The following is a 57,671-nucleotide window of genomic DNA, read 5'->3' as shown; positions in this document are numbered from 1 at the left end:
TCTTCAATCTATCATTGTGAGAACTATGAGCCGTACAAATAGCGACAGCCAATGCATCTGCCGTATCATCAGGCTTAATTTTCTCACGAATCCCCAAAATATTCATTGTCATATAAATGACCTGATTCTTATCAGCCTTGCCGTAACCTGTAACGGCTTGCTTGATTTGCAGCGGTGTATATTCATAAATAGGAATACGCTGTTGTTCAGCCGCTAATAAGATAACACCACGTGCTTGACCGACCTTGATGGCCGTCGTTACATTGCGGTTGAAGAATAATTCTTCTACCCCGAACTTATCAGGCTTGAATTCCTCTAGAATATCACTTAGGTCATTAAATAAAATTTCCAACCGCTGTGAATCTGTTAATTCCTTAGGAGTTGTAATAGCCCCATAGGCTACAGGTGTTAATTTGCTCCCCTTCACGTCAATAATGCCATAACCGCATATAGCCGTGCCTGGGTCAATACCTATAATTCGCACCTTAACCCCCTTAGTTTAAAAATGAGATAAGCTGTCGCCTACCTCCATTACATAATCTATTTTATTATAGCACAATACCACATCGAAGTTCATGAATTTCCATAGAAAAATTTATAAGAAACTCATTAATTTTCATATTCCCAATGGTTCTCTAAAAAATACATAAAAAAGGAGCACCTTTAAAGTGCTCCTTATCATAATTATTCTTCTTCGTCGTCTGGCAAAATACCATTGTGATATACGTTTTGCACATCATCAAGATCATCCAATACGTCGAGCATTTTTTGCATTTTTACAGCATCATCACCAGTCAACTCAATAGTTGTATCTGGAATCATTGTAATTTTAGCTACTTCTGTTTCAATGCCCGCATCAGCAAGAGCTGCTTCTACAGCATCATAGTCTTCAGGAGTAGTATAAATTTCAAATACATCATCTTCAGACTTAAGATCTTCTGCACCTGCTTCAAGAGCAAGCATAGTCAATTCATCTTCGTCATGACCTTCTTTATCGATAACGAAAACGCCTTTAGATTTGAACATCCAGCCTACGCAACCGCTTTCACCAAGATTACCACCTTGTTTGGAGAAAGCATGACGCACATCAGCAGCCGCACGGTTACGATTATCCGTCATAACTTCTACAGTAACGGCAACACCGGCAGGACCATAACCTTCATATACGATTTCTTCGTATGCGTTCATATCCGTAGCGCCAACGCCCTTATCGATAGCACGTTGAATATTATCTTTAGGAATATTGTTTTCACGAGCTTTTTGTAAAGCCAATTTCAAACGCATATTACCTGTTGGATCGGCACCACCCATACGTGCTGCTACAGTAATTTCACGACCGATTTTCGTAGCCAATTTAGCCTTCAATGCATCGGTTTTACCTTTTTTATGTTTAATATTTGCCCATTTTGAATGTCCTGACATAGACGCCTCCTATTTATTCCACCATGCTTCGCCCCGTAATCGATCCAAGATGATTGAAACGGCACTACGCACAGATAAATGATTGTATTCACCATGGCCATATATAGGTTCTAAAATATAGTCAAAGCTTTCCATCGTTTCTTTTGTCATACCATAACCGGTACCAAATAATACTAACACAGGGCGCCCCTCATTTTCAAGATGTTCACGCATCCGTGCATAGGAAATTGTATTATCATAGGTACGTGCATCTGTTGTCGCCACAATAGGTTTCATACCTTCTAGGTCTTCAATCATTCGCACTGCTACTGCAATAGAGTTAACCAACTCCACGCCGGTGAAAGCATCCTTACGATCTGGATTGTATGTAGAACCAAATCCAGATTTCCAATGTTCCATGATGGTGCGCACCAACTCACGCTGAGCAGGTATATTGTGAATCACAAAATATTTAGATACATCATAGGTAATAGATGCTCGTGCAATATCGTGAATATCATAATTTGTAATGGCCGTCGTAATGACCTCTTTATGCTTGTTCATAATTGGATAATGAACAAGCCCAATATATAAATTAGCCAACGCCTTAAATCTCCAACAATAATAACGATATCAATCTGATCCAGTAAATGTTAAATAAAACTATCCAAATTGAGATACTAAAACAAAACATAAAATTAAAATACTAATTAATCTACTAAAAGCGGTACAAAATATGCTTCAGTGCCGGCAATCTCTTCTGGAGAAAAACGACAACCGACTGCAGAAGCTTGATCGCCAAGCATAAAGCAAGATAATGTCAAACAGCCTTCTTTCGTACCACTATCTACGGTATGAGTAAAGTGTTTCTGCTTAATAAAGTCCTGATACATAACCTTTTTACTGTCCCGACAAACTATATCATCATAGTTATCTACAAATTTCTCCATGTATAGTTCAGCTTGATTTCCACGTTTTTGAACAACCTGAATATTTCGCCCTTCACGGCCCCAAATTTCCTTTTGAATATAAAGTCCATCATCAAGGTTCGGGAAATCACTTTCAAAATAGGACGGCGTCAAATAGCGCTCGATAATATCTCGCTCAGGGGCAGTAAAAAATTGGTTTGTTAAGTATAGAGCATACACTAAGGACATAAACGATTTATTCTGTAAAATAATCGCCTCTGGTGGATTAAATAGATTAAAGCGGTATTCATTATACAAATCTAAAAACATTTCACCTAGTGGTTCACCATCTGCTGTAGTTTCATCAATCAATAGTTCCATGGGATGTAAACGATACAGATTGGCTACATGACCACCGTCAGATAATAGAATACCCTCATCATCAATGACCATATCATAAAAGGATAGGAATCGAACATCTGCTTCTGGGCATGCTGATTTCATAGCCTGTAAGAGAAACTGTGTAGTTCCATAGTCCTCTAAATAATCATGAAAGCACCCGAAAACAAAGGGTTCTGTTTCATTATCCGTCATCATATTATGTTGTTTATTAGTCACACTATATTTTTTACGAGATGTTCCTTCATATACGCGTTTCAAAAAACGTTCAAGTTCATTATAAGCATCTATATTAGGATCTACTTTATCGAAATATCGTACCGCTACACCATTAGCATAATAACTTTCAATTAGAAAGCAGGGTGTATCCGCATTAATCTCGACCATGCGCAATTGTCCTCTATCATCAAGGACAAAGTCAAATCGAGATAACCATGTAGGTAAGCCCAATGGATTCCCACGATGTAAATAGGGAATCAAATTTTCGGGCATATCCATATTGAGAGCAAACTCATCAGGTGCCTGTTGAAATACCTTAGCGGCTTTACAAAATATTTGAAATAACATGCGCGACGCATGTCGAATTTCATCATAAAAACCAGCCGGAAAAGATTGTGTAGAAAGCGCAGGATACCGATCATCATAGCCTTCATAATCTACAAAGGGCAATATATCCGTATCAAGTTCATCTATATACGATTTCATAATATCGGCCTCCATTAGGAACTACTAGAACGTACACCTGCACTACCAAAACCAGACTTTTGACCTATAGAAGAGGCTTTTTGACTTCTACGCTTCTCATAGTCTTTATAGGTACGTCGTCCTAAAGAACTATGCGTATTTGAACCTGTTGTTGTATATACATTAGGCTCCTCATAGGGTTTTAAAGGGGCTGCCACACGATAGGTCATAGTTCGTCCATCCATACGCGCTGTAGGTGGATTAAATCCATGAAAAATATAGTAGCCTGCTGCAATACTAGGTAACAGCCCCGCTAAACCAGCGTCCCATACTAAATTTCCACTAGTGTCGCGGTGAAAGGTAACAGACCGGTTATCATCATATAAAGCTGTTTCTTTACCATCTCCATGGTTTAATAGAGAATAACGATTACCTTGATTATCCTTTAATCGAACTTCCCCGTCATTTGCTTCAGGATAAATTTTATCACATACAACATAAGCAATGTCATTCCAGTATGAATACACACCAACGAGGCCCGCTACAGCGGCAAAAGCACTCGTTATGTATAGAGTTTTCTTACTTGGCTTATACATAGGACACTCCCTTAGTGCACAGCACCACTAACAACGAGAGCAAGACCTACAAAGATACCAAATACGAGGATACCTGCTGCAGTATTACCACGCATAATCTCTTCAGATAAATTATATTTTCGATGCCATAAATTAATAAACATATAGCCTGTTACAAACAATATAATGCCTAAAATAGCATATACGATACTGGCCACCACACCATGCAATAAAGATGTATCAGCAGTAGTCACTACAGGAGACATGATGACAGCGCGCAAAATTTCACCAATACCGATAAATGAACCCGCTGAGAGCCATGCTACAGCACAGTTACCACGTTTAATTTCTTCGCTGAATTTGCCGGGTACAAAGAAATCAATAACAGTATTAGCTGTTAACATTAAGAAAATTCCAAAACAAGCATAAAAAATCGTTAATAATACATCTGGTATATAAATCATAATAAGCCTCCTAATAATATAATTTTGTATTGGATGTGTTATTAGAGTTGCTGGTAGGATACAACCGTTCGCGTCCCGTATTATCCCCTAGTCGAACCATGGTCGCATAGTTATCGAGTATATGAGAGCTGATTAATGTACGATCAATAATTTTCCAATCCTCTTGTGTCAATTTTGATTGTTCACATACCTTAACCTTAGTTTGTCCATCCGTATTGGTAATGATATACACCAAGTCCCCAGAATAAAATACAATAACTTCATGTCCCTCTTCTAAGTTGTCCCGCTCATTTTTAATATCACCATTCACAGAATCAATTAAATCTAATGCGGTACTAACAGTATCCAGTGTAGACGTGTATACATAGTCGCTATCCGAATCTGTTTTTGTATAATATGCAGATGTGTCATGCATATGTTCTTTTGCTGTGTAAGGCACTCCAAACATAGCACGTATACTATGCCAAGACAAATCATTGTCCGACCAAAACAGAAATAGTAAAAATAATGCACCAATCCCTATAGAAGTAGCAACTCCTTCAAAGCGTTTTTTTAGACGTTGATTCCGTTTCTTTTTACTAATAGTATTAGCTTCCGCATCATTACAGAGACGAATATTCCTCAAAGGAACACGTGCCCCTTCGGCGAACATCTTCTCACCTTTAAACCAATTTTCTTCAAAGAATACGCTAGCGCCGCCTTCACAAGGCAATTGGTATTCCTTGTAGCCAGCCCGGTCACCTACAGAAGCACCACTATCACCATCTACAGCTACAACCTTTTCTAAACCGATTTGATGTAATGTAAAGCCCTTCGGTGCTCGTTTGCGATAAGATGTTCTAGATACAGTGCACCATTCATTATCATTGTATTCAATGGTGACCCATATTTTATCTGTTCCCTCTACAGCCTCGAGGCCATATTCGTGCCAATAATCACCAGGTGATTTTTGCATTGACGGCTTAGCTTTATAGGCCTGTTCCTGATCTGCTTTTGGAATAATCTCGTTATATTTAATTTTTTCAGTTATTACATAACGACTGCCCTGAACCTCAAGGACATCATAACAATTAAACTCCATACATAACCTCGCTCGAATAGGCAAAATCATATGGATTTCGGCCTATTTCCTCTTCAAAACGGGATTTAATGAAATTAAGCTTTAAAGTAGCCTATCCGCTCATGAATCGTTTCATTTTCAATAATGGAAATGCCATACTGCTGACCTATTGTAGCTTTTACAAGGACATTGGCCACATCAGCCGTCTTTACGGGTTCTTGGCTCATTAATATATGAGCTTTGTTGATAACACCAAATACAGCACAGCTAATGCGTTCTACCAACTTAGGTTCTTCTCGAATCAATGTAGCTGGACGAGCAATAACAATCGCTTCAAAAGGCAACTCTAAAATAACATCTTCTAATTGTCCTTTCATGGACATATAGAAGAATGGAGACTTTGGATTTGCTCCCAAAGAGGATACTAAACCATATTTTTTCACACCATTTTGAGCTGCAATGCGTGCCATTTCATACTGATACGTATAATCTACGGTCCATTGTGCTTCTTTAGAGCCCGCTTGTTTACGGTTTGTACCCATAGCAGAGAATAAAATATCCCCTGTCACTAAGTGTGCCCATTCACGAGGTTCATCAAAATTAACAATATGAACTGTTACCTTTGGAGATGTATATGTTACTGGACGACGTACAAATACATGAATGTCTTGAATCTCATGATTATCAATTAACGTGTCTACAATATGACGGCCCACTGCACCAGTGGCGCCTAATACTAACGCTTTCATTCTTCACCTTTAAGTCTTACAGACTCTTCCTCAACTATCTCTTTTAAAAGCTTAATCTCTTCTTTTGTTAATGGACGTTCTAATAAATCTGGACGTAACAACCGAGTTCTTTTAAGTGCTTCTTTTTGACGCCAAGTAGCAATATTTTTATGATGACCACTTCTCAATACATCTGGTACAGACCAGCCTCTAAATTCAGGGGGCTTTGTATATTGAGGACATTCTAACAAAGGTTCATAAAAAGAATCCTCCTGTGCCCCACTCGCTGCACCTAGTACACCTGGAATCATGCGAGCTACTGCATCGGCTACAACCATAGCTGGCAACTCACCACCAGTTAATACATAATCACCAATAGAAATCGTTTCATCTACTAAATGTTCCTCTACACGGTAGTCTACACCTTCATAATGACCACAAATGAGGACTATTTGATCGTATGTAGCTAGTTCACGAGCCTTCTCCTGTGTGAAAGGCTGGCCTGTAGGACCCATGAAAATAATACGACGTCGTATACTTTCACTAGGATTACCAATAAGACTCATTTCATCACACATCTCATCAGTAGTATAGCTACTATTAAGCGTATTGTCATATTGAGCAATAACAGATTCCACCGCTTCAAAAATGGGAGGTGCCATCATGAGCATACCAGCCCCACCACCATACGGTGTATCATCAACTTGACCATGTTTATTATGACTAAAGTCTCGAGGGTTAGTTACAGCCATAGACAATCGTTCTGCTTCGATAGCCCGTTTTATGATGGAATGACTAAAAAAGGCATCAAAAAACTCAGGAAATAAAGATACGATATCGATACGCATAGACCGTCCCCTATACTTATTAACTCACATAAACTCATTAGCATTATCTATATATAGCTATATTATATAACTTTTACCATAATATACCTATATGTAGATAAAACAAAACCGCCTAAAGGATTATATCCATTCAGGCGGATCTACGATCATTAAATTATTTTCCACGTCGATGTCCTTAACAACATCTTCAATGGCTGCAAATAATTGATCTGGTTCCCCATCTTTGGAAACCACATAGACATCATTAGCACCCGGTTGTAATACATCAGTCACTGTGCCAAGCACATTGCCTTTTGTATCTTGTACTTCGAGACCAATAATATCAAAGATGTAATAGCGACCTTCTGGCAATTCCACTAAATCTTCACGACGCACTTGAATTTCTTTCTTACCGAATAATTCAGCTGTGTTGCGATCAGGAATTTCCTTAAAGGATGCTAATACAAATTGTTTGTGAAATCGTGCGGATGCAACGTGGTATTCTTTACCATCGATGTAACAGGCATCCATATGCATAAACCGTTCTGGAAAATCGGTTTGAGGCATAATACGAAGATCACCCCGCACGCCGTGCGGGGCGATGATAACACCTATTGTGATGAAATCGTTAGGCTTCATTATTGACGAAACGCAACGATTTTACCGTCCTCTAATAGGATTTCAGCGCCCATCATGGCATCCAAATTATCCCCGATTTTAACGGTAACTGTTTGCTCTAATGTACCTTGAGGAATTTCAGTTCCTAAGGACAATTCTTGAGCGTCTTTCAATTTAGCTGTTACTTCTTCTTTGAAAGCCAAGCGTTTATTTTTCTCTTCGTCGATTTGTTGACGAATTGCAGTAAGGCTTGTAGCATCAACTTTAGCCGCATCAGCCAAAATACGTTGAGCTTGGAACTCAATTGCTTCCAAATCTTTATTCACCATATCAAGGCGAGTTTCAAGATCAGATACAATTTTCGCTTTCAAGTCTTCTGTTACTTTTGCTTTTACTGCTACAGGGACACGTAATGTCATTTCTTCCATTGGAATACTCCCTTTTAGACAATATCAACAGATATCTTTTTGTTCTCTTTAATAGCCGCCGCTTTCACCACAGCGCGAATCGCTTTCGCTATTCGTCCTTGCTTTCCGATGACTTTGCCCATATCCTCTGGGGCTACATGAAGTTCGTAAACTTCCATATTCCCCTTTTGGACCATGGTAACAGATACGGCATCAGGCTGCTTCACTAATGATTTCGCAATTAATGAAATTAATTCTATCATCACAGTATGCCTCTCTATTAATTACTTTTTAGCGTCAGCAAATTTTTGCATAACGCCTTGTTTTTTGAACAAGGAGCGAACAGTGTCAGTAGGCTGAGCACCTTTAGCTAACCAAGCCAAAGCTTTTTCTTCGTCTACATTAACGATAGCTGGTTGTTTAGTAGCATCATATTGACCAATTGTGTCAACAGGACGACCTTCACGTGGAGCACGTGCGTCAGCAACAACGATACGGTAGAAAGGAGCTTTTTTAGCACCTAAACGAGTCAAACGAATTTTTAACATGTGAAATTCACCTCCTTATACTGATATGGGTGGACAGGTTCAGCGCCCCTGCCCATGTATTACATAAACGGTAATTTAGGCATTCCAGGGAAGCCGCCCTTACCGCCACGTAAACCTTGCATGCGCTTCATCATCTTCCGCGCTTCTTCAAATTGTTTCAACAAGCGATTTACATCTTGTACCTGAGTACCAGAACCTAACGCAATACGCTTGCGGCGAGAACCATTAAGAATACTTGGATTTTCTCGCTCTGCTGCCGTCATGGATGTAATGATGGCCTCAATACGGCGCACCTCTTTACTGTTCAAATCAAGGTCTTTCAATTGATCCTTAATTTGTCCCATGCCTGGCAACATACCAATAATATTTTGTAATGGCCCTAACTTTCTCACTTGGTTCATCTGTTTCAAGAAGTCATCCAAGGTGAAATTGTTTTTCGCCATTTTCTTAGCCATTTCACGAGCTTCTTCTTCATCGATGGCGCCTTGTACATTTTCGATTAATGTTTTAAAGTCGCCCAAGTCGAGGATACGAGAAGCCATGCGGTCTGGATAGAATACATCGAAACCATCCATTTTTTCGCTTACCCCAGTGAACTTAATTGGCAAGCCTGTTACAGCTTTGATGGATAATGCAGCACCACCGCGCGCATCACCATCGAGTTTAGTGAGGATAACACCATCAACGCCTAATTTTTCATTAAACGTTTGTGCTGTTGTCACCGCATCTTGACCGATCATGGAGTCCACAACGAGTAGAATTTCATGAGGTCGAACAGCGGCTTTAATGTTGGATAACTCATCCATAAGGACTTCATCTATAGCCAAGCGACCAGCTGTATCGATGATAACCACATCTTTCAACATATGCGTGCTTTGCTCTACGGCGCGACGTGCAATGTCTACTGGATTGGCACCAGGTGTTTCATCAGCAAATACTGGGATATCGATTTGCTTACCTACAACTTGTAATTGAGTAATCGCAGCTGGACGATATACGTCGGCCGCTACGAGCATTGGATGTTTACCTTGTTTGCGAAGATATACTGCCAACTTACCAGCTGTAGTAGTTTTACCAGCACCTTGTAAACCAACGAGCATAATAATCGTTGGAGGCTTACTGGAAATCATGATACGACTTTGTGTACCACCCAATAGCGCCGTCAACTCGTCATTTACAATTTTAATAACTGTTTGTGCAGGATTTAAAGAACCGAACACCTCTTCACCAAGGGCCTTTTCCTTAATGGACTTAACAAAGTCCTTCGCTACCATAAAGTTAACGTCTGCTTCTAATAGTGCTGTGCGTACTTGACGCAACGCAAGATTGACATCATCTTCTGTAATTTTGCCCTTCCCCTTTAAGGATTGAAAGGCTTCTTGCAGTTTTTCTGACAAGCTATCAAATGCCATAATATCCCTCCATTTGCGCCAATACTTTCTGCACCTTAGTTTCAGCTAGAACCTCTTCAGGCAAGGTTTCTTTCAATTGTGAAAGCAAACCTTCACGCTGTTCATATTGTTCCACCAAGTGCAACTTTGATTCGTAATCATTTAAAATGTGTCGAGCACGCTGTAAATTATCGTGTACAGCCTGCCGTGATACGCCTAGTTCCTCAGCGATTTCTCCAAGGGACATATCGTCTTCGTGGTGAAGTTGTAAGGACATGCGTTGCTTGTCCGTCAATAATGGCCCATAGAAATCCAAGAGCAAACTTATAAGCACTCGTTCTTCCATTTCGCCACCTCCATCACTGTCAAGTCATATTACTTTACATATGGTACAGTATAAAAAAAGATGTGTCAAGTAAAAATACTTAACATCTAAATTATAGATAATTATTTTCATATTTTACTTTTATATATACTCAAATATGCTATAATAAGGATATCTAATATTTTCAATATAAAAGATAGGAGGTATTGTATGAATACCAAACATTATGATCTTATCGTCCTAGGTTTCGGCAAAGCTGGTAAAACATTGGCTGCTAAATTTGGCTCTATGGGCAAAGCCGTTGCCATGATTGAAGAAAATCCACTCATGTATGGTGGCACATGCATTAATATTGCATGTATTCCTACTAAGACGATGATTGTGGCCGCATCTAAAGGCTTATCTTACGATCAAGTACTAAACCAACGAGAGGTTGTTACATCTCGTTTACGTAATAAAAACTTCGGTATGTTAGATACAAATGAACATGTCGATGTATATACTGGACATGGCGAATTCATTAGTAATAAAGAAATCGATGTCACAGCTGGGGAAGATAAAATTGTTTTATCTGGTGACACAATTATCATCAATACAGGGGCTGTAGCCATTAAACCTAACATTGATGGTATCGATACCGCATTAGGTTTCTATAATAGTACAGAAATTCAACATTTATCCCCTCAACCTAGTACATTAGGTATTATTGGTGCCGGTCCTATTGGCCTAGAATTTGCTAGCCTATACGCTAAACTAGGTACAAAAGTTACTGTATTCAATATTGAGGCTAACATTTTAAAACGCGAAGAACCTATCGTTCAAGAATTAGCTAATGAATACTTAGCAGAACAAGGCATTACTATTTTAAACTCTGTTACACTAAATTCTGTATCTAATGACGGCAACAAGCCTATTATCACTGCTAATAATGAAAACTATACCTTTGACGCTGTTCTCTATGCTACAGGTCGCAGACCAAATACTACAAATATCGGTTTAGAAAATACTGATATCACCACTAATGAACGCGGTGCTATCGTAGTTAATGATACTTGTGAAAGCTCCGTTCCAGGTGTATACGCTGTAGGCGATGTAAACGGCGGTCCTCAATTTACCTACATTTCTCTCGATGACTTCCGCATCGTATTTGGTGCACTTACAGGTAATGGGCACTATACATTAAAAGATCGCAAAAACATTCCTTACACCACCTTCTTAACACCTCCACTCGCTCGTGTAGGCTTTACAGAAGAGGAAGCCATTAACAACGGTTATACTGTTAAAACAAAGGAAATGCTCGTAGCCACTATGCCAAGGGCTCATGTAAACGACAACCTTAAAGGGGCTTTCAAAATTGTGGTAGATGCGGAAAGCAATTTAATCCTCGGGGCTACACTCTATTCCCAAAGTGCTGAAGAATTGATTAACATAATTAAAGTAGCTATGGACAACAACATTCCGTATACATATTTCAAAAATCAAATCTTTACACATCCTACCATGGCAGAAAACTTAAATGATCTCTGTAATTTCTAGGTAAGAATAGTAACTACATAATCTAATATAATAAATAAAAGAGTCACCCTTAACTTGAATACATAAGTTAAGGGTGACTCTTTTATTTATGCCTAATGATCAATTTTAGATTACTAGTTATTAGTTAGCAATATATAGTTTTTAGTAATTTATCATTAGTTACTATAGTTAGTTCTTTGTAAATAATCTACGAACTACAGATTGCAATTTAGGTGTCAATATAATAGCCACCACAATACCTGCAGCACTTGTAATCAAGGAGTATTGAATTTTGCTAGCTGCTACGGCTGCACTTTCAAGAACAAACCACCATGCAAGGAAATAACCAAATGCAGTCCAAATTGTACCAATAATAAGAGCAATCAAAATACGTGTAAAGGATGCTGTGGGCTTTGTAATGGATGGTGGCAAGTAACCTGCTGTCATACCACCTACAATAAGACCCGCAATACCTTTAATAAAGAAAGAGAATACAATGTATTGCGTATGTCCACCAAAGAGATCAAATAATGCGGAACCAATAGCCGCACCTAAACCACCATATAAACCGCCAAAAAGAATGGATGATGTAAATAATGCAGCAGATCCTAAGTGAACCATTGCACCACCCGGTATTTCGATGCGAATTGTTGTTGCTACTGCACATAAGGCAGCAATAAATCCGATATATACAATATCGCGCGTCTTTAATTTCATAATCTAGCTCCTCTCTTTTAGCTGAATAACTATATTTAGTATAACAAATCTCACTCTGTCTAAAAACACTAATTTCATAGGATTTAAATATATAGTCAGATTTAAAATAAAGCACCTATACCATGGTATAGGTGCTTTATAAACTTTAATCAACTCTATCAAATATTATATGTTATAAGATACAAATTAAATTAAATCTTAGCTCGTTTCAAACGAAGAGAGTTACCCACAACGGTTACAGAGCTAAATGCCATTGCTGTGCCTGCAATCATAGGATTTAATGCACCGATAGCAGCCAATGGAATACCAATGCAGTTAAAGATCAATGCCCAGAATAGATTTTGTTTAATATTTGTCATTGTCTTACAACTGAGGCGTACAGCTTGTACTAATGTATGCAAGTCATTTCTTACAAGAACAATATCTGCTGCTTCTACAGCAATATCAGTACCACTACCGATAGCAAAACCAATATCTGCAGTTACGAGAGCTGCCGCATCGTTGATACCGTCACCAACCATACCAACTACAAGGCCTTTATCTTGCAACTCTATTACCTTGCTAGCCTTATCTTGAGGTAATACTTCAGCAATTACATGAGTAATACCCGCTTGTTTTGCAATATATTGAGCAGTACGACGATTATCACCTGTGAGCATCCATACATCAATACCTTGAGCATGTAATTCTTTGACAACATCAATGGTTTCTGGACGTAATTCATCTTCTACAGCCCATAAGGCACTGATAATGCCATCTACAGCGAGAACAGATACAGATGCACCTTGTTCTTCATAGTGTAAAATATCATCTTGGACGGCACTTAAATCATAACCTAATTCAGACATCCAGCGACTATGACCAAGTTGTACCGACACGCCTTGATAAGCGCCTTGCAAACCTTTACCAGGTACATCACCAAAGCTTTCAAGTTCTACAGCTTTACCTTTATAACCATGATCTTCGCCATAATAAACCATGGCCTTTGCAATTGGATGCGATGTACCACTTTCAAGGGCCATCATTAGGGACATATTTATACTTTCATCACCATTATAATTTTTGAAAGCCGTTACATCGAGAACACCTTGTGTAAGAGTGCCAGTTTTATCCATAACGATGGCATCGAGTTTACCAGCTTTTTCAAGATATTCTGCACTCTTGATGAGAACACCATGCTCCGCACCTAAGCCAGAGCCTACCATAATAGATGTTGGTGTAGCGAGACCAAGTGCACAAGGACAAGCGATAACAAGCACTGCTGTAGCATTAATGAGAGCTACATTAATAGAGTCGCCCATAATGAAGTACCATACGAGGCCGGTCAAAACAGCAAGGCCAATAACGGCAGGCACAAAATATTGAGCAACAATATCTGCAATACGTTGAATGCTTGCTTTAGAGGTTTGCGCTTCCTCTACGACCTTGATGATTTGAGAGAGCATTGTATCAGAGCCGATACGTTTTGCTTCCATTGTGAAAGCACCGCTCAAGTTAATAGTCGCACCGATAACATCAGATCCCACTTGTTTTTCTACAGGCAAACTTTCACCGGTAAGCATAGCTTCATCTACAGTAGAATAGCCTTCAGTAATAGTACCATCTACTGGAATTTTTTCGCCTGCACGAACTTGTAAAATATCACCTGCTACAACCTTAGATGTAGGAATATCTACGAACTCACCGTCACGCAATACATGAGCTGTTGCTGGTTGCAAGGCAATCAATTTTTGAAGTGCTTCAGAGGTACGCCCCTTGGCAATTTCTTCTAAAAGTTTGCCAAGAAGAATGAATGTAATGAGCCAAGCTGAGGTTTCAAAGTAAATGCCATGAGGCCCAAGTTCTGGATGGAACTGCCAATTATAAATACTGAATAGATAAGCAACAGTCGTACCCATTACAACGAGAACATCCATGGTAAGGGCGCCATTCTTTACCGCACTCCACGCACTCTTATAGAACATAAGGCCAGGGCCGAACTGAGCAATGGTAGCAAGAATGAACTCTACCCATACTGGCAAGGCTTGAATGCCAAAACGATGTAATGTCATGTTAATCATCATCGGTACGGCCATACAAGCAGCAATGATAAGACGCGTAATATGAGGTTTTAAATTAACCTTTTCTATTTCTTGCTTCGTTTCATCTGCCTCTTTAGCACCGAAACCAATATTTGTAATGGCATCAATAACTTGTTGTGATTCTACATTAGAACCGTCTTTGTAGTCAACGCTGCCTTTACGAGTGAGTAGATTAACCTTTACAGATTCTACACCATCGATCTTAGAAACAACATTTTCAACACGCTTTACACAAGCAGCACAGTGCATACCTGTAATATCAAACTCTTGTTTCTTCTTACTCATCATATCACTTCTTTCTACTAGAATTTCAAAAATATATGTCCTATATATCTATATAAGTCAGAAACTCATAGTAGACATATCATACATCGGTAATAGAGTATTTATAAACACGTATAGTTTATTATATGAACACCTTTACATGAGTATTCATTCATGCGACTCTCTTCCATAATAACATAAATTCTCATTACGTCAATATCCTACCAAATCTAGAGGGTTATTTCCTTTTTCTAAGGGAATTAATCTCCTGCCACCTATACACCTATACATAGTATAAAAAAATAGATTATAATAAAGTGATGATGAATAAACATAAACTTTGATTCCAAAGGAGGTGAATCTATGTGTGAATCAATAAGCCCTATTGTAGAATTCACTTCGGTAGCGAAGGAATTTCGCCATGAATATGTTGTGGAGAAATCGCGTTTTATCACAACTGTATACCCTTGTTCTACAGAAGAGGATGCGCAGGCTTTTATTAACCGCATCAACAAAGAATTTTGGGATGCCCGTCATAATTGTACAGCCTTTGCATTAGGACCAACGCAAGAGCAACAGCGCTCTTCTGACAATGGTGAACCATCTGGTACGGCAGGCAAACCTATGTTAGAAGTACTCAAAAAAACTGGTATTACCAATGTAGCAGTCGTAGTAACGCGCTATTTTGGAGGTATCAAATTAGGTGCAGGTGGTTTGATTCGTGCATATTCACACTCTGTTGCGGAAACCTTACGTCTTGCCCCTAAAGAACTACACACAACACGAACTCAGTTGCAGGCTACCATCGACTATTCCTTATATGGAGCCATTGAAAGATACGTGCAAGATCAAAAATTACATTATGAAGCAAACTTTGGCGAGCATGTAGATATAACCATCTTAGTACCACCAGCTGATGTAGAGCGTATACAAAAAGAGCTCCAAGACATGAGTCATGGAGCTGCTACTTGTACTATATTAGATTCTATTGAAGTGGTGCTACCGCTAGAACAATAATCTAACTGATACACACATAGTAATTAGTTTTCGCTATGAACTAAGCCACTTACGCCTTGAGCAAGTTCATGACGTTTTTCTGTAGTTAATGGATGAGGCCATACGCGTTCAATTTGTTTTTTACGACTAACACCTGCATTATGTGCAGTCATTAATCTACGTGCTTCCCAGTTACGAATTGCTTTACTTAATGTTCTTTTTACTACGCCCATGATAGTACCTACTTTCTCAATCACTGTTATTATATTAAAAATTGTGATAAGGATAGAAAGTTTATTTTAAACACATTATTCTTTCTCTTTCCTTGATGAATATAGTATATACGCTATTTTATCAAAAGTGAAATTACTGTTACTTAGTTCGTTATAATTTTTATTTATCTTATTTTGTGTATAATAGGGAGATTCTATGGATACATCTTACTACCACAATTTTATTACCCTCGTTCAAACGGGCAATATGACGCAGGCCGCAGAGATTCTTCATATTACACAACCAGCTTTAAGTAAACAATTAAAGTATTTAGAAGCTGAATTTGGAGCTCAACTCATCAATATCAAGCGCGGCCAACGAGGATCAAACTTACAACTGACTGATGCTGGTAAAATTTTCTATGAAAAAGCCCAACAACTATGCTCCATTGAAGAATCTACATATAATGCAGTACAACAGTTGAACTCACGTATTGAAGGTACATTGCGAATCGCTACGTCTGCATCGCGCTCCACACCAATCGTACAACAATACTTACCAGCCTTTTCCATGAAATACCCATCAGTTCACTTCGAAATCTACGAAGGACTAATGACTAATGTGGTCAATCAACTTATTAATGGTAATGCAGAGCTGGGAATTGCAAACATTCAAATGGTAGACACTGATAAATTTGATATCCTTCTTACTCAAGAGGAACATTTATACGCTATTTTCCGCCGTGATGTATTCTGGATAGATCGTGAACATGATACCATCACATGGGATGATATCAAAAAGTGTCCTTTATCCCTCTCTGGTGGATCTGTGCGAATGATTATGCAGTCTAGCTTAACTGACATGGATCAACTGAATGCTGTTGCCATCACTACAACTAAGAGCTCTGCCATCGAATGGGCATCCTCTGGGAGAACTGTGTCTTTAGTTCCTATGGATGCAAAAGAGCTCATTAACCATCGTAAAATGGCCCGTATCAAGTTGCCAGAATTCTCAGGCGATTTTAAAAAAGCATTTATTACGCTTAAAGGCCATGCTTTATCCCCTGTAGCACAGCAATTTATTGATTTCTACAAAGCATATGTTTAAACCATGTGATAGAAATTCATATGATATGGGATTTATAACTTATGATATTGTATTTATAACTTATCGTATAAGATTTTGTACAGTTATGAACATTAATACAATACATAAAAGAAGACCTAGTACATAATGTACTAGGTCTTTTTATCTTTATATGTTGTAAACCATCTAGTCTATAAATATAAACATATAGTATTAAAGGTCTATCAAATATAAACTATTATTTCTCTTGATGTACAGCACCTACTATATCAGTAATGCTGTTAAGATTATATTGTTCCACATAATCGCCCATTTCTCGAGCAATACGAGAAATAGCTGTTGGATCTACCATCGTAGCAACCCCAACTTGAACTGCTTGAGCACCAGCCATCATAAATTCAATAGCATCAGTACCTGTCATAATGCCACCAAGGCCCATAATAGGAATATTAACCCCTTTATACACTTGGTGCACCATGCGAAGTGCTACCGGTTTCACAGCTGGCCCAGATAAACCACCATAAATATTACCCAAAACAGGTTTACGACGATGGATATCTATGGCCATACCAAGAATTGTATTGATGAGACTTACCCCATCACCGCCACCAGCTTCTACAGCCTTTGCGATTTCCACAATGTCAGTTACATTCGGTGAAAGTTTTACAATAACAGGCTTATCTGTTACCTTACGAACAGCTTTAGTTACTTGTTCTACTACCTTAGGATCTACACCAAACGCCATGCCTTCACAAGCAACATTTGGACAAGATACATTAACCTCGAGGCCCGCAATACCATCTACAGATAGAGTTTCTGCCATCCATGCAAATTCCTCTACCGTGCCAGCAGACATATTCGCTAACAATGGTACATCGTATTTCTTGAGGTCTGGCAAAATATCTGTTACAAAATGTTCTGCCCCAGGATTTTCAAGGCCAATACAGTTTAAGACACCAGACGGTGTTTCTGCGATACGAGTTCCTGGATTGCCATGACGACCTTTAGGTGTTAAACCTTTTACGGAAATAGCACCTACCTCATTACTAAGGTCTAAATAACCAGCATACTCAGGACCATTACCAAAGGTGCCAGATGCAGCAATAATAGGATTTTTCATCTTAATACCGCAGTAATCAACGGCAAGCTTTGGATTAGGCGTAACGGTGTTATTTAAATCGCGTTCACTCATTAAAAGAACACCTCCTCAGCTGGGAATACAGGACCATCTTTACAAACTTTGTAACGTTTGCCACCTGCACCATCACAAGCACAACCTAAACAACCACCAGTGCCACAGCCCATACGTTCTTCAAGAGATACTTGGCAAGGTACGTTGAGCTCTTTCGCTACTTGTGCCACACCTTTCATCATCGGTGTAGGACCGCAAGTCATAACAGATGTGAAAGTATTAGCATTAATCAGCTCAGGCATGATTGCTGTAGGGAACCCTTTCGTACCTACGCTACCATCATCAGTTGTGATGTGCACTTTAACAGGCGTATCTTTGAATAGATCTGCCCAGAAGGTTTCGCTTTCATTTCTAAAACCAAGAATAACTTGTGCCTCTTCCCCTTCTTTCAAATGGGATGCGATACATAGCATTGGTGCAATGCCAACGCCACCGCCAACGAGAAGCATATTCTTAGATGTTACAAATGGTTCACCTAAAGGTCCTAAACAATCTAGTGTATCGCCAGGTACGAGACGTGTCATAATTTCAGTCCCCTTACCTACGACGCGATACAAAAGGGTAATAATACCCTTTTGTGCATCGAATCCAGCATAGCTAATAGGGCGACGCAATAACGGCGCCGTAGAGTCCGCTACGCGAACATTACAAAACTGTCCTACCTTTACTTCTGCTGCTTGTTTTGGTGCGTGAATATCCATAATCCACACATCAGAGCCTATTTGCTCATTGCGAACGACTTCGCCCTGTTCTACATAGCCACTCATGGTTTTACTCCAATTCAAAATCTTGTAATGCTTCTACATTGTAGTTAGCATCATCTTTACGATTAGCTACAACGCGCAATACTTCACGAGCTGTATCAAGGCTTGTTAAGCATGGTGTACCCATTTCTACAGCGAGACGACGCAATTGGAAGCCTTCACGTTCTGGGCGTTTACCTGCAGTCAATGTGTTAAGTACAAGATCGACTTTATCTTGGCGAATGTGGTCAGCACAGTTGTCATCACCTTCAGAAATTTTGTTAACTACCTTGCAGTCAACGCCATGTTCTTTGAAGTATTTACCAGTACCACCAGTTGCTTCGATGTGATAGCCCAATTCGATGAAGCCTTTTGCCAATTGGCTAGCTTCCTCTTTATCGCGGTCTGCTACGGTCATAAGAATTGTACCATCTTCTGGGATACGCATATTGGCACCATTGATAGCTTTAAACAATGCTTCAGAATAAGTACGACCAATACCCATAACTTCACCAGTAGATTTCATTTCAGGTCCAAGAGCGATTTCTACAAGGCCCATTTTGGAGAAGGAGAATACAGGTGCTTTTACAGCTACATATGGTTTATTAGGCACAAGACCAAGTGGCAAGCCCAAATCTTTTAAGCTTTCACCAAGAGCAATGCGCGTTGCACATTCTACCATATTGATGCCTGTAACCTTAGAAATGAATGGTACAGTACGGCTAGAACGAGGGTTAACTTCGATTACGTTAAGTTCACCGTCAGCCACGATATATTGAATATTAAGTACACCTTTAACATTAAGGCCTACTGCAATACGACGTGTATAGTCCACAATTTGATCAATCAATTCTTGGCTCAAATGTTGAGCAGGATAAACGGCCATGGAGTCACCAGAGTGAACACCGGCGCGTTCGATTTGTTCCATAATACCAGGGATACATACGTCAGTACCATCGGAAATAGCGTCAACCTCTACCTCCATACCAACCATATAACGGTCGATAAGAACAGGATGTTCCTTGGATGCAACTACGGCTTCCTTCATGTATACATCAAGCTCTTTATCGTTGTATACGATTTCCATAGCACGGCCGCCCAATACATAAGAAGGACGTACAATCAATGGATATTTCAAGTTTTTAGCTGCTGCTTGTGCTTCTTCATCAGAGGTTACAAGCGCACCTACTGGACGTGGAATACCAAGTTTTGCCAACAATTCATCAAAGCGTTCACGATCTTCTGCCATATCGATGCTATCTACGGATGTACCAAGGATTTTTACACCGCGCTTAGCTAATGGACCTGCCAAGTTAATTGCTGTTTGACCACCAAACTGAGCAATAACGCCAGCTGGTTTTTCTTTATCGATAATTTCCATTACATCGTCCACTGTTAATGGTTCGAAGTACAAGGAATCAGAAATATCAAAGTCAGTAGACACTGTTTCTGGGTTATTGTTGATCATAATGGATTGGTAACCCGCTTTACGAAGTGCCCAAGAGGAATGTACGGAGCAGTAGTCAAACTCTACGCCTTGACCGATACGAATCGGACCGGAACCAAGTACGACAACGGATTTTTCACCGAGTGGTTTAACTTCGTCTTCTTGTGCATAAGCACTGTAGTAGTACGGTGTTTTAGATTCGAATTCGGCAGCACATGTATCTACATATTTATATGTTGGAAGTATGTTCCATTCTTTACGTTTTGCACGAACTTCATCTACCGTTGTATTAGCATAACGAGCGATAACAGAATCAGTGAAGGAATAACGTTTTGCTTTGCGCAATACTTCTTCTGTTAAGCCATGTTCAGCCAATGCTTTTTCTACATTAACAATATTTTTAATTTTTTCAATAAAGAATGTATCAATTTTTGTAATGTAATGAATTTTCTCTACACTAATGCCCTTACGAAGTGCTTCTGCTACAACATAGATACGTTCATCATCTACTAAATGCAAACGTTCAATCAATTGTTCCATGGACTCATGAGAGATTTTCTTAAGCTCAATATGGTCTAAACCAATTTCCAAGGAACGAATTGCTTTAAGCAAGGAGCCTTCCAAGGAGCGGTCGATAGCCATAACTTCGCCAGTAGCCTTCATTTGAGTGCCCAATGTGCGGTCTGCCAAATTGAATTTTTCAAATGGCCAACGTGGGAACTTAGTTACTACATAGTCCAGAGTAGGCTCGAAGCATGCTTTTGTTTCGCCTGTTACAGCATTTGTAATTTGATCCAATGTCATGCCTACTGCAATTTTTGCAGCTACCTTCGCAATTGGATAACCAGTTGCTTTAGATGCTAATGCAGAGGAACGGGATACACGAGGGTTTACTTCGATAACGATATATTCATTGCTATTTGGATTCAAAGCGTATTGTACGTTACAACCACCTTCGATTTTCAAGTAACGAATGATTTCTACAGATGCAGTACGAAGCATTTGGTATTGAATATCGTTCAATGTTTGGCTAGGTGCTACAACGATGGAGTCACCAGTATGTACGCCTACAGGGTCGATATTTTCCATATTACATACGATGATACAGTTATCTGCACTATCGCGCATTACTTCGTATTCGATTTCTTTCCAGCCTGCTACAGAACGTTCTGCTAGGATTTGGTGAATTGGTGAAAGTTTCAAACCACGACGTGTGATTTCATACATTTCATCTTCGTTATGCGCAATACCGCCCCCAGTACCGCCCAATGTGTAAGCAGGACGGATGATGATAGGATAACCAATGCGATTAGCAAAGGCTACGGCTTCTTCAAGATCGTTAAAGATATCAGATTCAGGAACTGGTTGATTGATTTCCTTCATCGCTTCTTTGAAGAGCTCACGGTCTTCAGCTTGTTTAATAGCTTCCAGAGTTGTACCTAGAAGTTTTACACCGTATTCTTCTAATACGCCAGCTTCAGACAATTGTACGGCCATATTAAGACCTACTTGGCCACCCAATGTAGCCAATAAGCCCCAAGGACGTTCTTTTTTAATTACTTCTGTTACGAATTCAAGACTAATCGGTTCTACATATACGCGGTCTGCAATATCTGTATCGGTCATAATTGTAGCAGGATTGGAGTTAACCAATACTACTTTATAACCTTCTTCACGAAGGGAACGGCATGCTTGTGTACCAGCATAGTCAAACTCTGCAGCTTGGCCGATAATAATTGGACCAGAACCAATTACAAGTACTTTTTTTGCTTCTGTGGTCATATTATTTTCCCTTTCTCATTAAGTCTTCAAATTCGTCAAATAAATATAGATTATCAGTAGGTCCTGGGGATGCTTCTGGATGATATTGTACAGAGAAGATAGGTAATTCTTTATGACGCATACCTTCTACAGTACCATCATTTACACTGCGATGTGTAATTTCTACAAAGTCTGGCAAGGAAGTATCATCTACTGCATAGCCATGATTTTGAGATGTAATATATACGCGGCCTGTACGTAAATCTTGTACTGGATGGTTAGAGCCCCGGTGACCAAATTTTAATTTAAATGTTGTACCACCATAGGCTTGAGCCAATACTTGATGGCCCATGCAAATGCCGAAGATAGGCTTTTTACCGAATAATTTCTTTACTTCTTCTACAGCATAGCCAAGATCTTGAGGATCTCCAGGGCCGTTAGATAAGAATACACCATCTGGATTTGCTGCCAATACATCTTCAGCCTTAGCATCTGCAGGGAATACTGTTAGGCGACAACCAGCTGCTTCTAAAGAGCGAAGGATATTTTCCTTTACACCATAGTCCATTACAGCTACATGGAACTCTGCATTTTTATCGCCACGCATACCTTGCCATTTTGTAGTTACACGCATAACTTGATCTGTTGGCAAGTCTTGTTTAAATAATTTTTGAATATCTTCCATAGGGTAATCAGAACGTACAAGTACGCCTTTCATTACGCCATGGTTACGAAGTACACGTGTAATAGCACGTGTATCTACATCATAAAGGCAAGGGATGCCGTGTAAACGAAGATACTCGCTAAATAAGCCTTCATTTTGCCAGTTAGATGGGAAATCACACAGTTCTCCTACGATAAAGCCTTTACAATATGGTTTAGGGCCTTGAGTAATAGCATTCAATGTACCATAATTACCGATCAAAGGATATGTTAATGTAATAATTTGATCCGCATAGGATGGATCAGTCAAGATTTCTTGATACCCTGTCATACCTGTGTTAAATACAACTTCGCCTACTGTTGGAGCGCCACCTAATAAGGAACCTTCAAACACGGAACCATCTTCAAGAACTAACTTGCCTTTCATTATAAGACTACGCCCTCCTTCATAACTACTTTGCCATCAACTACTGTGAGTTTGGCCTTACCTGTAACAGTCATACCATCAAATGGGCTGACTTTGCCTTTTGTATAGAATTTATTTCGATCTACTGTCCATTCTTCAGTTGTAGAGAATACAGTAATATCTGCTGGTTTACCAACTTCAAGAACACCTGCATCAAGACGCATTAATTCAGCTGGACGTGTACTCATATAGTACACAACTTGGTCAATGCTGAGTTTATCTGGACCATACGCATTGGTAATAACCGCTGCTAAAGATGTTTCGAGACCACTGAAACCATTAGGAGCACAGCAGAACTCATGGTCTTTTTCTTCATATGCATGCGGTGCATGGTCTGTAATAATTGCATCGATTGTGCCATCTTTCAAGCCTTCTAATAATGCTTGACGATGATCTTCGGAGCGAATTGGAGGAGCCATTTTAAACGCTGGATTGTATTCGCGTAAATATTCATCTGTGAAAGATAAATGTTGGCTTGTAACTTCACATGTTACATTAAGACCTTTTGCTTTTGCGCGACGAACCATGTCCACTGTATTTTTACTACTTACGTGTGCAATATGAATGTGACCGCCTGTCATTTCAGATAACAAAATATCACGAGCAACCGCTAAATCTTCAGCTACTGCAGGACGACCAATAACACCTAGTTCATAGGAAACGATACCTTCATGCATATGACCATTTTTAGTCAATGTAATATCTTCTGCATGGTCGATAACCATTTTATTAAACATGGAGGAGTATTCTAAGGCACGACGCATAAATGCAGCATTTTCTACATAATGGCCATCATCGGAGAAAGCTACTACACCAGCTTCAGCCATATCGCCCATTTCAGCAAGTTCCTTACCTTCTAGGCCTTTGGATACAGCACCAATAAATTCTACTTTCACAACGCCAGTGAGTTCAGCCTGTTTTTGTAAACCTCTTACAAGTGCAGCATTATCTACAACTGGGTTTGTATTAGCCATAGTGACTACACGTGTGAAACCACCAGCAGCAGCCGCTTGTGTACCAGAGTGGAAATCTTCTTTAGCTTCTTGGCCTGGTTCACGCAAATGTGTGTGAATATCGATAAGACCAGGTGCTACGATAAGACCTGTTGCATCATATACTTCAGCGCCTTCAGCACTTAAGTTTTGACCGATGGCTGCAATTTTACCATCTTTTACGAGAACGTCTGCTACTTCGTTTTGTTTTTTTGCCGGATTAACTACCGTACCATTTTTAATAAGCAAGCTCACTACCGTCACCTCCGATAATAGTTAAGTACAATACAGCCATACGTACAGCTACGCCATTACGTACCTGTTCTTGAATTACGGATTGATCAGAATATGCTACATCTGGTGCAATTTCAAGGCCACGGTTCATAGGACCTGGATGCATTACCATTACATCATCTTTAGCCAATTTCAATACATCATTGTTAATACCAAAGATACGTGCATATTCTCTATTTGTAGGATACAACGCAGAATGAATACGTTCTAATTGAATGCGAAGTACGTTAACCACATCTGCATCAGCCACTGCTTCACGAATATCGTGGTGTACGGTAACACCTAATTTTTCGAGCTCTGGATATACCATAGTACGAGGACCAGCCAAATGTACTTTAGCACCCATTTTAGTAAGGCCATAAATATTAGATCTTGCTACACGGCTATGCATAATATCGCCTAAGATAACAATTTTTAAGCCTTCAATAGATTCTTTTTTCTCTAAGATGGAATACATATCTAACAAAGCTTGTGTTGGATGTTCATGAGCACCATCACCAGCATTGATAATGATAGGATCTACTGCTTTTGTGGCATATAGAGGAGCCCCTTCTGCACTATGACGCATTACGATAGCATCTGTGCCCATATAGGACATAGTTAGCAAGGTATCGCGGAAGCTTTCACCTTTCCCCATGGAAGAACCGCTTGGAGAAAGATTAATAACGTCAGCCCCTAAATATTTACCGGCCAATTCAAAGGAACTACGGGTACGAGTACTAGGCTCCATAAAAAGGTTAATAATGGATTTCCCCTTTAAAAGTGGAACCTTCTTATCATCAGAAAGAACGATTTTCTTCATTTTCTTTGCCACATTCAAAATCAATTTGATTTCTTCAGGTGACACATTTTGCAAACCCAATAAATGTTTGCCTTTTAGGCTAACTTGTCCCATGATTTCCTCCTAACTCACGTAACAAAAAAGACCTTTTGCCCAGGGCAAAAGGTCAAATAGTTTGCACAAAGAAGCCCTTATGGGGGCGCTTCAACTATATTCCTTTCTCAGCCTCTCTGGACTAAATTAAAAGGTTTTGTACTATGCAATGGTCTCTCGTACCATAGGTGCATTTTCTTTATTTATTGTACTGAATCTGCCCTTGAAAGTCAATGTAAAAGCGAAAGTTCATAAGTATTTTAAAAAGAGGACAAGCCCAGTAAAGTGGCTTGTCCTCTCAATATTTAAGTAATTGTCAGAACCCAAGGAATCTATGATTAGACATTAATAGTTTCTATTATTACAATCGTACATTATCGATTCATAGGATACAGTTTTGGTGGATTTTGATCATCATTTTGTTGATCTTGCTGTGAACCATAAGGTGCTTGACCTTGTTGACCATTAGTCATTGGATTTTGTTGTACATATTGTTGATTTTGTTGAGGTTGACGTTGATCACGACGACGTGTATTTTGAGATGCAGTCGGTCTTGGTTTAGTCAATTCATCAATAGATACAGCATTCGGAATCGATACGGAAGGAGTATCTTCGTGGACGTCATCAAGTTCACTGAAGGAAGGTCCTGTCTTAGCTGCTTGGGCAGCCTTACGTTCTGCTTCAATTTGTTGACGTGCAAGCTCTGCACGACGACGAGCATTTTCTTGCTGATCTTTAACACGTTGAATTGCTTCAGCTCGTTCTTTTGCTTTACGTTCCACTTCAGCTTGTGCAAGTGCCTGTTGACGAGCTTCTTCTGCTTTGCGTTCCGCTTCTAAATGAGCTTGGTAACGTTCTTCAGCAATACGTTTTGCCTCTGCTGCTTGACGTTCAGCTTCTGCTCGTTCTGCAGCCAATCTAGCTTGTTCAGCCTTACGTGCCTCAGCAGCTATACGTGCTTCTTCTGCTTTACGCGCTTCTTCGGCTCGTCTAGCTTCTTCTATGCGACGCGCTTCCTCTGCTCTACGAGCCTCTTCTGCACGTTTTGCTTCGGCTGCGATTCGAGCTTCCTCAGCCTTACGAAGTTCTTCTGCCCGTTTTGCTTCAGCTGCGATTCGAGCTTCCTCGGCTTTACGTAATTCTTCCTGACGTTTTGCTTCAGCAGCAACGCGGGCTTCTTCGGCTTTACGGGCCGCTTCGAGACGTTCTTGTTCAGCCTTGCGTTGTGCCTCTAGTCTAGCCGCTTCTAAACGACGTGCTTCTTCTGCTCTTCGTGCTTCTTCTGCCAAACGAGCTTGTTCAGCTTTACGAGCCGCTTCAATTCGAGCTTCTTCAGCCTTACGAGCTTCTTCAGCACGTTTAGCCTCTGCTGCACGACGCGCTTCCTCAGCTTTACGAGCGGCTTCGATCCGAGCCTCTTCTGCCTTGCGCGCTTCCTCTGCACGACGCGCTTCCTCAGCTTTTCTTGCTGCTTCAATACGTTGTGCTTCTAAGGCAGCTTTTGCCTCTGCTGCTTTACGAGCATCTTCTTGACGTTTCGCTTCTAATGCAGCTTGTTCAGCTGCACGTTGGGCTTCTAGTGCTGCTTTTGCTTCGGCTGCTTTACGTGCTTCTTCGGTACGGCGTGCTTCCAATGCTTCTTGTTCCGCTTTTCGTTGTGCTTCTAAACGTGCTTTTGCTTCAGCAGCTAAACGTTCTTCTTCAGCTTTTTTCGCTTCTAAAGCGGCCTTTTCTGCTGCCCGTTGTGCTTCAAAACGTGCCTTAGCTTCAGCGGCCTGTCTAGCTTCTTCTGCCTTTCGTGCTGCTTCAATACGAGCCGCTTCAATTCTGCGTTCTTCTTCAAGACGTTTTGCTTCAGCCGCTACACGAGCTTCCTCCGCTTTACGTGCTGCCTCTAAACGATCGGCTTCCGTCTTTCTAACAGCTTCAATACGCGCCATTTCAGCTTTACGTTCTTCTTCAGCCTTACGAGCTTCAGCTACCTTTCGATCAAGCTCAGCTTTTCTTTCTGCCTCTAAGCGTTTAGCCTCTTCTGCTTGTCGCATTTCCTCAGCTTTTTTCGCTTCTAAGGCCGCTTTGTCTTTAGCAGCTTGCGCCTCTTGAGCAGCCTTCAACTTGGCAGCCTTACGATCAGCTTCGGCTTTCTCAGCCATTTTACGCTCAATTTCAGCATGTTTAGCTTCTGCAGCCTTGCGTGCTATTTCTGCTTTTTCGGCAGCTAATTTGGCTTCTTCCGCTTTTTTACGAGCTAATGCTTCCTCAGCTTCTTTCGCTTTTTTAAGTTGTGCCTCTTTTTTAGCATCAGCCGCAGCTTTATCGCTCAATTTTTTTGTTTCTTCGTGAGCAATTGTTTCTGCCTGTTTTGCAGGAGTCAAAGTAGATTTAGATGTATCTACAGTTCCCTTATTAGTATCTTTACCATTGATAGGGCCTACAGGAATTTGTGTACCACTTTGCGTTGGATGACCCAAACTGTCTGTTACATCTTTTGGTACATTGACCGCAATAGTCTGATGTTTTTGCGGATTTGCAAGAGATTCAGGAATCAATAAGAATCGTATTGGCAAATTAGATGCACCTGCCGGCATGAAGTTTAATGTTAACAAATCGCCTGCATTATAATTACCCATAAGACGGCTATCTAATATAGTACCGTCCCCTAGTGCAGTAATCCCATCAGCACCACCGATATGATAGGTACGCGTATCGGTTTGACCTCTACGGGCACCTTGTTGATGAAGTGCTTTTACCGTAAAGGAGCCAGAATATGGCCCACCAAGAGGGTTAAAATACAATCTAAACGGTTCATTACCCTTTGTAGGAATTTTTAAAGTGTATGAAACACCATAGTTACCACGGTCACGAACAAATGCTTTATTTTGCATTTCATCTACACCATTGATAAAGGCATCCTCACGGTCGTTACCAACTTCAACAAAAGCACCGCCTAAGGCAGTATCAAAAGGTGTAGTAACCTCCATATTACGCTTTGAACCAGTATATGTACCGCGCAATTGAATTTCATCAATAGGTAAGTTCTTAGCCCAATGTGATGCATCGACGGCATCCATGCCCATAGGTAGCATCATAACGCGGGCAAAGATTGGCGCCTCTGTTTTAATATCTACAATGCCTGTAAATAACGCATCTTGATATACCGGTGTATTTTCCAAATCAGTAAAGATTAATTGACGCCCTTGGGGAGGAATGCTTAGGGAGTATAATGGTCTCGCATTTGGACTTTCATCTAAAGGATGCTCTAAATCCTTGCGGGATAAATCGCGACCAGCAGCAAAATAATCTGGCGTTGCCACAGATTTTAACTGTCTCATTACATGAACAGTATTAGGATATGCCGTTTGATTTTCTAGTACGATAGCAATCTTATGGGGCTGATCCATTTCATTTACGTGATAAAAATAAATGCGGCCATTCCCATTAATAGTACCAGCACTAAGTGTACCGCCTACTGGTCCTACATATTCAGGGCTATCCGATAATAGCAATGTATCCGTTTGAGACACCAAGCTTGGTGGCAACGGAGAAAACTGAAAATATCCAATTGATTGTAAATCTATATCACGAGCCTCTACATGGCCTGTAAGCGCAGCCATGGCGGCCATGGCCGCAGCTATACAATATTTTGATTTATAAGAAAACATATATTAATACCTCTATATTTCTTCAAGCCCCATAGGGTCATACGTAAGTGCTAATGCTTCGATTTTCTTTAAACGATGGCCAATACCCGACTTGGATAATTCGCCATCCATCAATTCTTCTAGCTCTTTTAAGCTCGCTTCTGGATTGTCCCATCTCAGTCTGGCTACAATCCTCAACTTGTCAGGCAATGCATCAATGCCAATTTCTCTATCGATGATTCGAATTGCTTTTACCTGACGTACTGCAGCATCTACAACCTTTTGTAAATTAGCGGTCTCACAGTTTACTTGCCGATTGATTTGATTTCGCACAGTCTTCATAATGCGCACATTTTCAAACTCCATCAAGGCTGATTGAGCCCCCATAATCTGCAAGCAATTCGTTACTGCGTCGCCTTCTTTAAGGTATACCACATATTCTTCTTTACGCTCCGTCAATCCTGCATGAATGTGAAAGAGCCGCAATACGTGAATAATTTCCTTTGCAAAATTCTCATTACCGGTCATAAACTCAAGATGATAATCACTTTGTGGCTTATTAACAGAGCCTCCACCTAAAAAGGCACCTCGTAAAAAGGCACGTCGTGCCTCCATGGATTTAAGCCAACTACGAGGGATTTGTTCGGTTACAGGCCATAAAGCAAGATCTTCTAAAGCCTGTCGCCCTTCTATGGATGGCTCCACAGATAGGGTGTACATATTTTTCTTACGCAAGTTAAGCCCTTGTCGTACTAATACATTGGTAGGCAATTCATATTGTTTCTTTAAAATGCCTAACAAGCGACGAGCTACTGCATTATTTGCAGTAGCTAATCTAATACCAACAGCGCCCTTCATCCCTAGAATGATAGATCCACCCATGCGCAATAAGCAAGACGCTTCAATTTTCATGGCCACATCTGCATCACTAGAGGATTCATATTGGCATAATTCATTTTTTACATCTTCAGCAAATGACATAGGTATCCCTTCTCATTAATGATCATCTCGTTGGAGATAATACTCTAAGATATGTGGTTCAGTATCCGATTGCATGGCGTGAACAATATCCATAATTACTTTACCCAACCGTTCTGGATCATGAACAGCTGGCTTTTTCGGACTAATTAAAGTAGCCCGAATCGTGCGAATCCCTTTAGCTTGTAGTTTCTTAGTATCTAATGCTACAGGCTCTGAACCTACGGCACTATATTGTTCTACCATTTGAATTGGTAGTGGACCATCGTTTGCCAGTACAGTATCTACAATACCTTCCCCACCATGAGCGATGAGTGCCTCTACGTGATCACTAAGCGTATAACCTGAAGTTTCTCCAGGTTGAGTCATAACATTGGCAATATAAATTTTATTTGCCTTACTAGCACGTATATGAGATGCAATTTTATCAGTTAACAAGTTTGGAATGATACTTGTATATAAACTACCAGGTCCAAAAATGATGACATCTGCTTCATCGATAGCACGTAACGCAGCACCTTCCGGCTTTGGTTGCGCCGGTTCGCTATACATATGGCGAATGGTTTTACCAGAGTTTGGAATATTACTTTCACCTTCTACAATGGTACCATCTGTCATCTCAGCTACCAATTTAATGAACTCTGTAGATGAAGGAATTACACGACCGCGTACACGTAGTAATTTACTAGCTGCTTCAAGCGCTTCCTCCACATCGCCATCGTATACTTGAGCAAGTGCTGTAATAAAGAGATTGCCAAAACTATGTCCAGATAGCTCATTTTCCCCTTCAAAGCGGTAGCGGAAAAGATTTTCCATAACCCCTTCTTGTTCTGCTAATGCGACCAAGCAGTTTCGCAAGTCACCAGGGGCAATCATTTTAAAATCTTCCCGTAAACGACCTGATGAACCACCATCGTCAGCTACTGTAACAATAGCTGATAAATTAGATGTGTGTGTTTTCAATCCACGCAATAGGTTAGACAATCCTGTACCACCGCCGATAACAACGATTTTAGGACCTTTATCAAGTCGTATATTTTGGAAGATAATATCTGATACCTTACTATCAGGATTAGGCAATACAGCACGAATAATCGTTTTAATAACCTTACTAGTGCCGATTAGCATTAGAACGGCGCCAATTGATAATATAACTGCACCCACAGCAATGAGCACATTATAATTATAAAAGCCCGTCATATTATAGGAAAAGGCCAGTACAACATCTTCAAGAACGGCAAGCCATTGATAGTTAAACATCAAGGAAATGCCAATGATTAAAAGACCTACACCACAACTAAATAGGGCAAGCCAACGTTTTATATTTAGGCCCGGTATAAGCCACCGAAACCATCTTTTTCGCAACATAAGAACCCCTATCTAGTTACCAAGTGTTTTAATTTCATGAGGATTATAATCTTCTTCTACATTATTTTTCATCATATCTCGATGTTCTACAGAAACACGATACCCCTTTTCTAATAGATGGGAATATAATGCTTCTGCCATGGCCACAGATCTATGCATACCACCAGTACAACCTACAGCCACGATAAATTGAGATTTTCCTTCTTGCTCATAATTAGGCACAAGAAAATCTATGGTATCAAAGTATCGCTTTTTAAATTCCTCTGTAACCTCAAAGGAATGAATATATTCATTTACAGCTTTTACACGGCCTGTTTTATGACGGAAATCTGGAATATAGAATGGATTTGGTAAGAATCGAACATCCCAAACCATATCAGCATCTAAAGGGATTCCATATTTAAAACCAAAGCTCACTACTGTAATAGACATGCCATGACCTTCGTCTACTTGAGTAAAGCGAGTTTTTAAATACTCTTTCAAGCTAGCTGTCTTCATATTAGTTGTATCAATAATAAAGTCTGCTTTATGACGTACAGAATTTAAAATTTGACGCTCTTCTTTTAATCCTGTAGTAATCATTCCATCTGGAGCTAACGGATGGCTACGACGACTTTCTTTATATCGTCTAATTAAAGTCTCATCAGTAGCATCCATAAAGACGATTTCATAATCCACCTTCATTTCTCTCAATGTTTCAAGAGAGGAGGAAAGAGCTTCAAAGAATTCACCGCCCCGAATATCTACAACTAAAGCCACACGGTTTGTACGTTCCCCACCTTGTCGACAAATCTCACTTAACTTAGGAATAAGTACAGGAGGAATATTATCAATACATAGATAACCCATATCCTCTAATGCTTGAAGTACCTGCGTTTTACCGGCACCAGACATACCTGTAACAATTAATAAACGAAATGCTTCCATAGTTTTACTCCATTATAAAAGATTCTTTTCTATCCAGTGAGCTACACCATCTTCATTATGATGACCACATACCTCATGAGCCACAGCTTTTACATGTTCCGCAGCATTTGAAACAGCTACTGAATACCCCGTTTCACTAAGCATAGAAATATCATTTTCAGCATTACCAAAAGAAATTATATGTTCTAAACCAATGTTATTATCCATGGCTAATTGGGCTAATGCACGTCCTTTTGATACATTAGGGGCAGTGATTTCAAGAAAATCTCGTTGACTGCGTACCAATGTAACTTCATTACCAACTAAAGGCGTTAAGATATCAATAATTCGATCAATGCCCTCTTCTGTATCGATAGCAATAAGCTTATTAGGTTCCGTGGAAAGCGTATAGATTATATCGCCTAAAAACTCAGGTACAGCTCCAGTTTGCTGTTCATACCGATCAGATTGCCAATTTCTATGATGGCATAATAAATGATCATCTACATACGATTGTATATGCCAATCATAGTGTTGACCGAGTTCAAAAATGCGATGTACTACATCGATAGGAACCGTTTGTTCGAATAGCTTATATCCCGTTTCTAACTCCTGAATTAATCCACCGGAAAATAAAATCATCGGTACATTACCAAGCTGTAATGCAGTACCAATTGGTTTTGCTGTCTGATACATGCGCCCCGTAGCAATAGTTATACTAATCCCCTTCTGCTGTAAACGCTGCAATACATTTACCGTATACTCAGAAACCGTATTATCACTACGTACCAAGGTCTCATCACAATCTATGGCGACCATTTTTATATGAGAAAAAGAAGGATTCATTCTTACCTCCTTCACAAGAAAATCTAATACTCTTTATTATACCATTTATAGTGCGTATATAGATAGAATATGCAGTAATGCACTAACATAAAAATATTTTCATAATCCAATAACAGTATTTATAAATCATACAATTTATGACTTATAAATATAACAGCTAATAAATGTAATATCTAAAATTGTCTAACGTTACCAAAATTGCATAATAAAGAGTATTCCATATCAATTTATTATAGGAATATATATTAATCATAAAAAAAGAGACTCCCGAAGGAGTCTCTTTTATATGGTTAACTATCAAATTAGAATTTGTAGTTAAGGTCTGCACGGTAGAAGTCGTTAAGATCAGCACCGTCTTGAGTTTTCCAGTCGAAACCGTAGTTAGCGGACAAGCCAACGTTGTTTTGCAATGCATAGTTAACGGAAGCCATCCAACCTTTAGCATTTGTAGTGTAAAGGTGGTTGTAAGTAGTATCAACGATAGGAGCGTTAGCTTTAGCGTTGAAGTATTGACCTTTAACATCCCAAGAACCTTTTTTAGCGATGTTGTAGTCGCCATAGCCAAGACCTGCAGTCCAAGCTTGAGATTCATCAACGTGGGAGTCTTTCAACCATTCGCCACCAACCCAAACTTTGTCGAAGTTAGCATCAGCGTTGAAGCCGTAGATGTTTTTGTAACCATTAGTGCTATCTTGGTTTACACGATCGTAGAAACCACCAACCATAGTGTGTTTACCTACTTTACCTTTTAAGCCAAGGTAAGTGTTAGTTACGTTTTGGTCTTTAGTTAAGCCAGCTGCTTCACCGGATACCATGTAACCGTAAGCTGCTTGAGCCATAATTTTGTCGTTGCCAGCGTTCAATTGAGCACCGTCGAAAGTACCATCAAATGCTAAGCCGCCACCGATAACTTGGCCGAAACGACCAGCTTTCAAGGATACGCGTTCGCCGAATTTATGGTTTACATAAGCGCGGTCGATTGTAGCGTTTGCATTACCACCGTTTTGGGAGTTACCCAATTCGAAGTTGCCAGAAGTCAAACGAACAACTGCGTCAGTACGATCGTTTACTTTTGCATTGAATTGTACACGTGCACGAGCGTCGAATTTGGATTTTTCATGTTCAGCATCACGGTAACGAAGACGAGCATCACCAGTAACTTTTACGTTACCTACGCGGTCTTCCAAGCGAGCTACACGAACGCCCAAGTTGTTCAATTCGTTGGAGAATTCATCAGCTAAACGGTTGATCATAGCTTGTTGTTCAGCGTTAGCGCGGTCTTGGTTAGCCATAGCTTTAGCTACCATTTGAGCCATTTCGTAACGAGTGATGTTGTTTTGGCCTTTGAAAGTGCCATCTGGGTAACCATTAACGATACCAGCGTTTGCCAATTGGGAAACTGCTTGGTATGCCCAAGAATCTGGAGTTACATCGGAGAATGGGTTAGCTGCGAATGCAGTAGTTACACCCAAAACTGCTGTTGCTGCGAAAATTGCTGCGAATTGTTTTTTCATAGTTGAATTCCTTCTTTCTGAAAAATAGAAATATAAAATGTTACAAGTCATAACATTCACATTCTACTCTGTTCTTCAGAATAAGAATTTCTGGGAGTGTCCACGTTTCCTCGCCACATTCTACATCGAAGTTCTTCGTTTCATGTGTTTGTTACTTCTTGTAGGGTGATATTAGCATAACCAAATTTTCGTGTAAACCCTTTTTTCTCAATTTCATTCTCATTATAAAAATTTTATAATTTAAAATGCCCTAAAATTCACTTATTATCTACGTTTATGAGATATATTTTTTTTTACTAAAAATATCAAATTTATCTTTTTTTATATTAAATGAGATTTATTATCATATATATTGTTAAGTATTTCTAATTAATAATATGTCTATTAATTAGAAAAAAGCTATTTTATGCATAAACAGTTCATAAACACCTCATACAATATATTGTGGAATAGATCAATATACATACTAATCAAATAAATTTTTATCTTTTACTATATATAGATTTATTTTACTATATATATACTATTATATACAAAAGAAAATATTATCTCTTTATATACAACAAAAAAAGACTTCCGAAGAAGTCTTTTTTTGTTTGTGAGGGAATTAGAATTTGTAGTTTAATTCTGCACGGTAGAAATCGGAAAGATCATTACCTTTTTGGTCTTTAGAGTTGAAACCATAACCTGCAGATAAGCCTACGTTATCTTGTACTGCGTAGTTTACGCTAGCCATATAACCTTTGTAACCATTAGATGTATTTGTTAAGTCATATGCTTGATCCCAAGTGGAACTTACGATTGGAGCGTTAGCTTTTTGGTTGAAGTATTGACCTTTTACATCCCATGTACCTTTTTTAGCGATGTCGTAATTACCATACCCAACACCTGCTGTCCAAGCTTGGGAATCATTTACGTTGGAAGCTTTCAACCATTCACCACCAACCCAAACTTTGTCTTTACGGAAATCTGCATTGAAGCCGTATACGTCTTGGCTATCAGAGTTAACTGTAGAACCGTTATGATTCAAGTTGCCGCTAGACAATTTAGAGTAGAAGCCACCAACTGTGGATTCTTGACCAACTTTACCTTTAACACCTACATATGCAACGGAAGGATTATCAGATTTGGAGTTGCCATCAGCAGCGCCTGCCATCATGTAACCATAAGCACCTTGTACTTGAACTTTATCATTACCTACGTTCAATTGAGCACCATCAAATGTATCATCGTACATTAAACCGCCACCAATTGTTTGTTGGAAACGACCACCTTTAGCAGATACGCTATTACCAAATTTGTGATCTACATAAGCACGATCGATTGTCGCATCAGCACCTTTTGTGGAGTCACCGAATTCGTAATTACCTTTTACACGAACAACAGCTTCAGTTTTATCATTAACTTTACCATTGAATTGAACACGTGCACGTCCATCTGTTAAGGATTTGCTATTAGCTTTATAAACGCCTTTATCTTCAGAGCCTTGGTAACGGATACGAGCATCACCAGTTACTTTTACATTACCTACGCGATCTTCCAAACGAGATACGCGTACGCCCAAACTGTTCAACTCATTGGAGAACTCATCTGCCAAGCGGTTAATCATGGCTTGTTGTTCTGCATTAGCGCGATCTTGGTTAGCCATTGCTTTAGCTACCATTTGAGCCATTTCATAACGAGTGATATTGTTTTGGCCTTTGAAAGTACCATCTGGGTAACCATTAACGATACCAGATTGTGCTAATTGAGATACTGCTTGGTATGCCCAGCTATCTGGAGTTACATCGGAGAATGGGTTTGCAGCGAATGCTGTTGTTACACCTAATACTGCTGTTGCTGCAAAAATTGTTGCGAATTGTTTTTTCATAATGAATTCCTTCTTTCTTATAAATAAGAATTTATAGTATCAGAAGACATTCACTGTATAAGTGGTATAACTATGAAAGATATATTAGGAGTGTCCACGTTTCCTCGACTATATTTTCTATCACAGTCTCACCTCTTTATTAGTGGTGCCTTGCTGTGATTAGAATATATCACCGTCCAAATTTTTTGTAAAGCATTTTGTACAACTAAATTTTATGAAATTTCTTTCATGAATAAAAATAAACCTATAAACATAGATTTCTCCTACATTTTTTAAAATTAAATTTTGTACAATTTCATTTTATTTATCTAAAATTCATGTATTTTAGATGATAAACCTACAACTTTTAATTATTAAAAATAATAAATATTGTATTATTTAATATGTAATCCTAATATACAGACCTAAAATATTATTATATTCCTCTTTTCTATTATTAATATCTTTATTTTGTCTCTCTAATTTATATTAGTAATAACCTTATCAATGCCATGCATCATATATTAGCTCTTAAAATATGTCATTAATAATATTAAGCTTTAAATACCCCATTATTTAAATACAAAAAACCTCTCTATAGTAATTACTACTATAGAGAGGCTTTTAGAAGCATTAAATTGCATAGGATACAAAACCTAGGACGTGATCAACTGGAACAGGACCAATGAAACGACTATCACTAGAATGATTTCGGTTATCCCCCATCACAAATACATGTCCTTCAGGAACTGTAACAGGTGTAGAACGTGTATAATTCATTTTTGTATCTTTGGTATATGGTTCTTGTAATTGTTCACCATTACGCCATACATGACCATCTTTAAACTCTAATACATCACCAGGACGACCGATAACGCGCTTAACCCATACATCATTAGTTTGAGCAGCTTTATTAAAAACTGATGCATAGTTCATCAATGGTTCTTCTACATCATCTACCCAAGTACGTGCGCGATTAACACGACTATCAATGATTACAATTTGACCATAATTTGGCATTTCATTCATAATATGATGCCATTTCGTTACAATTAAATATTGGCCATTGTGTAATGTATCCTCCATTGATTCACCAGATACACGTGTTGGTTGAATCAAGAAAATATGAATTACCATGGCAATAATTAATGCCAATACAATGGCATAAATCCAATCTAATATTTCTTTTACTATTTTATTACTCATATTAACCCCTTAATGACCGTTCTTTGTAAATCTACCACCAAATACATCATGTACATCTTGAATCGTAATAAATGCCGATGGATCTACTTCATAAACAGTATTTTTTAACCTCATAATTTCAAGTCTTGTTACTACAGAATATAAAACATGCTTAGGTTGCTTTAAATAGCCCCCTTCACCATACATAATTGTAACACCACGATTAAGGTTCGCATTTAATGCATCTGCAAGATTCTTAGAGTTCTCTGCATCTGTAATAATCATTACCCCTTTAGATTCATCAAGGCCTGTAATTGTAATATCGATCATCTTATAAGCAATGAAATAAGCGATTAGAGAATACATAGCACTATTCCAACTATATACAAAACCTGCGGCACCAAGAATAATAAGATTCATGGCCATTACAATTTCACCAACGGAGAAGGTGGAGCGTCTATCAAAGATGATTGCCACAATTTCAGAGCCATCCAAAGAACCGCCATTACGTATAATGAGACCTACCCCAATACCTAAGATAATGCCACCAAAGATAGCCCCCAAAAACGGATCCGATGTAATTGGTGTAAAATCATGTGCAAAGGTTGAAAAAATAGCCATCCATACGATAGAGAAGAGTGTAGAAAATGTAAAATTTTTACCGTTAGCTCTATAACCAAGATATAAGAAAGGCAAGTTAAAGAGTACGACAAAAATACTAAAGGAAATCCCAGAAAGCTCTGCAGCCATCAAGGAAATACCAACTACACCACCATCGATAATACTATTCGGTACTAAAAATAAATCTAAGCCTATAGTATAAATTAGGGCGCCTAAAATCATCATTAAGCAACGCATAATAAAATTTGACCACTTATGCGTTGAAGTTTCATTTGTCATGCACTTCTCCTTTACCGTACAACTGCTCCATAGCATGTAGTCTCTTTTCTTCCAACTCACTAGAGTCAATCATATCACTTTGTATATCATTAGCAGCTTGGCTCAACTGTTTTGTATACCGCAAGCCAATAACAAATGCGGTCAAATCATCTACAGGTTCTGGAGGAAATTGCATAGACGTAGGGATAATCTTACGCCATCCCGTAGGAGGATTATATTGCCAATATAATTTTCTAGCCGCCTCCGTACTATGCGATTCATCAATTAAACTAGTTGTAATTCTATGATTTCGTCCAATTTGTTGAAGAGATGGATATAAATATTTATGATTTGTACCATTTCCACATACCATATGAACAACACCATAATATTCAGTTAATATACGTTCAATTTCATGGTTGAACTGTTTTGTCATAATAATTTTACGACATACCATAGTACCAGAAGGTGTTACAATTGCTACACCTGTTTTTTCATTGCCTGGATCTACAGCCAAAATGTACGTAGTATCAGTCATATTACTATCCTCATTTCTAATACAGCATTTATATTTTAACACAAAACGAAGGTCTTATGTAAAAAATTACATAAGACCTTTATTTAAAGTATATAAACCAAAATACTATTCAATTTAATAAGCTGGCATTTTAGCCTTATCATTAAAAACAGGCATTTGAGTAATACGCAACTTAAGATGTACAGGGCCAGATGAATATGTATCACCATCAACATACGCTTCCACATGAACCTTGCCATTCATTGTAGCAATACGACGAATAGCAGTAAACAAATCATCCCCTGGTATCGTTCCGATATCACCAGACAAAGAATCTGGAATAATCCCTTTCTCTCTTGCCTTTTCATTTACTTGCTTTAAGAATTGAAGCATAGCAGATTGAGCGTTAGGACCACCATCCATTACAGCAGAATGGATTACTTCTCCATTTTTATAAATAAATTGTTGTGGGTAAACTTGGATAACTGCTACCGCTGGTTCACCAGCAATAATATTTCCAGCAGCTACCACTTGAACCACCATTGGAGTCTTCGCATTATTAAGCTTTTGTGTAGCCACCTCAATATTTTGACGTTCTACATACACAACAGCTTGACCTTGATCTTCTATACCAAGACGACGTAATACTAATTTATTAGTATCATCAATAATATTTTTGATGGCTGCATGGCTATCTTCTTCACTTAAACCAGGTCGTACAACAGCTTGCGCCAATAATTGATCAACTTGGAAAAGAATTGTACCTTCACGCAAATGAATAATGCCATTTTGCAACTGTTCCTGCGTTGTTTGCAACTCCTTAATATGAGCTTCCATCTTGGCTCTTGTAGCCTCTAAATCAGCTAATTTTTTGGATACTTCATCATATGAAGCTTGAAGTGTAGCTAACTCAGCTTCAGTCGCATCTTTAGCAGCCTGCGCACTAGCCAACTCAGCCTTTGTTGCATCAACCTCTTTACGAATTTGCTCTATTTCAGCCATTCGTTCTGCTAATTCTTGCTTATTTTGCTCAAGCAATGATTGTCCTCGAATAAGCTCTTGCGTCTTAGCCGCTACCTCATCATTGAGTTGCTTCATATCAGCTCGCAACTGGTCCATCCCAAACAGAGCAGTACGAACACTTTGAGATGTAATGGTTAATACACCTACTGTAGCGGCAGCAACTAACAAACCCGTTACGATAGTAACAATTATGGATGTATGTTTAGGCCTTAATCCAAAGAGGGACATGCGACGCTTACCAACTTTGGTGCCTAACTTATCCCCCATGTAGGCAATAAGTCCACCCATAAGGGCGATAATAACTAATATTTTAACACCTACTAACATCGAGTCCCTCCTTTCATAAGATTACACAATTATTTAATTTGAAAATATATTATTTCGTAAATCAAATTGATTTCTTCATATACTAGGTTACTTAGATACACGCCAGTTCAAATATAGGCCAGCAATAATACCTAATGTATCTGGAATTAATGCAGCAAATACGGTCGGCAATGCACCACCTTTACCTAATGCACCAGCAAATGTCATCACCCCATAATAAATAAAGATGATTAAAATACTGATACCAAAACCAATAGATGAGCTAGAACGTTGCTTTTGAAGACCTAATGGCGCACCTACAAGAGCAAATACAAAGCTAGCTAATGGAATGGTAAAGCGTTGATACATTTCCATTTCTAGTTTATTGGCATTCGTATAAGCGGCCTTATATGCTTTAATTTGATGACGTAATTCTTTGATTGTTAATTCTTCTGGTTTACGTTGATCTTGTTGAATATCGTTTGGTGCAGACTTAATTGGCAAAGATTGCTCCTTAAACTTCATTGTACGTTCTACACCATCACCAGCGGAAATATCATAAATGATACCGTTTTGCATCACCCAATATTGACCATTCCAAACAGCAGTATCTGCATTTTCAACCTGTTGTAGCTTGCCACCTTCACCAAATTGTTGCACTGTAATCATAGACAACTGTTTAGTCTCCGCATTGTAGCTTTTAGCATACATTAATGTGCCTAAATCATTACCATTCATTGTTTTTAAAACAATATGATTTTGTGTTTGAGGCGATGCATTTTTCATAATCTGTTCGCGCACAATCGTTTGATACATATTATTTGTGCGTGGTACAACAAATTCATTAAATGCAACAGCGCCAATTGAGATAATGAGGGCGATGATGTATACCGGCATCGCTAAACGTAAAAAGCTAAGACCACCGGCACGCATAACAACAATTTCACTAGTACTACTCAAACGACTAAAGGTCATAAGAGAAGCCAATAATACAGACATAGGGAATGTTAAGATAACAATGCTTGGCAAAGCCAATACAAAAGCTTTCATAACGAGCACTAACGGTGCCCCATATTCAGTAATATATTGAGCAATTCTGAATAATGTGCCCGTACCAATAAAAATACTAGTAAAAGCAAATACCCCAAATAAGAACGGTCCTACAAAGGCTTTTAATATATATTTATCTAATAATCTCATAATCCCCTCCTATAATCTAAAGTTATCCCCTAAGTAATGCTCACGAGCGATTGGATCGTTTGCAATTTCTTCAGGGGTACCTTCTAGGAGGATCTTACCACTACTCAAAATATAAGCCTTGTCTACAATCCCTAATGTTTCACGTACATTATGGTCTGTAATCAAGATGCCAATACCTCGATTTTTAACATGCAAAATAATTTGTTGAATGTCAGCAACCGCGATAGGGTCGACGCCAGCAAAAGGTTCATCGAGAAGAATAAAATTCGGTTCTAACGCAAGGCAACGAGCAATTTCTACACGACGGCGTTCACCACCAGATAGTTGCATCCCCATACGATCCCGAACATGACCGATATGAAATTCTTCAATGAGGGATTCCACTATAGCTTCAATTTCATCAGATTTCTTTGATGTTGTTTGTAACATTGCACGAATATTATCCTCAACAGTCATGGATCGAAAAATTGATGCTTCTTGTGGAAGATACCCAATACCTTCAGCAGCTCGTTTATACATAGGGATATTGGTAATATCCTTGCCATCAACGGTAATGATACCAGAACTAGGTCGTTCAATGCCTACAATCATATAAAATGATGTAGTCTTCCCTGCCCCATTAGGACCTAGAAGCCCAACGACTTGCCCCTTATCAACGCGTAAACTAACCCCGTCTACAACGTTGCGACCGCTAAAGGTTTTGACTAAGTTTTTGGTTTCTATATACATATTTAATCCTTATTGATTTGGAACAATGATAAGTGTACTACGACCACCTAATGTTTCGGCAGAATCATCAGCTAAACGAATTTTAAGCTCTGGTGCATTGAGTACATTACCATTTTGAACAGCATGAGCAGAGCCAGATAAGAGTACAACTCCATCATTTTGATTTGGTGTTTGAGTATAGGTAGCTCGTTCTGCAGAACCAGATACGTTTCGTTCTGGATTTGAGAATGTCACATCCCCCTGTGCTACTGCACGAATTTCTTTTAGCCACCCTTCAACTTGATTACCTGTCAAAGTAGTGCCTTCTGCAATCAAACGAGCATTGCCAGATACAAGACCATACTCTGTATCTGTATTATATTCAACTGTATCACCGAAAATTTGACGATCGCTACGTTGTAAATGAACGCCACCATTAGCAGTGAATTTATTATTATTGTAGCTGTGCACTGATTGTGCAGACATGGCCATATCAGAACCAATCATAGATACGCCACCATCAAGATTTGCTTCTTGAGTTTTTGTATTATACCATCCATTGGCACCAGTCATCGTTTTATCAGCTTGAGTAATTACCACATTACCTTTTGCATCAGCCATTCCCGTATTGCCATCATAAGATAATGTATCTGCGCTAATAGTCAAAGGATCATTTGCGGCCCAAACTGTAACAGATGCTGTCATAAGCATAGCCAAAATAGCCATACCAATCTGTTTTTTCTTATTCATTATATTTCCTCGCATTACTTCTTCGTTAACTTTGCATTACCAATAGCTTTAATTTTCTTCAAGGACATGTTGCCTTCAAGTTTATCACCAGTTAATGTTATATCTTTACTGTTATAGGTAAAAGCAGATTTAGATGTCAACGTTTTTGTTTTATTATCAAAATGAAGTGCATCGGTTTTAAACTCAGCACCATCGGTATTTGTAGCTGTAACACCTTGATCAATATCGAGGGAATTACGATCGCCAGTCAATACGGCATGAGGTGCTGTAATTGTTGTCGTTACATCATCTTGATAGAAAAGACCTTTTAAATTAGTCAGGACAATAGCTTTTGTACGTGGGTCATATTCAATCTTTTCAGCTGATAAAGCCCACACTAGCTTGCCATCTTTTTCCTCTTGTAAGTCAGCTCCTTGGAAGTTAACAAGTTGTCCATTCTGATTTTGAGTGGTACTAACATCACCAGAGTCTTTCATAATATATACGATAAGACCAATCAGAGCCAACACTATAGCGGCCACAATGGCAATTAATTTTTTATTGTTTTTCATGTGCCCTCTCCCGTGCAGCTACCTTCTTATCATAATCAATAATTTGATCCATCTTAGTCATCCAGCGATGTTGGAACCATAGCCACTCATCTGGATGTTCCTTAATAAATTCTTCTGTAACGCGTACACATTCTTCAGTCAAGCGGTACATATCTACATCTTCATCACCTGTATCAACATAATGTAAGGCTGGTAAAATATGTACAATATGACCACCTTCAGGCTTACGAGATGCAAAAATTGGAACTACTGGAGAGCCAAATTTTTTTGCAAATGTAGCTGGTCCTATGACCGCTGAAGAGTCCTGCCCCAAAAACGGAACAGGCAAGCCATTAATATAACCATCTTGGTCAGCTAAAAAACCAAGTAATTTTTTCTTTTTTAAAGCCTTAGCAGCAGAAACGATTTCGTTGCCACCACTAGCAAATACATCAAGACCTACCATCTCACGATATTCATTCATGAGACGTGTAAATTGTGCATTAGGTTGTTTCTTAACAATTGTAGTAGATGGATATCCATGAGCAGCCATAGCAGCCCCCATCCATTCCCAGTTGCCAACATGTCCAGTAAGAACAATGACACCTTTATCTTCAGCGATGGCTTTTTCTAAATGTTCTACGCCTCGCATTTCAATATGTTTATTGATAAAGGACTTTGTCAAATTTGGCATATATAAGACTTCCATAACACTGCGGCCAAGATTCTTAAACAATTTTTCAATTAATTGTTCTGCCTCTTGATCATTCATGTTCATGCCAATCTTTATATTTTTTATACCTCTAAGTTTTTGCTTCTTCGCTATGAGGCCATATACTGGCCCTAGACTAGCGCCTATGAGCAAAATGAGCTTGTATGGCAGTCGGCAAACAAGCCAACTAATGCCTTTAACTAAATGGTATTGCCATTCGTTATTCATTCTGCCCACCTCCTTATTGTCCATGAGCATGGGCCTCTCGTGCATAATCTGCTACAACAGTTTCCCATAGTCCTTGTTTCTTCAAGATATATTCTACAGCCTCTCTAACGGCACCGTGGCCTCCATTGACGGTAGATATAAATTTAGCTAATTGTTTGACCTCCGGTACCGCATTATTGGGTGCCATCGGTAGTCCTACAATTTGAAGAGCCCCTAAATCATTTAAGTCATCCCCCATATAGGCAATTTCCTCTAAATTGATTTGATGCTCTTTACAGAGATTTCTTAATGCTTCTGTTTTATTGGCATGCCCCATAAGCAGTGCATCAAAATGAAGCTCTTTAGCACGGCGCTCAACCATAGGAGATATTCGTGCTGTAATGATTGCAAGCTTAAGTCCTGCTTTTCGAGCTGCCGTTAATCCGAGGCCATCTTTCACAGAAAAAGACTTAAGCTCTTCTCCACTCGATGTATAGATTAGAGTTCCATCAGATAGTACGCCATCAACATCAAGAACAATCCATTGAATATTCATTATACAATGCCTCTACGCAATAAATCCGTAATATGAACAATGCCTAGACATTTATTATCTGTATCTACAACTGGTAATACAGTAATAGGGCGCGGTTGATTTTTCTCCATTAAATGAAGAGCTTCCGCCGCTAATTTATCCTTTGTAATCGTACGAGGCATAGATGTCATCATATCCTCTACAGGCCATTCTAGGAAATTACTGCCAGAATCTAGACCACGACGAACATCCCCATCAGTAACAAGGCCTAACAAATGACCTTCTTCATCAATAACATTGGTCGCTCCCAATCCTTTTTCTGTCATCACAAAGAGAGCATCTCGAACGGTTGCACCTTTGAATACCGTTGGATTATCTTCACCACCATGCATAATGTTTTCTACGGTCAACAATAATTTGCGACCAAGAGAACCACCCGGATGAAATACGGCAAAGTTTTCCGGTGTAAAGTGATGGCGTTCTAATAAGCAAACTGCTAATGCATCGCCAAGTGCCAATGCAACTGTAGTACTTGTAGTCGGCGCCAATCCCAATGGGCAAGCTTCACGTTCTACTTCAGCTAGCAATACAATATCAGAATTCTTAGCTAGTGTAGACTCTGGTTTCCCTACAACACAGATTAATTTAGCACCAATGCGACGTAAGGATGGCAAGATACTGATGATTTCGCCTGTTTCACCACTATTGGAGAAGGCTAATACTACATCATCTTCTGTAATCATACCTAAATCGCCATGCACACCTTCACCAGGATGCATGAAGAGTGCTGGTGTACCAGTACTAGCCAAAGTAGCCGCAATTTTACGACCAATATGACCAGATTTACCCATTCCAGTACATACTACACGGCCCTTACAAGCCAAAATCATATTTACAGCATTTACAAAATTGTGATCCAAACGAGAACTTAATTCTTCAATAGCACGTGCTTCCTCATGAAGTACCTGTGCCGCTTGTTCTAAAATAGTCACAAATAACCGCCCCTAACCTTTTACGATTTTATCAATAGCTACTAAATCTTTTAGCAAAGCTTCAAAATTATCCAAGTATAACATGTTTGGACCATCGGATAATGCTTCCTCTGGATTATCATGTACTTCAAAGAACAGACCATCTACACCACTAGCAACAGCAGCGCGCGCCAAGTTTGGTACGAACTCACGATTACCGCTAGATTTTGTACCTGCACCACCTGGTAATTGAACACTATGTGTAGCATCAAATACTACAGGATAGTCGAAGGAACGCATAATTGGGAAAGATCTCATATCCACAACGAGATTATTATAGCCAAAGCTAAATCCACGCTCTGTAAGCATAAGATTTTCATTGCCTGTTTCTTTCATTTTATATAGGACATTTTCCATATCCTTAGGCGCCATAAATTGACCTTTTTTTACATTTACGCATTTACCAGTTTTAGCGGCACCGTATACAAGGTCAGTTTGACGACATAAAAAAGCTGGAATTTGTAAAACATCCAATACTTCAGCAGCCGGTTCAATTTGCTCAATGGAGTGAATATCACTTACCACCGGTACATTGAGTTCCTTTTTAATAGAAGCAAGGATTTTTAGACCTTCTTCAAGACCCGGTCCACGGAAGGAGCCGTAGCTAGAGCGATTGGCCTTATCAAAAGAAGCTTTGAAGATATATGGAATACCTAAGCGTTCACAAATTTCTTTTGCGCGTTTACCAATAGCCAATGTGCGATCATAATCTTCAATAACACATGGCCCAGCAAGGACGAAAAGACCTTTGCCGCCGCCAACTGTAATATCTTTAATTTGAACTGTTTTCATTTATTTCTCCTCTTGCTCGTAGATTGCATTTACACGAGCTAAGTCTTCCGGTGTATCAACACCGATAAATCGTTTATCTGTAAGAATAACACGAATAGTATAGCCATTTTCAAGAGCGCGCAATTGCTCTAACGATTCTGTTTGCTCTGCTGGTGTTGGTTCCATCTTTGCATAATTTAGCAAGAAATCTCTACGATATGCATAGATACCAATATGTTTTAGTGGAGCACGTACAAAATCATGACGTGGATACGGGATTAAGGACCGAGAAAAATACATCGCATCATTGCGATTATTTAAAATAACCTTTACTGCAGATGGCTCATCGTATTCATCCTCTAAGAGAGGAGTCGCAACAGTTGCCATCTGTAAGTTTGGATCTTCTTCAAAAAGTTGAGCCAAGTCATCAATGAGTTTTGGCTCAATCATAGGTTCATCACCTTGAACATTAATAATGACATCTAAGTCTGTATAATGACTAGCAACCTCTGCTAATCGGTCAGTTCCAGTAGGGTGATTAGGATCTGTCATCATAACAGCTCCCCCAAAGTTTTGAACAGCAGAATAAACACGATCATCATCTGTAGCAACAATAGTACATTCCGTTTTTGTCGCTTGTGATACCCTTGCATAAACCCGTTCAATCATTGGTTTGCCCGCAATATCCGCCAATGGTTTACCTGGTAATCTTGTAGAACCATAACGAGCAGGAATAACGCATCCAAACTTCACAATAAAACCCCATTTCTGTTATTCGTGTATCTTATTATTATACACTAAATCTCTAAATTTTCTATGAATTCTTGCTTTTCAGCGACAAACTCAATCCCTATGGATAGCACGAGAATCGGTATTTTCAAGTCTTCAATTGCATGCAACTGACTTAACTTCACCGCATCTTTTTCAGTGATACAAATAGCATCTGCTTGATGAGCAAATGCCTCTTTCCAAATATCTACGACATCATCATTTTCAAAATTATGATGATCACCAAAAGGCATTGTATGAACAACATTGTACCCAATATCGGTCATCGTTTGTGTAAAGGATTGAGGATTTCCGATACCACTAACTGCCATAATTCGATGCTCTTGATACGCATCGACAGAAGAACCAGGTTCCCCATTAGCCCACTCTTCTAAGGTATACATAGATTGAGGCTTGTGGATTGTTTCATATACAGGTGTATTAGGTAACATATGCGCTAGACGCTTACGAATTCCAGAAACAACACCAGGCGCCACTTGATCGACCTTGGTCAGTATAATTATATTAGCTCGTTGTAAACCACTAAGCGGTTCGCGTAGTAAACCTCTAGGCAATACATGGTCATAACCAAATGGATTAGACGCATCAATGAGAACGATATCAATATCTCGGGCTAATGCGCGATGTTGAAAACCATCATCCATAACTAAACAATCTGCTCCGAGCTCATCTATAGCAATTTTTGCCGATAGAGCCCGTTCTCGGCCGATAATTACATTGGACTTTTGTAATACCTTAGCCAATAGCCACGCTTCATCACCACTGATAGATGGCTCTACTAACATCGTACCATCTTTGGAAATAATGATATTTTTCTTATTGTCCTCAGCTCGATAGCCACGGCTAAGTACGGTAGGATGAAGTCCTTTTCGGGCGAGTACATCACATATAAATCTCACCATTGGCGTTTTGCCAGTACCACCGGCAGTAATATTACCAACACTGATAACAGGCACGGTAACTCTAGTAACCCCCTTGCCCGCATCAAATCGAGCATTTCGTATGGATACAGCCTTTTCGTAACCTTTACTTAGAAAGCCCAAGCTAGAACGAGCTATATCACCTAATATGGATTGATTTTCACCACTAACGATGGATTTGAATAATGCTTCCCCACTCATAGGTGACTCCTCCTATTATGTAATATCATAGATGAATCTAATAAATCATATCGATCTTATGGAACAATATGGTGTTTTTCAAAGAGTTGACGTAACTCTTGTGTATTACGTTGTGTTGCACCGCGATTTTCACGAATAATATCAAGACAATTTTGACCCATTTCCGTTGCCAAACCTTTGTCTTTACATAAGCGCAACACCATAGCGGTTAATTCTTTACCATTCTTCACTTGTTCACAAGCATGACGAGAGTTTAATAATGCGAAAATCTCTTTGAAATTAAACATATAAGGTCCTACAAGAATTGGTTTACCATGTGCGGCAGGCTCGAGAATATTATGGCCTCCAGTTTTTACAAGAGAACCGCCTACAAAAATAATATCCCCTAAGCTATATAAACGACCTAGTTCACCAATAGTATCTAAAACAACTACTGGTATGCCTTCATGAACTGGCTCTGTCATATCGCTACGACAAATAGCATTCAATTCATAACGTTTCGCTAGCGTTTGAACATCATGACCGCGATATATCTCACGTGGTGCAATTAACAAGCGCGCTTGAGGATATTCTTGTAAAACTTGTTTAAAGGTCTCAAAGATTGTTTCTTCCTCACCCTTATGTGTACTACCGGCAATGATGATGGGATGATTATTACCAAAGCCAAACTCTTCAAGAAGAGCTTGTTTTTCTTCAGCTGATACCGTGGCATACGTTTGGTCATATTTCATATTACCTGTTACGGTAATATCAGATGTTTGTGCACCTAATACTTCAATATGTGCAGCATCGAATTTTGATTGCATACAGAAACGCTCAATGGAACGTAACATTTCTTTTGTGAACGCACTAATATATTTATAGCGTTTCATACTGCGATCAGAAATACGACCATTAACCATCATAACAGGAATATTTTCGGATTGAGCGATACGCAAGAAGTTAGGCCAAATTTCTGTTTCTACAAGCAAGATAGCAATAGGTTTAATAATTTGCAAAATCTTACGCGTCAAATACGGTAAATCTAGAGGGAAGAAAATAATCCCTTCAGCCTCTGGTATGATGCGATGGGCCATTGCATGGCCTGTTGCAGTTACAACAGACACCACAACAACCGCTTCAGGAAATTCCTTTTTTACTTCCTTCACTAATGGACTAGTAGCTACAATTTCCCCTACAGAAGCAGCATGAATCCAAATAGCACGACGTCCTTCAATTTTTTTTAGTAGTGAGGCTGGCATATAGCCTGCACTCTGTTTGATACGCTCATAAAATCCATCTTCAAAGGCAAGGCGGTATAGAATAACCGGGATCAAGCCAATCCAATAAAATATGAGCAATACGTTATATATCCAGTACATGGTTATCCTTTGTTGGAGAATTGAACGGAATAGAGATGATTGTACAATCCGCCATCAACAGCTAATAGCTCTTGGTGAGTCCCCTGCTCTACCAAGTGGCCTTGATTAAGTACAACAATTTGATGAGCATTTTGAACTGTGCTCAATCGATGGGCAATTACAAATGCAGTACGCCCTTTCATAAGGCGATCTAGCGCCTCTTGTACAAGCTTTTCACTCTCAGTATCTAATGCAGATGTCGCTTCATCTAGAATTAGAATACGTGGGTCTTTCAAAATAGCACGTGCGATAGCTACACGTTGACGTTGACCACCAGATAAGGAACTGCCTCGCTCGCCCACCACTGTGTCGAGACCATCAGGCATCTTTTCTACGAATTCAAGTACATTGGCAGCCTTAGCAGCTTCATATACTTCTTCATCAGTAGCATCTAATCGACCATACAAGATATTCTCTTTAATTGTGGCATTAAACAACACAGTTTCTTGTGGTACAAGCCCGATTTGTTCACGTAACGATTTAAATGTAACATCTTTTACGTCATAACCATCAATCGTGATAGCGCCACCGGTTACATCGTAGAAGCGAGGTAACAAATTCGCCAGAGTCGTTTTACCAGCACCAGATGGACCAACAAGAGCTACGCTTTCACCAGCCTTAACAGACAAAGTAAAGTTTTCGAGCGCTGTTTTTTCACCATCGTAAGAGAATGAAACATCTTTAAATTCTACATTGCCTTTGATAGATGGCAACGTAATAGCATCAGGTTTTTCCACAACGTCAGTTTTAGTATCTAAAATTTCAAATACACGATCAGCTGCAGCCAATGCTTTTTGAATATTGCCGTACACTTGGCTCAAGCGTTTAACTGGGTTAGACAAGTTGATTGCATAAATTAGGAACGCAATTAAAGAACCTGCTGTAATAGTCCCTGTTACTACAGAATAGCCACCATACCAAAGGATGACTGCCACCGCAATGGCTGCAGAAAACTCAACCATTGGACTTAACAAGCTAGTTAACTTAGTCGCTTTAATAACAGCTTTAAAGTTGCGATCATTTTCATCTTCAAAACGCTTCCGTTCAAAATCTTCACGAGCGAATGATTTTACTACTCGAATAGCGCTGATTACCTCTTGTAAAAGTGCTGTAATATCAGCCACACGGCCTTGTACATCATGACCTGCTACACGAAGCTTTTTACCAAATACATTGATAATCACAAGCACTACAGGAACTGTAATAAAGGTAACAAGTGTCAATTTCCAATCAATTAGAAGCATAGACACGAGAGAACCTATCAATGTTACAGATTCCGTAATAAAAGAAATCAAATTATCAACTACAGCAGTCTGAAGTGCAGCAACGTCATTGGTAAGATTACTCATGATAACGCCAGTCTTACGGCGATCAAAATAAGATAAGCTTAATTTTTGTAGATGATTAAAGATGGCTTCCCGTACATCGATGATGACACGTTGTCCAATGTAAGACATATTATAGGTTTGACCATACGTAGCAAAGCCACGAATTAAGAATATAAGAATGATAGACCCTACTATGAGGTTCAACATAAACATATTCTTATCATCTAATACTTGGTCTACTACATTTTTAATAAGCCAAGGCACTACCAAGTATGCCGCAGCTGCGACGATCATGCAGAACACTGCAAAAATCATGCGCTTATAATAAGGCTTTACAAAATATAAGAGCCTAGAATAACTATTCATTACATTTCTCCTTACCGAGGTTATATACCAGCTCTGCTACACGCTTTACAGCACCTGGTTCACCTAATTTATGATGTACTTCACGCAATTCGCTACGCATCGCTTCATTGCGTTCAACATCAGTTAGAAGAGGTTCCACAAGAGATACAATAGCCTCAGGTGTCACTGCATCTTGTAATAACTCAGGGATTACTTCTTTGCCAGCTACAATATTAGGCAAACCTACATGGGTCACATTAACGACCATCTTCCCAATGCCATATGTAATTGGAGATACTCGATACAATAAAATAGTTGGTAACTCCATCATAGCTGTTTCTAATGTAGCTGTACCTGATGCGGCTAGACATACATCACAAATCTGCATCAAATCATAGGTATGATCTTCTGTAATCGTCACCGGCACTTTGTGAGTATCGATGAAAGTTTCTAATTCACTACGGTCGATGGTATGTGCGCGAGGCAAGAAGAATTGAATATCCTCATGGTTCGCCATCAATTGCTCGCCACTTTTTAACATCGTATCTAGCAAGGATAGTACCTCTTGCTTACGGCTACCTGGCATGAGCAATACTTTTTTAGCATCTTTACGAGCTCCAAAGTATTCCTCAGCCGCTTCTTTGCTCATCGTAGGATGTACGATATCCAATAGTGGATGGCCTACAAAGTCTACATCGCATTTATATTTGCGATACGCTTCTGCTTCAAAGGGGAATATGGATGCCACCTTAGTGACATACTTACGAATTGTATTGCCACGGCTACTATGCCATGCCCAAATCGTAGGAGCAATGTAATAGAGAACGGGAATTCCCAATTCATGAGCTACAGCTGCAAGTTTCATATTAAAACCAGGGTAATCTACACAAACTAGAATATCTGGTTTTTCCTTCATCATGACACGTTTTAAGTAGGTGCGAAGTTTAAAGAATTTCGGTAGTGATTTTACAATCTCTACAATCCCAATAACGCCTAAATTTTTAATATCATATACGATGCGAACACCAGCGCGTTCCATCAAGGTACCGCCCATACCAAACATGTCAACCGAAGGATCTATTTCTTTCAGTGCATTAGCAACACTGGCTGCATGAGTATCACCGGATGCTTCACCGGCAGAAAACATGACTTTCATTATGCATCCTTTCTGGAATCTACAAACTCTTGATCAACAGCACAGATAACAATACCATGACGGTTTGCCAAATCTAGTACATCTTGTTGTTGAACAAAAATAGTCTTTTCAGCCTCTACAGCAAGGACTTTACACCCACTATCAATCATGGACATTAATGTTTTTATCCCTACAGCAGGAACATCAAAACGAACATCTTGATTTGGCTTTTCCGTTTTAACCACAACCGCATCGCCACGACCTAATTCACCACCGCGCAAAATGCACTTATCAGTGCCCTCAATAGCTTCAATAGCCATAGCCGCTTTATGTTTTACAACTACTGTTTGACCAATATCAAGTCCACCCATTTGCTTAGCTAGTTCAAAGCCAAAGCAAATATCTGCCCATTGTTCATCAGTAGGCTGTGTTTTTGAAAGCACCCCCACCTTTGGCATAAATGGTTTAAGGTATACAGTTTGATCTAACACTTTAAACCCTTCTCGTTCGATTTCATCTACGATAGCGAGCATGATAGTGTCATCTTTACGATTTTTAAGGCGTTTAAGAACACCTAAGGTTTTTAAATCAGGGAATGTAAGACCTTTGAAGAGAATTTCCTTAGTCACTTTACCTAACATAGTTAATTCTTCAACGCCTTCTTTTTTCAAGGTTTTAAAAATCTTACCTAATTTGGCAACACCAATATCATAGAAGGCATCGGCCTCAGCCTTTAAAGCCGGGTCTACATCTGGAACTACACCGATAACCACTACCTCATGACCTAATACATGAGCAGCACGCATGAATTCTACAGGCAAAACACCAATGCCTGCAATCAATCCTACCTTTGCCAAGACTATACCTCCTAGATGACCTGCGGCCTATATATCAATGAGTGATTACAAATTTACAATACTTAATGCCTCAAAAAAGACATAATCATATACAATATATTGTACTATAAATAGGCACTTTTTACCATTAAAACACCATGTTTTATGCCTATTTCTTCAACATTTTAGTAGAATTTTTTCATTCCTCTTTTTACGTCTTATGAACGTAAAAAAACTTCAAATATTTTATCAAAATATTTTATATTTATGACCTAATGTTATAAATTTCACATCCCATTAAAAGCATGATTTTATTAAGTACATAAAAAGACCTCGTACATAGTACGAGGTCTTTTGAATTAGTCGCGACGTGTACGCATAATACCACGATCGGCATTGCGTAAGAAGCGTAATAAATTTTCAATTTCTACAGAAGAATCAAGTTGCATTTCCATTTCTTCAATAGCCTTAGATAAACTAAAGCCAGAACGATAAATAATACGGAATGCTTGTTTTAAATCTCGGCGTACTTCTTCTGAAATGCCCGCACGAGACAAACCAACAGAGTTAAGGCCAATAACACGCGCTGGCTGACCATCAGCAATGACATATGGTGGAATATCTTGAACCACCTTCGCCATACCGCCAACCATTGCATTGCGACCAATTTTAACAAACTGATGGATACCTGCAAGGCCACCAATAACTACGCGATCTTCAACGATAGCGTGACCAGCAAGGCCTGCACAGTTACTCATAATCACATTGTTGCCAACGATACAGTTATGAGCCACATGTGTGCATGCTTGAAGCAAGCAATTATTGCCTACACGTGTTTCTTCACCTTCTCCAGTAGCGCGGCTAATAGTTACGAATTCACGGATAACCGTTTCATCGCCAATATTACAATAGCTTTTTTCGCCTTTAAATTTTAAATCTTGCGGTTCCAACCCAATAGATGCGTTAGGATAAATCTCACAACGCTTACCAATGGTTGTCCAACCACCAATTACAACATGTGCACCGATTTGTGTGCCATCGCCAATCTCGACGTGTTCGCCGATTACGGCGCCAGGACCTACGATTACATCTTTGCCCAATTTAGCATTTGGATGGACTATGGCTGTACTATGGATGTTGGATTCTGCATTTTCCATGCCTACAACTATCACTACAATCACTCCTCAATTATTATACAAGGGCAAACATGTATTCACCGCTAGCGCACAATTTGTCGCCAACATAGGCACGGCCTTCAACCTTACCCATTTTACCTTTGATTTTAACAATATCCACTTCCATGCGCACTTGATCACCAGGTTTTACAGGGTGACGGAAACGCACTTTATCAATACCTGTAAACATAGGTGTAAGACCGCGATTTTCTTCAGGATATAGTAATGCAATACCACCAACTTGAGCAATAGCCTCAGTCAATAGTACACCTGGCATTACTGGATTACCTGGGAAGTGTCCTTGGAAGAACAATTCGTTGAATGTAGCATTTTTAATGCCCACAGCACGTTTCATTGGTTCTAACTCAACGATGCGATCTACCAAAAGCATAGGATAACGATGAGGTAAAATTTCTAAAATGTCTTCGTGATTAAGAATCATGGCTGTGTCTCCCTTATTTCTTCCATTATACTGCGAGCCAATCTTGAATTTAATTCATGACTCGATTTTAAAGCAATTACATGACCTTCAATTGGTCCCAATAAGAATAAGTCGCCCATTACATCTAATGCTTTGTGACGAACTAATTCGTCGTCAAAGCGAGGTACAGACAAACACTTCTCATCATCATAAACTAAAGCATTATCAAGGTTACCACCTTTTGCAAGGCCCATAGCCTGTAATTGTTCTAATTCCTTCATAAATCCGATAGTTCTAGCAGCACTGATGTGTTCTTTAAAGTATTCTGGCGAAACTTCAAAATCACAATGTTGCGTGCCAAGTAACGGATGGCTGTTAATCGATGTAAATGTAATGCGATAGCCGTCATATGGCAAAATAACTACAAAGCGATCACCATCATAAATAGCGTGAGATCGTGTCACTTTATATACATGACGTGGCGCTGTTTGTTCTTGAATACCTGCCTCTTCTATGAGACCTATAAAAACTGCACTACTGCCATCACCTACAGGAGGTTCAGGAGAATCCATCTCGATATAACAGTTATCAATATTCATAGCACTGAACGCAGCCATCACATGTTCTACAGTGAAAACCTTCGCTTCACCATTTTCCAATGTAGTAGCGCGCATAGTGTTCGTCACATTATCAATGTGTGCTCGCACAGAAGGATGACCTTCAATGTCCGTGCGGACAAACACAATTCCTGTATTTTCAGGTGCAGGTTTAAAAACCATATTTACTGGTTCACCGCTATGAAGGCCAATCCCTTGATATGAAACAGCCTGTTTAATTGTTTGTTGTGGCTTACTCATAAGAAAGTCCTTTCATAATCTGAATTCACGTTTACTATACACCAATATGTATTATACCCTATTTGCATAGGTGATACAAGAAATTTACCATATATTCAGTGATTTTGAAAGCATTTTTCACATAATTAAATTTATATAAATTTAATTATAAATACTGTATTATACACCATAAAAATAAAAGAGACTTTACTATGCTTAATTTATGCGGTATTTAAATCAATACTACATAAGTAGGCATGTAAAATCTCTTTATATTTATTAACTAGTGAAATACATCTGGAGGTGTTTCAATTTGTTCGCCATAGAAACGACGTGTCCACTTCCAACGATTGTGAAGCCAGAACCAATCTTCAGGATATCGACGAATATAATCCTCAATAAACTCATTTAAAAGAGTTGTGGTAACCGCTATATCACGCTTTTTATCATCTGTACGTTCCACATAAATTGGCGGATGTACCTCAATCTCATATTTTTCAGAAAACGGACTATAATGTATAGTCACAAAAATGATTGGTACATCTTGCATACGAGCTAATACAGCTGGACCTGCAGCCGTCAAAGTTTCATAACCAAAGAATGGAACAAGTACACCATCATCACCAGGATCCTGATCCATAATAAGGCCTAAGAAAGCACCTTTTTTAAGTTCATTGATCATTTCTCGTACACCAGTTTTATAGGTTACATGTTGGTGCATGATACGACGATATTCATTGATAAACTTGTCCGCATCACCATTCTGTTTCATTGCCACAGAAATCAACGGATACCCTTCCGAAGCAAGAACACCACCAAGGAGTTCCCAGTTACCACTGTGAACAGCGGCTAAGATTGCACCTCGACCATTTTCCAAGGCATCATCTAAGTACTCTCGATTAATAAACTCCACCATATCTTTGTATGCGCCATCCTTAATCTCTGGATAGCGTAATACATCAATAATCATGCGACCAAAGCGTGTAGTACTAGCTTTCGCAATACGTCGAGCTTCTTTTGGATCATCTGTAATATTACAGAATAGAATTTGGCCGATTGCTAGGCGCTTGCGTTTAGGCGGCACCGCTAGCCACGCAATTTCACCAAGCAATGTACCAATAGCATATTGCAAACCTTTAGGTAATAAGCAAATAAAGGCACTAAAGATTTTCATAAACCTATACATGGAT

The 57,671-nt window shown here is 39.2% G+C and carries 56 protein-coding genes (1 of these 56 only partly in view); 3 read left to right on the top strand and 53 right to left on the bottom strand.

Going from position 1 to position 57,671, the window contains the following annotated elements; all coding sequences use genetic code 11:
* The 15 genes from ruvC to ylxM all read right to left on the bottom strand — a co-directional run.
* Positions 1-484 carry the 5' portion of a crossover junction endodeoxyribonuclease RuvC gene (ruvC, locus tag ACSV5T_RS08055; RefSeq protein ID WP_005387349.1) on the bottom strand. The gene continues 11 nt to the left of window position 1, outside the view, so only the first 484 of its 495 coding nucleotides appear in the window; the start codon lies at positions 482-484; its stop codon lies beyond the left edge, outside the window.
* A gap of 200 nt (positions 485-684) precedes the next feature.
* On the bottom strand, positions 685-1,422 hold the full coding sequence (locus tag ACSV5T_RS08050) for a YebC/PmpR family DNA-binding transcriptional regulator (protein ID WP_005387348.1): 738 nt from the start codon (positions 1,420-1,422) through the stop codon (positions 685-687).
* Between the two features lie 9 nt (positions 1,423-1,431).
* Positions 1,432-2,004 (bottom strand): RNA methyltransferase, encoded by a 573-nt coding sequence (locus tag ACSV5T_RS08045; RefSeq protein ID WP_105086229.1) that lies wholly within the window; start codon positions 2,002-2,004, stop codon positions 1,432-1,434.
* 107 nt (positions 2,005-2,111) lie between these two features.
* A complete protein-coding gene (locus tag ACSV5T_RS08040; RefSeq protein WP_370815789.1) occupies positions 2,112-3,413 on the bottom strand; it encodes a glutathionylspermidine synthase family protein in 1,302 nt (433 codons plus the stop codon).
* Positions 3,414-3,427: 14 nt separating this feature from the next.
* Positions 3,428-3,988: a hypothetical protein gene (locus ACSV5T_RS08035; protein ID WP_005387344.1), complete on the bottom strand. Its 561-nt coding sequence runs from the start codon at positions 3,986-3,988 to the stop codon at positions 3,428-3,430.
* An 11-nt stretch (positions 3,989-3,999) separates the two neighbouring features.
* Positions 4,000-4,431 carry a DUF350 domain-containing protein gene (locus tag ACSV5T_RS08030; protein WP_004695577.1) on the bottom strand — a complete coding sequence of 144 codons (432 nt, stop codon included), beginning with the start codon at positions 4,429-4,431 and terminating at the stop codon, positions 4,000-4,002.
* A 10-nt stretch (positions 4,432-4,441) separates the two neighbouring features.
* Complete coding sequence (locus ACSV5T_RS08025; protein WP_370815788.1) at positions 4,442-5,512, bottom strand: hypothetical protein; 1,071 nt, start codon at positions 5,510-5,512, stop codon at positions 4,442-4,444.
* Positions 5,513-5,586: 74 nt separating this feature from the next.
* The gene (locus tag ACSV5T_RS08020; RefSeq protein ID WP_105090325.1) at positions 5,587-6,240 is read right to left on the bottom strand and encodes an NAD(P)H-binding protein; all 654 of its coding nucleotides are present in this window, start codon (positions 6,238-6,240) and stop codon (positions 5,587-5,589) included.
* Positions 6,237-7,067: a tRNA (guanosine(37)-N1)-methyltransferase TrmD gene (gene trmD, locus ACSV5T_RS08015; RefSeq protein WP_370815787.1), complete on the bottom strand. Its 831-nt coding sequence runs from the start codon at positions 7,065-7,067 to the stop codon at positions 6,237-6,239. Before trmD ends, ACSV5T_RS08020 begins: the two co-directional genes overlap by 4 nt.
* 120 nt (positions 7,068-7,187) lie before the next feature.
* A complete protein-coding gene (gene rimM, locus ACSV5T_RS08010; RefSeq protein WP_105090323.1) occupies positions 7,188-7,685 on the bottom strand; it encodes a ribosome maturation factor RimM in 498 nt (165 codons plus the stop codon).
* The gene (locus tag ACSV5T_RS08005) at positions 7,685-8,092 is read right to left on the bottom strand and encodes a YlqD family protein (protein WP_105086221.1); all 408 of its coding nucleotides are present in this window, start codon (positions 8,090-8,092) and stop codon (positions 7,685-7,687) included. The genes rimM and ACSV5T_RS08005 overlap by 1 nt, the downstream gene beginning before the upstream one ends.
* A 14-nt stretch (positions 8,093-8,106) precedes the next feature.
* Positions 8,107-8,334, bottom strand: a complete 228-nt coding sequence (locus ACSV5T_RS08000) for a KH domain-containing protein (RefSeq protein ID WP_009352618.1) — start codon at positions 8,332-8,334, stop codon at positions 8,107-8,109.
* Positions 8,335-8,355: 21 nt separating this feature from the next.
* Positions 8,356-8,619 carry a 30S ribosomal protein S16 gene (rpsP, locus tag ACSV5T_RS07995; RefSeq protein WP_004695565.1) on the bottom strand — a complete coding sequence of 88 codons (264 nt, stop codon included), beginning with the start codon at positions 8,617-8,619 and terminating at the stop codon, positions 8,356-8,358.
* 59 nt (positions 8,620-8,678) lie between these two features.
* Positions 8,679-10,031 (bottom strand): signal recognition particle protein, encoded by a 1,353-nt coding sequence (gene ffh, locus ACSV5T_RS07990; protein WP_105090322.1) that lies wholly within the window; start codon positions 10,029-10,031, stop codon positions 8,679-8,681.
* Positions 10,021-10,356, bottom strand: coding sequence for a YlxM family DNA-binding protein (gene ylxM, locus ACSV5T_RS07985; protein WP_105090321.1), 336 nt, complete (start codon positions 10,354-10,356; stop codon positions 10,021-10,023). The genes ffh and ylxM overlap by 11 nt, the downstream gene beginning before the upstream one ends.
* A gap of 189 nt (positions 10,357-10,545) precedes the next feature.
* Here ylxM and ACSV5T_RS07980 point away from each other — a divergent pair, with 189 nt between their 5' ends.
* Positions 10,546-11,871: an FAD-containing oxidoreductase gene (locus ACSV5T_RS07980; protein ID WP_370815786.1), complete on the top strand. Its 1,326-nt coding sequence runs from the start codon at positions 10,546-10,548 to the stop codon at positions 11,869-11,871.
* A 168-nt stretch (positions 11,872-12,039) separates the two neighbouring features.
* On the opposite strand, the gene ACSV5T_RS07975 is transcribed toward ACSV5T_RS07980, so the two are convergent.
* Positions 12,040-12,567, bottom strand: coding sequence for an ECF transporter S component (locus tag ACSV5T_RS07975; protein WP_119208505.1), 528 nt, complete (start codon positions 12,565-12,567; stop codon positions 12,040-12,042).
* A 191-nt stretch (positions 12,568-12,758) separates the two neighbouring features.
* Positions 12,759-14,933, bottom strand: a complete 2,175-nt coding sequence (locus ACSV5T_RS07970; protein ID WP_438320738.1) for a heavy metal translocating P-type ATPase — start codon at positions 14,931-14,933, stop codon at positions 12,759-12,761.
* A gap of 342 nt (positions 14,934-15,275) precedes the next feature.
* On the opposite strand from ACSV5T_RS07970, the gene ACSV5T_RS07965 reads away from it, so the two are divergent.
* On the top strand, positions 15,276-15,929 hold the full coding sequence (locus tag ACSV5T_RS07965) for a YigZ family protein (RefSeq protein WP_438320735.1): 654 nt from the start codon (positions 15,276-15,278) through the stop codon (positions 15,927-15,929).
* A 23-nt stretch (positions 15,930-15,952) separates the two neighbouring features.
* Here ACSV5T_RS07965 and ACSV5T_RS07960 read toward each other — a convergent pair whose 3' ends face one another.
* Positions 15,953-16,141 carry a hypothetical protein gene (locus tag ACSV5T_RS07960; protein ID WP_370815784.1) on the bottom strand — a complete coding sequence of 63 codons (189 nt, stop codon included), beginning with the start codon at positions 16,139-16,141 and terminating at the stop codon, positions 15,953-15,955.
* A gap of 196 nt (positions 16,142-16,337) precedes the next feature.
* On the opposite strand from ACSV5T_RS07960, the gene ACSV5T_RS07955 reads away from it, so the two are divergent.
* The gene (locus ACSV5T_RS07955) at positions 16,338-17,228 is read left to right on the top strand and encodes a LysR family transcriptional regulator (protein ID WP_156719924.1); all 891 of its coding nucleotides are present in this window, start codon (positions 16,338-16,340) and stop codon (positions 17,226-17,228) included.
* 217 nt (positions 17,229-17,445) lie between these two features.
* On the opposite strand, the gene ACSV5T_RS07950 is transcribed toward ACSV5T_RS07955, so the two are convergent.
* The 35 genes from ACSV5T_RS07950 to ACSV5T_RS07780 all read right to left on the bottom strand — a co-directional run bounded on the left by ACSV5T_RS07950 (position 17,446) and on the right by ACSV5T_RS07780 (position 57,667).
* Positions 17,446-18,399 carry a dihydroorotate dehydrogenase gene (locus ACSV5T_RS07950; protein ID WP_370815783.1) on the bottom strand — a complete coding sequence of 318 codons (954 nt, stop codon included), beginning with the start codon at positions 18,397-18,399 and terminating at the stop codon, positions 17,446-17,448.
* Positions 18,399-19,166, bottom strand: a complete 768-nt coding sequence (locus ACSV5T_RS07945) for a dihydroorotate dehydrogenase electron transfer subunit (protein WP_370815782.1) — start codon at positions 19,164-19,166, stop codon at positions 18,399-18,401. Before ACSV5T_RS07945 ends, ACSV5T_RS07950 begins: the two co-directional genes overlap by 1 nt.
* A 4-nt stretch (positions 19,167-19,170) precedes the next feature.
* Positions 19,171-22,371, bottom strand: coding sequence for a carbamoyl-phosphate synthase large subunit (carB, locus tag ACSV5T_RS07940; RefSeq protein WP_370815781.1), 3,201 nt, complete (start codon positions 22,369-22,371; stop codon positions 19,171-19,173).
* Between the two features lies 1 nt (position 22,372).
* On the bottom strand, positions 22,373-23,440 hold the full coding sequence (gene carA / locus ACSV5T_RS07935) for a glutamine-hydrolyzing carbamoyl-phosphate synthase small subunit (RefSeq protein ID WP_005387324.1): 1,068 nt from the start codon (positions 23,438-23,440) through the stop codon (positions 22,373-22,375).
* On the bottom strand, positions 23,440-24,726 hold the full coding sequence (locus tag ACSV5T_RS07930; RefSeq protein WP_039969456.1) for a dihydroorotase: 1,287 nt from the start codon (positions 24,724-24,726) through the stop codon (positions 23,440-23,442). The genes carA and ACSV5T_RS07930 overlap by 1 nt, the downstream gene beginning before the upstream one ends.
* A complete protein-coding gene (locus ACSV5T_RS07925; RefSeq protein WP_105090313.1) occupies positions 24,710-25,660 on the bottom strand; it encodes an aspartate carbamoyltransferase catalytic subunit in 951 nt (316 codons plus the stop codon). The genes ACSV5T_RS07930 and ACSV5T_RS07925 overlap by 17 nt, the downstream gene beginning before the upstream one ends.
* Positions 25,661-26,013: 353 nt before the next feature.
* Positions 26,014-29,301, bottom strand: coding sequence for an ATPase (locus ACSV5T_RS07920; protein ID WP_438320731.1), 3,288 nt, complete (start codon positions 29,299-29,301; stop codon positions 26,014-26,016).
* A gap of 12 nt (positions 29,302-29,313) precedes the next feature.
* A complete protein-coding gene (whiA, locus tag ACSV5T_RS07915) occupies positions 29,314-30,261 on the bottom strand; it encodes a DNA-binding protein WhiA (protein ID WP_105086207.1) in 948 nt (315 codons plus the stop codon).
* Between the two features lie 15 nt (positions 30,262-30,276).
* Positions 30,277-31,626, bottom strand: coding sequence for a gluconeogenesis factor YvcK family protein (locus ACSV5T_RS07910; protein ID WP_295231336.1), 1,350 nt, complete (start codon positions 31,624-31,626; stop codon positions 30,277-30,279).
* Positions 31,627-31,638: 12 nt separating this feature from the next.
* Complete coding sequence (rapZ, locus tag ACSV5T_RS07905) at positions 31,639-32,553, bottom strand: RNase adapter RapZ (protein WP_295781274.1); 915 nt, start codon at positions 32,551-32,553, stop codon at positions 31,639-31,641.
* A gap of 12 nt (positions 32,554-32,565) precedes the next feature.
* Positions 32,566-33,378, bottom strand: coding sequence for a Cof-type HAD-IIB family hydrolase (locus ACSV5T_RS07900; protein ID WP_438320730.1), 813 nt, complete (start codon positions 33,376-33,378; stop codon positions 32,566-32,568).
* A 302-nt stretch (positions 33,379-33,680) separates the two neighbouring features.
* Positions 33,681-34,892 (bottom strand): putative porin, encoded by a 1,212-nt coding sequence (locus ACSV5T_RS07895; protein WP_156719774.1) that lies wholly within the window; start codon positions 34,890-34,892, stop codon positions 33,681-33,683.
* A 607-nt stretch (positions 34,893-35,499) separates the two neighbouring features.
* A complete protein-coding gene (locus ACSV5T_RS07890; protein ID WP_303880180.1) occupies positions 35,500-36,762 on the bottom strand; it encodes an S-layer homology domain-containing protein in 1,263 nt (420 codons plus the stop codon).
* 612 nt (positions 36,763-37,374) lie between these two features.
* A complete protein-coding gene (lepB, locus tag ACSV5T_RS07885; protein ID WP_213467080.1) occupies positions 37,375-37,947 on the bottom strand; it encodes a signal peptidase I in 573 nt (190 codons plus the stop codon).
* Positions 37,948-37,956: 9 nt separating this feature from the next.
* Positions 37,957-38,826, bottom strand: a complete 870-nt coding sequence (locus ACSV5T_RS07880; RefSeq protein WP_438320729.1) for a YitT family protein — start codon at positions 38,824-38,826, stop codon at positions 37,957-37,959.
* Positions 38,816-39,343 carry a hypothetical protein gene (locus ACSV5T_RS07875; protein WP_438320728.1) on the bottom strand — a complete coding sequence of 176 codons (528 nt, stop codon included), beginning with the start codon at positions 39,341-39,343 and terminating at the stop codon, positions 38,816-38,818. The genes ACSV5T_RS07880 and ACSV5T_RS07875 overlap by 11 nt, the downstream gene beginning before the upstream one ends.
* A 114-nt stretch (positions 39,344-39,457) precedes the next feature.
* Complete coding sequence (locus ACSV5T_RS07870) at positions 39,458-40,672, bottom strand: DUF3084 domain-containing protein (RefSeq protein ID WP_438320727.1); 1,215 nt, start codon at positions 40,670-40,672, stop codon at positions 39,458-39,460.
* Between the two features lie 87 nt (positions 40,673-40,759).
* Positions 40,760-41,851 carry an LptF/LptG family permease gene (locus ACSV5T_RS07865; RefSeq protein WP_438320726.1) on the bottom strand — a complete coding sequence of 364 codons (1,092 nt, stop codon included), beginning with the start codon at positions 41,849-41,851 and terminating at the stop codon, positions 40,760-40,762.
* Positions 41,852-41,860: 9 nt separating this feature from the next.
* A complete protein-coding gene (lptB, locus tag ACSV5T_RS07860; RefSeq protein WP_008715778.1) occupies positions 41,861-42,580 on the bottom strand; it encodes an LPS export ABC transporter ATP-binding protein in 720 nt (239 codons plus the stop codon).
* A 9-nt stretch (positions 42,581-42,589) separates the two neighbouring features.
* Positions 42,590-43,309, bottom strand: a complete 720-nt coding sequence (locus ACSV5T_RS07855) for an LptA/OstA family protein (protein ID WP_438320725.1) — start codon at positions 43,307-43,309, stop codon at positions 42,590-42,592.
* A 14-nt stretch (positions 43,310-43,323) separates the two neighbouring features.
* Positions 43,324-43,860: an LPS export ABC transporter periplasmic protein LptC gene (gene lptC, locus ACSV5T_RS07850; protein WP_005387299.1), complete on the bottom strand. Its 537-nt coding sequence runs from the start codon at positions 43,858-43,860 to the stop codon at positions 43,324-43,326.
* Entirely contained in the window at positions 43,847-44,779 is a 933-nt protein-coding gene (locus ACSV5T_RS07845) for a lysophospholipid acyltransferase family protein (protein ID WP_039969452.1), read from the bottom strand. The genes lptC and ACSV5T_RS07845 overlap by 14 nt, the downstream gene beginning before the upstream one ends.
* A gap of 13 nt (positions 44,780-44,792) precedes the next feature.
* Positions 44,793-45,314 carry a KdsC family phosphatase gene (locus ACSV5T_RS07840; protein WP_227720977.1) on the bottom strand — a complete coding sequence of 174 codons (522 nt, stop codon included), beginning with the start codon at positions 45,312-45,314 and terminating at the stop codon, positions 44,793-44,795.
* Positions 45,314-46,285, bottom strand: coding sequence for a KpsF/GutQ family sugar-phosphate isomerase (locus ACSV5T_RS07835; RefSeq protein ID WP_060924938.1), 972 nt, complete (start codon positions 46,283-46,285; stop codon positions 45,314-45,316). The genes ACSV5T_RS07840 and ACSV5T_RS07835 overlap by 1 nt, the downstream gene beginning before the upstream one ends.
* A 12-nt stretch (positions 46,286-46,297) precedes the next feature.
* Positions 46,298-47,116: a 3-deoxy-8-phosphooctulonate synthase gene (gene kdsA / locus ACSV5T_RS07830; protein WP_438320724.1), complete on the bottom strand. Its 819-nt coding sequence runs from the start codon at positions 47,114-47,116 to the stop codon at positions 46,298-46,300.
* On the bottom strand, positions 47,117-47,848 hold the full coding sequence (gene kdsB / locus ACSV5T_RS07825; RefSeq protein ID WP_005387289.1) for a 3-deoxy-manno-octulosonate cytidylyltransferase: 732 nt from the start codon (positions 47,846-47,848) through the stop codon (positions 47,117-47,119).
* A 44-nt stretch (positions 47,849-47,892) separates the two neighbouring features.
* Entirely contained in the window at positions 47,893-49,005 is a 1,113-nt protein-coding gene (gene lpxK / locus ACSV5T_RS07820; protein WP_298631883.1) for a tetraacyldisaccharide 4'-kinase, read from the bottom strand.
* Between the two features lie 56 nt (positions 49,006-49,061).
* Positions 49,062-50,366 carry a 3-deoxy-D-manno-octulosonic acid transferase gene (locus ACSV5T_RS07815; RefSeq protein WP_295868481.1) on the bottom strand — a complete coding sequence of 435 codons (1,305 nt, stop codon included), beginning with the start codon at positions 50,364-50,366 and terminating at the stop codon, positions 49,062-49,064.
* A gap of 2 nt (positions 50,367-50,368) precedes the next feature.
* On the bottom strand, positions 50,369-52,099 hold the full coding sequence (locus ACSV5T_RS07810) for an ABC transporter ATP-binding protein (protein ID WP_005387284.1): 1,731 nt from the start codon (positions 52,097-52,099) through the stop codon (positions 50,369-50,371).
* On the bottom strand, positions 52,092-53,234 hold the full coding sequence (lpxB, locus tag ACSV5T_RS07805) for a lipid-A-disaccharide synthase (protein WP_438320723.1): 1,143 nt from the start codon (positions 53,232-53,234) through the stop codon (positions 52,092-52,094). Before lpxB ends, ACSV5T_RS07810 begins: the two co-directional genes overlap by 8 nt.
* Positions 53,234-54,070 (bottom strand): LpxI family protein, encoded by an 837-nt coding sequence (locus tag ACSV5T_RS07800; protein ID WP_005387281.1) that lies wholly within the window; start codon positions 54,068-54,070, stop codon positions 53,234-53,236. The genes lpxB and ACSV5T_RS07800 overlap by 1 nt, the downstream gene beginning before the upstream one ends.
* 338 nt (positions 54,071-54,408) lie before the next feature.
* Positions 54,409-55,221 (bottom strand): acyl-ACP--UDP-N-acetylglucosamine O-acyltransferase, encoded by an 813-nt coding sequence (gene lpxA / locus ACSV5T_RS07795; RefSeq protein WP_174683260.1) that lies wholly within the window; start codon positions 55,219-55,221, stop codon positions 54,409-54,411.
* A gap of 19 nt (positions 55,222-55,240) precedes the next feature.
* Positions 55,241-55,666, bottom strand: coding sequence for a 3-hydroxyacyl-ACP dehydratase FabZ (gene fabZ / locus ACSV5T_RS07790; RefSeq protein WP_004695477.1), 426 nt, complete (start codon positions 55,664-55,666; stop codon positions 55,241-55,243).
* Positions 55,663-56,502: a UDP-3-O-acyl-N-acetylglucosamine deacetylase gene (gene lpxC, locus ACSV5T_RS07785; protein WP_005387276.1), complete on the bottom strand. Its 840-nt coding sequence runs from the start codon at positions 56,500-56,502 to the stop codon at positions 55,663-55,665. Before lpxC ends, fabZ begins: the two co-directional genes overlap by 4 nt.
* A gap of 262 nt (positions 56,503-56,764) precedes the next feature.
* The gene (locus tag ACSV5T_RS07780; RefSeq protein WP_039969450.1) at positions 56,765-57,667 is read right to left on the bottom strand and encodes a lysophospholipid acyltransferase family protein; all 903 of its coding nucleotides are present in this window, start codon (positions 57,665-57,667) and stop codon (positions 56,765-56,767) included.
* Positions 57,668-57,671: the final 4 nt, after the last annotated feature.

The sequence above is a fragment of the Veillonella sp. ZSJB6 genome (assembly GCF_051549505.1).
Classification (GTDB): domain Bacteria; phylum Bacillota; class Negativicutes; order Veillonellales; family Veillonellaceae; genus Veillonella.
Note: the sequence above shows the minus strand (reverse complement) of the source record. Positions and strands in the feature narration are given on the sequence as shown.

Coding starts and splice junctions, on each gene's coding strand:
- lpxK (WP_298631883.1), bottom strand. CDS start 49,005: ATGAGTGGGGAAGCATTATTCAAATCCATCGTTAGTGGTGAAAATCAA.
- ACSV5T_RS07955 (WP_156719924.1), top strand. CDS start 16,338: ATGGATACATCTTACTACCACAATTTTATTACCCTCGTTCAAACGGGC.
- ACSV5T_RS07980 (WP_370815786.1), top strand. CDS start 10,546: ATGAATACCAAACATTATGATCTTATCGTCCTAGGTTTCGGCAAAGCT.
- lptC (WP_005387299.1), bottom strand. CDS start 43,860: ATGAAAAACAATAAAAAATTAATTGCCATTGTGGCCGCTATAGTGTTG.
- ACSV5T_RS07865 (WP_438320726.1), bottom strand. CDS start 41,851: ATGAGATTATTAGATAAATATATATTAAAAGCCTTTGTAGGACCGTTC.
- ACSV5T_RS07975 (WP_119208505.1), bottom strand. CDS start 12,567: ATGAAATTAAAGACGCGCGATATTGTATATATCGGATTTATTGCTGCC.
- trmD (WP_370815787.1), bottom strand. CDS start 7,067: ATGCGTATCGATATCGTATCTTTATTTCCTGAGTTTTTTGATGCCTTT.
- rimM (WP_105090323.1), bottom strand. CDS start 7,685: ATGAAGCCTAACGATTTCATCACAATAGGTGTTATCATCGCCCCGCAC.
- ACSV5T_RS07890 (WP_303880180.1), bottom strand. CDS start 36,762: ATGAAAAAACAATTCGCAACAATTTTTGCAGCAACAGCAGTATTAGGT.
- ACSV5T_RS07810 (WP_005387284.1), bottom strand. CDS start 52,099: ATGAATAGTTATTCTAGGCTCTTATATTTTGTAAAGCCTTATTATAAG.
- rapZ (WP_295781274.1), bottom strand. CDS start 32,553: ATGGAAGCATTTCGTTTATTAATTGTTACAGGTATGTCTGGTGCCGGT.
- ACSV5T_RS07960 (WP_370815784.1), bottom strand. CDS start 16,141: ATGGGCGTAGTAAAAAGAACATTAAGTAAAGCAATTCGTAACTGGGAA.
- ACSV5T_RS07840 (WP_227720977.1), bottom strand. CDS start 45,314: ATGAATATTCAATGGATTGTTCTTGATGTTGATGGCGTACTATCTGAT.
- rpsP (WP_004695565.1), bottom strand. CDS start 8,619: ATGTTAAAAATTCGTTTGACTCGTTTAGGTGCTAAAAAAGCTCCTTTC.
- lptB (WP_008715778.1), bottom strand. CDS start 42,580: ATGTATATAGAAACCAAAAACTTAGTCAAAACCTTTAGCGGTCGCAAC.
- ACSV5T_RS08050 (WP_005387348.1), bottom strand. CDS start 1,422: ATGTCAGGACATTCAAAATGGGCAAATATTAAACATAAAAAAGGTAAA.
- ACSV5T_RS08040 (WP_370815789.1), bottom strand. CDS start 3,413: ATGAAATCGTATATAGATGAACTTGATACGGATATATTGCCCTTTGTA.
- ACSV5T_RS07845 (WP_039969452.1), bottom strand. CDS start 44,779: ATGAATAACGAATGGCAATACCATTTAGTTAAAGGCATTAGTTGGCTT.
- ACSV5T_RS07925 (WP_105090313.1), bottom strand. CDS start 25,660: ATGGGACAAGTTAGCCTAAAAGGCAAACATTTATTGGGTTTGCAAAAT.
- lpxC (WP_005387276.1), bottom strand. CDS start 56,502: ATGAGTAAGCCACAACAAACAATTAAACAGGCTGTTTCATATCAAGGG.
- ACSV5T_RS07855 (WP_438320725.1), bottom strand. CDS start 43,309: ATGAATAAGAAAAAACAGATTGGTATGGCTATTTTGGCTATGCTTATG.
- ACSV5T_RS07895 (WP_156719774.1), bottom strand. CDS start 34,892: ATGAAAAAACAATTCGCAGCAATTTTCGCAGCAACAGCAGTTTTGGGT.
- ACSV5T_RS07965 (WP_438320735.1), top strand. CDS start 15,276: ATGTGTGAATCAATAAGCCCTATTGTAGAATTCACTTCGGTAGCGAAG.
- ACSV5T_RS07910 (WP_295231336.1), bottom strand. CDS start 31,626: ATGTTGCGAAAAAGATGGTTTCGGTGGCTTATACCGGGCCTAAATATA.
- ACSV5T_RS07780 (WP_039969450.1), bottom strand. CDS start 57,667: ATGTATAGGTTTATGAAAATCTTTAGTGCCTTTATTTGCTTATTACCT.
- carA (WP_005387324.1), bottom strand. CDS start 23,440: ATGAAAGGCAAGTTAGTTCTTGAAGATGGTTCCGTGTTTGAAGGTTCC.
- lpxB (WP_438320723.1), bottom strand. CDS start 53,234: ATGAAAGTCATGTTTTCTGCCGGTGAAGCATCCGGTGATACTCATGCA.
- ACSV5T_RS07950 (WP_370815783.1), bottom strand. CDS start 18,399: ATGAGTGAACGCGATTTAAATAACACCGTTACGCCTAATCCAAAGCTT.
- lepB (WP_213467080.1), bottom strand. CDS start 37,947: ATGAGTAATAAAATAGTAAAAGAAATATTAGATTGGATTTATGCCATT.
- fabZ (WP_004695477.1), bottom strand. CDS start 55,666: ATGATTCTTAATCACGAAGACATTTTAGAAATTTTACCTCATCGTTAT.
- ACSV5T_RS07870 (WP_438320727.1), bottom strand. CDS start 40,672: ATGTTAGTAGGTGTTAAAATATTAGTTATTATCGCCCTTATGGGTGGA.
- ACSV5T_RS08020 (WP_105090325.1), bottom strand. CDS start 6,240: ATGAAAGCGTTAGTATTAGGCGCCACTGGTGCAGTGGGCCGTCATATT.
- ACSV5T_RS07875 (WP_438320728.1), bottom strand. CDS start 39,343: ATGACTGATACTACGTACATTTTGGCTGTAGATCCAGGCAATGAAAAA.
- ACSV5T_RS08005 (WP_105086221.1), bottom strand. CDS start 8,092: ATGGAAGAAATGACATTACGTGTCCCTGTAGCAGTAAAAGCAAAAGTA.
- ACSV5T_RS07880 (WP_438320729.1), bottom strand. CDS start 38,826: ATGACAAATGAAACTTCAACGCATAAGTGGTCAAATTTTATTATGCGT.
- whiA (WP_105086207.1), bottom strand. CDS start 30,261: ATGTCATTTGCTGAAGATGTAAAAAATGAATTATGCCAATATGAATCC.
- ACSV5T_RS07815 (WP_295868481.1), bottom strand. CDS start 50,366: ATGTACTGGATATATAACGTATTGCTCATATTTTATTGGATTGGCTTG.
- ACSV5T_RS07970 (WP_438320738.1), bottom strand. CDS start 14,933: ATGAGTAAGAAGAAACAAGAGTTTGATATTACAGGTATGCACTGTGCT.
- ACSV5T_RS08025 (WP_370815788.1), bottom strand. CDS start 5,512: ATGGAGTTTAATTGTTATGATGTCCTTGAGGTTCAGGGCAGTCGTTAT.
- ylxM (WP_105090321.1), bottom strand. CDS start 10,356: ATGGAAGAACGAGTGCTTATAAGTTTGCTCTTGGATTTCTATGGGCCA.
- carB (WP_370815781.1), bottom strand. CDS start 22,371: ATGACCACAGAAGCAAAAAAAGTACTTGTAATTGGTTCTGGTCCAATT.
- kdsA (WP_438320724.1), bottom strand. CDS start 47,116: ATGAAAACAGTTCAAATTAAAGATATTACAGTTGGCGGCGGCAAAGGT.
- ffh (WP_105090322.1), bottom strand. CDS start 10,031: ATGGCATTTGATAGCTTGTCAGAAAAACTGCAAGAAGCCTTTCAATCC.
- ACSV5T_RS07920 (WP_438320731.1), bottom strand. CDS start 29,301: ATGTTTTCTTATAAATCAAAATATTGTATAGCTGCGGCCATGGCCGCC.
- ACSV5T_RS08030 (WP_004695577.1), bottom strand. CDS start 4,431: ATGATTTATATACCAGATGTATTATTAACGATTTTTTATGCTTGTTTT.
- ACSV5T_RS08000 (WP_009352618.1), bottom strand. CDS start 8,334: ATGATAGAATTAATTTCATTAATTGCGAAATCATTAGTGAAGCAGCCT.
- ACSV5T_RS08035 (WP_005387344.1), bottom strand. CDS start 3,988: ATGTATAAGCCAAGTAAGAAAACTCTATACATAACGAGTGCTTTTGCC.
- ACSV5T_RS07945 (WP_370815782.1), bottom strand. CDS start 19,166: ATGAGTGGCTATGTAGAACAGGGCGAAGTCGTTCGCAATGAGCAAATA.
- ACSV5T_RS07900 (WP_438320730.1), bottom strand. CDS start 33,378: ATGAATCCTTCTTTTTCTCATATAAAAATGGTCGCCATAGATTGTGAT.